The 53,884-nt window shown below is 62.9% G+C and carries 57 protein-coding genes and 1 pseudogene (1 of these 58 cut by a window edge); 37 read left to right on the top strand and 21 right to left on the bottom strand.

All coding sequences use genetic code 11. The features are described 5' to 3' along the window. Together ACTXG9_RS08065 and ACTXG9_RS08060 are read right to left on the bottom strand one after the other, a co-directional pair. A protein-coding gene (locus ACTXG9_RS08065; protein WP_456115664.1) for a DNA methyltransferase crosses the window boundary here: on the bottom strand, positions 1-308 show its 5' portion. The gene continues 142 nt to the left of window position 1, outside the view; the window shows 308 of its 450 coding nt (coding positions 1-308); it begins with the start codon at positions 306-308; its stop codon lies off the left edge, out of view. A gap of 159 nt (positions 309-467) precedes the next feature. Further along, a complete protein-coding gene (locus ACTXG9_RS08060) occupies positions 468-947 on the bottom strand; it encodes a DNA methyltransferase (RefSeq protein ID WP_456115684.1) in 480 nt (159 codons plus the stop codon). A gap of 99 nt (positions 948-1,046) precedes the next feature. On the opposite strand from ACTXG9_RS08060, the gene ACTXG9_RS08055 reads away from it, so the two are divergent. Together ACTXG9_RS08055 and ACTXG9_RS08050 are read left to right on the top strand one after the other, a co-directional pair. Continuing rightward, on the top strand, positions 1,047-1,682 hold the full coding sequence (locus ACTXG9_RS08055; RefSeq protein WP_456115665.1) for a hypothetical protein: 636 nt from the start codon (positions 1,047-1,049) through the stop codon (positions 1,680-1,682). A 272-nt stretch (positions 1,683-1,954) separates the two neighbouring features. Further along, positions 1,955-2,452, top strand: coding sequence for a hypothetical protein (locus ACTXG9_RS08050; protein ID WP_456115666.1), 498 nt, complete (start codon positions 1,955-1,957; stop codon positions 2,450-2,452). A gap of 59 nt (positions 2,453-2,511) precedes the next feature. Here the strand turns inward: ACTXG9_RS08050 and ACTXG9_RS08045 are convergent, their stop codons facing one another. Continuing rightward, positions 2,512-2,724, bottom strand: a complete 213-nt coding sequence (locus tag ACTXG9_RS08045) for a hypothetical protein (RefSeq protein ID WP_456115667.1) — start codon at positions 2,722-2,724, stop codon at positions 2,512-2,514. Between the two features lie 208 nt (positions 2,725-2,932). Between ACTXG9_RS08045 and ACTXG9_RS08040 the strand changes: the two genes are divergently transcribed. The 3 genes from ACTXG9_RS08040 (at position 2,933) to ACTXG9_RS08030 (ending at position 4,362) form a co-directional block, all read left to right on the top strand. Then, positions 2,933-3,436 carry a hypothetical protein gene (locus ACTXG9_RS08040; RefSeq protein ID WP_456115668.1) on the top strand — a complete coding sequence of 168 codons (504 nt, stop codon included), beginning with the start codon at positions 2,933-2,935 and terminating at the stop codon, positions 3,434-3,436. A 64-nt stretch (positions 3,437-3,500) separates the two neighbouring features. Beyond that, positions 3,501-3,677, top strand: a complete 177-nt coding sequence (locus ACTXG9_RS08035) for a hypothetical protein (RefSeq protein ID WP_456115669.1) — start codon at positions 3,501-3,503, stop codon at positions 3,675-3,677. Next, on the top strand, positions 3,643-4,362 hold the full coding sequence (locus tag ACTXG9_RS08030) for a hypothetical protein (RefSeq protein WP_456115670.1): 720 nt from the start codon (positions 3,643-3,645) through the stop codon (positions 4,360-4,362). Before ACTXG9_RS08035 ends, ACTXG9_RS08030 begins: the two co-directional genes overlap by 35 nt. Positions 4,363-5,214: 852 nt before the next feature. Here the strand turns inward: ACTXG9_RS08030 and ACTXG9_RS08025 are convergent. Then, on the bottom strand, positions 5,215-6,117 hold the full coding sequence (locus ACTXG9_RS08025; protein ID WP_456115671.1) for a hypothetical protein: 903 nt from the start codon (positions 6,115-6,117) through the stop codon (positions 5,215-5,217). A gap of 766 nt (positions 6,118-6,883) precedes the next feature. Between ACTXG9_RS08025 and ACTXG9_RS08020 the strand changes: the two genes are divergently transcribed. The 4 genes from ACTXG9_RS08020 (at position 6,884) to ACTXG9_RS08005 (ending at position 9,956) form a co-directional block, all read left to right on the top strand. Next, a complete protein-coding gene (locus tag ACTXG9_RS08020) occupies positions 6,884-7,387 on the top strand; it encodes a hypothetical protein (RefSeq protein ID WP_456115672.1) in 504 nt (167 codons plus the stop codon). A 69-nt stretch (positions 7,388-7,456) separates the two neighbouring features. Next, positions 7,457-7,900: a RidA family protein gene (locus ACTXG9_RS08015; protein ID WP_456115673.1), complete on the top strand. Its 444-nt coding sequence runs from the start codon at positions 7,457-7,459 to the stop codon at positions 7,898-7,900. A 446-nt stretch (positions 7,901-8,346) separates the two neighbouring features. Next, positions 8,347-8,847, top strand: a complete 501-nt coding sequence (locus ACTXG9_RS08010) for a DUF4365 domain-containing protein (RefSeq protein ID WP_456115674.1) — start codon at positions 8,347-8,349, stop codon at positions 8,845-8,847. Beyond that, positions 8,844-9,956: a hypothetical protein gene (locus ACTXG9_RS08005; protein ID WP_456115675.1), complete on the top strand. Its 1,113-nt coding sequence runs from the start codon at positions 8,844-8,846 to the stop codon at positions 9,954-9,956. The genes ACTXG9_RS08010 and ACTXG9_RS08005 overlap by 4 nt, the downstream gene beginning before the upstream one ends. A gap of 24 nt (positions 9,957-9,980) precedes the next feature. Here the strand turns inward: ACTXG9_RS08005 and ACTXG9_RS08000 are convergent, their stop codons facing one another. From ACTXG9_RS08000 to acuI, 3 genes are all read right to left on the bottom strand, one after another. Next, positions 9,981-11,168 carry a tyrosine-type recombinase/integrase gene (locus ACTXG9_RS08000; protein WP_456115676.1) on the bottom strand — a complete coding sequence of 396 codons (1,188 nt, stop codon included), beginning with the start codon at positions 11,166-11,168 and terminating at the stop codon, positions 9,981-9,983. Positions 11,169-11,380: 212 nt separating this feature from the next. Further along, positions 11,381-14,134: a UvrD-helicase domain-containing protein gene (locus ACTXG9_RS07995; protein WP_111098170.1), complete on the bottom strand. Its 2,754-nt coding sequence runs from the start codon at positions 14,132-14,134 to the stop codon at positions 11,381-11,383. Positions 14,135-14,284: 150 nt separating this feature from the next. Next, positions 14,285-15,274 (bottom strand): acrylyl-CoA reductase (NADPH), encoded by a 990-nt coding sequence (gene acuI / locus ACTXG9_RS07990; RefSeq protein ID WP_111098169.1) that lies wholly within the window; start codon positions 15,272-15,274, stop codon positions 14,285-14,287. Positions 15,275-15,375: 101 nt separating this feature from the next. On the opposite strand from acuI, the gene ACTXG9_RS07985 reads away from it, so the two are divergent. After that, on the top strand, positions 15,376-15,729 hold the full coding sequence (locus ACTXG9_RS07985) for a winged helix-turn-helix transcriptional regulator (protein WP_019660307.1): 354 nt from the start codon (positions 15,376-15,378) through the stop codon (positions 15,727-15,729). Positions 15,730-15,862: 133 nt separating this feature from the next. Here ACTXG9_RS07985 and ACTXG9_RS07980 read toward each other — a convergent pair whose 3' ends face one another. The 9 genes from ACTXG9_RS07980 to ACTXG9_RS07940 form a co-directional block, all read right to left on the bottom strand. Continuing rightward, a complete protein-coding gene (locus ACTXG9_RS07980) occupies positions 15,863-16,333 on the bottom strand; it encodes an outer membrane lipoprotein (protein ID WP_251101753.1) in 471 nt (156 codons plus the stop codon). Next, a complete protein-coding gene (locus tag ACTXG9_RS07975) occupies positions 16,330-16,896 on the bottom strand; it encodes a putative periplasmic lipoprotein (protein WP_019660305.1) in 567 nt (188 codons plus the stop codon). The genes ACTXG9_RS07980 and ACTXG9_RS07975 overlap by 4 nt, the downstream gene beginning before the upstream one ends. 198 nt (positions 16,897-17,094) lie before the next feature. Further along, positions 17,095-19,236, bottom strand: a complete 2,142-nt coding sequence (locus ACTXG9_RS07970) for a TonB-dependent siderophore receptor (protein WP_288037827.1) — start codon at positions 19,234-19,236, stop codon at positions 17,095-17,097. A gap of 236 nt (positions 19,237-19,472) precedes the next feature. Next, positions 19,473-21,176 carry a hybrid sensor histidine kinase/response regulator gene (locus ACTXG9_RS07965; protein ID WP_031269820.1) on the bottom strand — a complete coding sequence of 568 codons (1,704 nt, stop codon included), beginning with the start codon at positions 21,174-21,176 and terminating at the stop codon, positions 19,473-19,475. Positions 21,177-21,393: 217 nt separating this feature from the next. Then, positions 21,394-21,576, bottom strand: coding sequence for a hypothetical protein (locus ACTXG9_RS07960; RefSeq protein ID WP_058981376.1), 183 nt, complete (start codon positions 21,574-21,576; stop codon positions 21,394-21,396). A 10-nt stretch (positions 21,577-21,586) separates the two neighbouring features. After that, a complete protein-coding gene (locus ACTXG9_RS07955; RefSeq protein ID WP_019660301.1) occupies positions 21,587-21,835 on the bottom strand; it encodes a hypothetical protein in 249 nt (82 codons plus the stop codon). A gap of 253 nt (positions 21,836-22,088) precedes the next feature. Then, the gene (locus ACTXG9_RS07950; RefSeq protein WP_019660300.1) at positions 22,089-22,358 is read right to left on the bottom strand and encodes a hypothetical protein; all 270 of its coding nucleotides are present in this window, start codon (positions 22,356-22,358) and stop codon (positions 22,089-22,091) included. A 196-nt stretch (positions 22,359-22,554) separates the two neighbouring features. Beyond that, positions 22,555-23,766, bottom strand: a complete 1,212-nt coding sequence (locus ACTXG9_RS07945; RefSeq protein WP_019660299.1) for an MFS transporter — start codon at positions 23,764-23,766, stop codon at positions 22,555-22,557. A gap of 247 nt (positions 23,767-24,013) precedes the next feature. Continuing rightward, a complete protein-coding gene (locus tag ACTXG9_RS07940; protein ID WP_456115677.1) occupies positions 24,014-24,310 on the bottom strand; it encodes a hypothetical protein in 297 nt (98 codons plus the stop codon). A gap of 130 nt (positions 24,311-24,440) precedes the next feature. Here ACTXG9_RS07940 and ACTXG9_RS07935 point away from each other — a divergent pair, with 130 nt between their 5' ends. The 21 genes and pseudogenes from ACTXG9_RS07935 to ACTXG9_RS07835 all read left to right on the top strand — a co-directional run bounded on the left by ACTXG9_RS07935 (position 24,441) and on the right by ACTXG9_RS07835 (position 45,072). Further along, positions 24,441-24,698, top strand: a complete 258-nt coding sequence (locus ACTXG9_RS07935; RefSeq protein WP_019660298.1) for a hypothetical protein — start codon at positions 24,441-24,443, stop codon at positions 24,696-24,698. A gap of 36 nt (positions 24,699-24,734) precedes the next feature. Further along, positions 24,735-26,414, top strand: coding sequence for a type IV secretory system conjugative DNA transfer family protein (locus ACTXG9_RS07930; RefSeq protein WP_019660297.1), 1,680 nt, complete (start codon positions 24,735-24,737; stop codon positions 26,412-26,414). A 424-nt stretch (positions 26,415-26,838) separates the two neighbouring features. After that, on the top strand, positions 26,839-27,285 hold the full coding sequence (locus ACTXG9_RS07925; protein ID WP_021202791.1) for a hypothetical protein: 447 nt from the start codon (positions 26,839-26,841) through the stop codon (positions 27,283-27,285). 89 nt (positions 27,286-27,374) lie between these two features. Next, positions 27,375-28,430 (top strand): virB8 family protein, encoded by a 1,056-nt coding sequence (locus ACTXG9_RS07920; protein ID WP_019660295.1) that lies wholly within the window; start codon positions 27,375-27,377, stop codon positions 28,428-28,430. Beyond that, positions 28,427-29,206 (top strand): TrbG/VirB9 family P-type conjugative transfer protein, encoded by a 780-nt coding sequence (locus ACTXG9_RS07915; RefSeq protein ID WP_019660294.1) that lies wholly within the window; start codon positions 28,427-28,429, stop codon positions 29,204-29,206. The genes ACTXG9_RS07920 and ACTXG9_RS07915 overlap by 4 nt, the downstream gene beginning before the upstream one ends. Then, positions 29,203-30,474: a TrbI/VirB10 family protein gene (locus ACTXG9_RS07910; protein ID WP_019660293.1), complete on the top strand. Its 1,272-nt coding sequence runs from the start codon at positions 29,203-29,205 to the stop codon at positions 30,472-30,474. The genes ACTXG9_RS07915 and ACTXG9_RS07910 overlap by 4 nt, the downstream gene beginning before the upstream one ends. A 14-nt stretch (positions 30,475-30,488) precedes the next feature. After that, on the top strand, positions 30,489-31,532 hold the full coding sequence (virB11, locus tag ACTXG9_RS07905; protein WP_021202793.1) for a P-type DNA transfer ATPase VirB11: 1,044 nt from the start codon (positions 30,489-30,491) through the stop codon (positions 31,530-31,532). Positions 31,533-31,535: 3 nt separating this feature from the next. Next, a pseudogene (locus ACTXG9_RS07900) lies at positions 31,536-32,013 on the top strand (lytic transglycosylase domain-containing protein); the annotation flags it as partial. A 579-nt stretch (positions 32,014-32,592) separates the two neighbouring features. After that, positions 32,593-33,003, top strand: coding sequence for a TrbC/VirB2 family protein (locus ACTXG9_RS07895; RefSeq protein ID WP_019660290.1), 411 nt, complete (start codon positions 32,593-32,595; stop codon positions 33,001-33,003). Next, positions 32,996-33,304, top strand: a complete 309-nt coding sequence (locus ACTXG9_RS07890; protein WP_019660289.1) for a type IV secretion system protein VirB3 — start codon at positions 32,996-32,998, stop codon at positions 33,302-33,304. Before ACTXG9_RS07895 ends, ACTXG9_RS07890 begins: the two co-directional genes overlap by 8 nt. Positions 33,305-33,385: 81 nt before the next feature. Continuing rightward, complete coding sequence (locus tag ACTXG9_RS07885) at positions 33,386-35,824, top strand: VirB4 family type IV secretion/conjugal transfer ATPase (protein ID WP_111098163.1); 2,439 nt, start codon at positions 33,386-33,388, stop codon at positions 35,822-35,824. A 59-nt stretch (positions 35,825-35,883) separates the two neighbouring features. Next, on the top strand, positions 35,884-36,681 hold the full coding sequence (locus tag ACTXG9_RS07880) for a hypothetical protein (RefSeq protein ID WP_019660287.1): 798 nt from the start codon (positions 35,884-35,886) through the stop codon (positions 36,679-36,681). Positions 36,682-36,760: 79 nt separating this feature from the next. Further along, the gene (locus tag ACTXG9_RS07875; RefSeq protein ID WP_057494665.1) at positions 36,761-37,912 is read left to right on the top strand and encodes a type IV secretion system protein; all 1,152 of its coding nucleotides are present in this window, start codon (positions 36,761-36,763) and stop codon (positions 37,910-37,912) included. Continuing rightward, on the top strand, positions 37,830-38,489 hold the full coding sequence (locus ACTXG9_RS07870) for a DUF4189 domain-containing protein (RefSeq protein ID WP_080355575.1): 660 nt from the start codon (positions 37,830-37,832) through the stop codon (positions 38,487-38,489). The genes ACTXG9_RS07875 and ACTXG9_RS07870 overlap by 83 nt, the downstream gene beginning before the upstream one ends. A gap of 248 nt (positions 38,490-38,737) precedes the next feature. Beyond that, positions 38,738-39,259: a conjugal transfer protein TrbL gene (locus ACTXG9_RS07865; protein ID WP_423178402.1), complete on the top strand. Its 522-nt coding sequence runs from the start codon at positions 38,738-38,740 to the stop codon at positions 39,257-39,259. Positions 39,260-39,297: 38 nt separating this feature from the next. Further along, the gene (locus ACTXG9_RS07860) at positions 39,298-39,849 is read left to right on the top strand and encodes a DUF4189 domain-containing protein (RefSeq protein WP_457654782.1); all 552 of its coding nucleotides are present in this window, start codon (positions 39,298-39,300) and stop codon (positions 39,847-39,849) included. Between the two features lie 266 nt (positions 39,850-40,115). After that, entirely contained in the window at positions 40,116-40,685 is a 570-nt protein-coding gene (locus ACTXG9_RS07855) for a DUF4189 domain-containing protein (protein ID WP_329842100.1), read from the top strand. A gap of 347 nt (positions 40,686-41,032) precedes the next feature. After that, entirely contained in the window at positions 41,033-41,563 is a 531-nt protein-coding gene (locus tag ACTXG9_RS07850; RefSeq protein WP_080112519.1) for a DUF4189 domain-containing protein, read from the top strand. 541 nt (positions 41,564-42,104) lie between these two features. Continuing rightward, positions 42,105-42,641: a hypothetical protein gene (locus ACTXG9_RS07845; protein WP_019660284.1), complete on the top strand. Its 537-nt coding sequence runs from the start codon at positions 42,105-42,107 to the stop codon at positions 42,639-42,641. 57 nt (positions 42,642-42,698) lie between these two features. Then, positions 42,699-43,706 (top strand): XVIPCD domain-containing protein, encoded by a 1,008-nt coding sequence (locus ACTXG9_RS07840; protein WP_111098162.1) that lies wholly within the window; start codon positions 42,699-42,701, stop codon positions 43,704-43,706. Positions 43,707-43,803: 97 nt separating this feature from the next. Then, positions 43,804-45,072, top strand: a complete 1,269-nt coding sequence (locus tag ACTXG9_RS07835; protein ID WP_425605145.1) for a hypothetical protein — start codon at positions 43,804-43,806, stop codon at positions 45,070-45,072. 51 nt (positions 45,073-45,123) lie between these two features. On the opposite strand, the gene ACTXG9_RS07830 is transcribed toward ACTXG9_RS07835, so the two are convergent. Genes ACTXG9_RS07830 through ACTXG9_RS07820 form a run of 3 tightly spaced genes read right to left on the bottom strand, consistent with a single transcriptional unit; the run spans position 45,124 to position 47,799 of the window. After that, entirely contained in the window at positions 45,124-46,449 is a 1,326-nt protein-coding gene (locus ACTXG9_RS07830; protein WP_329859313.1) for an XVIPCD domain-containing protein, read from the bottom strand. Further along, positions 46,446-47,099, bottom strand: coding sequence for a hypothetical protein (locus tag ACTXG9_RS07825; RefSeq protein WP_155029772.1), 654 nt, complete (start codon positions 47,097-47,099; stop codon positions 46,446-46,448). Before ACTXG9_RS07825 ends, ACTXG9_RS07830 begins: the two co-directional genes overlap by 4 nt. Positions 47,100-47,142: 43 nt before the next feature. Further along, positions 47,143-47,799 (bottom strand): hypothetical protein, encoded by a 657-nt coding sequence (locus tag ACTXG9_RS07820; RefSeq protein WP_456115679.1) that lies wholly within the window; start codon positions 47,797-47,799, stop codon positions 47,143-47,145. A 254-nt stretch (positions 47,800-48,053) separates the two neighbouring features. On the opposite strand from ACTXG9_RS07820, the gene ACTXG9_RS07815 reads away from it, so the two are divergent. Beyond that, entirely contained in the window at positions 48,054-48,572 is a 519-nt protein-coding gene (locus ACTXG9_RS07815; protein WP_021202803.1) for a GNAT family N-acetyltransferase, read from the top strand. 21 nt (positions 48,573-48,593) lie between these two features. On the opposite strand, the gene ACTXG9_RS07810 is transcribed toward ACTXG9_RS07815, so the two are convergent. Together ACTXG9_RS07810 and ACTXG9_RS07805 are read right to left on the bottom strand one after the other, a co-directional pair. Next, positions 48,594-49,031, bottom strand: coding sequence for an acetyltransferase (locus ACTXG9_RS07810; protein WP_111098158.1), 438 nt, complete (start codon positions 49,029-49,031; stop codon positions 48,594-48,596). Positions 49,032-49,099: 68 nt separating this feature from the next. Beyond that, positions 49,100-49,867, bottom strand: a complete 768-nt coding sequence (locus ACTXG9_RS07805) for an NAD(P)H-dependent oxidoreductase (RefSeq protein WP_111098157.1) — start codon at positions 49,865-49,867, stop codon at positions 49,100-49,102. Positions 49,868-49,945: 78 nt separating this feature from the next. On the opposite strand from ACTXG9_RS07805, the gene ACTXG9_RS07800 reads away from it, so the two are divergent. The 5 genes from ACTXG9_RS07800 (at position 49,946) to ACTXG9_RS07780 (ending at position 53,854) form a co-directional block, all read left to right on the top strand. Continuing rightward, the gene (locus ACTXG9_RS07800) at positions 49,946-50,305 is read left to right on the top strand and encodes a winged helix-turn-helix transcriptional regulator (RefSeq protein WP_021202806.1); all 360 of its coding nucleotides are present in this window, start codon (positions 49,946-49,948) and stop codon (positions 50,303-50,305) included. A gap of 75 nt (positions 50,306-50,380) precedes the next feature. Beyond that, complete coding sequence (gene tadA / locus ACTXG9_RS07795) at positions 50,381-50,905, top strand: tRNA adenosine(34) deaminase TadA (protein WP_021202807.1); 525 nt, start codon at positions 50,381-50,383, stop codon at positions 50,903-50,905. Between the two features lie 75 nt (positions 50,906-50,980). Further along, positions 50,981-51,553, top strand: a complete 573-nt coding sequence (orn, locus tag ACTXG9_RS07790) for an oligoribonuclease (RefSeq protein WP_005413827.1) — start codon at positions 50,981-50,983, stop codon at positions 51,551-51,553. A 170-nt stretch (positions 51,554-51,723) separates the two neighbouring features. Beyond that, a complete protein-coding gene (locus ACTXG9_RS07785; protein ID WP_456115680.1) occupies positions 51,724-52,599 on the top strand; it encodes an EcsC family protein in 876 nt (291 codons plus the stop codon). A 139-nt stretch (positions 52,600-52,738) separates the two neighbouring features. Further along, a complete protein-coding gene (locus ACTXG9_RS07780; protein WP_456115681.1) occupies positions 52,739-53,854 on the top strand; it encodes an alkene reductase in 1,116 nt (371 codons plus the stop codon). Positions 53,855-53,884 lie beyond the last annotated feature (30 nt).

The raw sequence follows: 53,884 nt of genomic DNA, 5'->3' as shown, positions 1-53,884 counted from the left end.
ATGAACGGATCCAGTACCAAGCCGCCGGCTGGAGTGACCAGTCGACACAGGTAGCGCATGAGGTTTGTTGGCTTCACGGTGGGGTGGTGGTTGCCGTTCCGTGCTGACCAGTCGGCAGTCTCGCGATCGCGCATCGTCGCGCGGGCGGAGGCAGCCGGCACCGGGCCAGAATCCAGCCCGTCGTTACGGTCTTCGCGCGTAGCCTTGGCGCAGTAGAAGAACCGCGCAGCGGTGCCAGAGTCGCCGCGAGCTCGATGCTCTGAAACCCCGGCGAACTCGCCGTAGACCTGAGCGGTTCTAGCGAACATTGGGCCAGTGTCCCGCTGCTGCCCTGGTGCGTCGGGGAACCCAGCGAGTACTTCAGCGCTCCCGTCGTGAACCAGGTTGGCGGGCCAACGCCCCAGCGCTTCTGCCTTGGCGACGTTGGCATTGCAGCGATGGGCATGTGCCGCCTTGGCCTGCTCGTCCTACATCCATGGCCGGTGCCATCCATCGGGACCGACCTTCGGCGCGGTCGACTGATCGCCGCCGCCGAGCTTGTCATCGGTGGGAACCCTGCAGGCGTCGATGTTGAGGCCGCCGGTGCCGTGCAGATGCCAATTCGCTGCCACCGTGCCGGCAAGTGGCTTGCGGGCGACGGTGATCGGCTCGAGCGCGGGCTTCAAGGCAGTTCCACCCCAGGGTCCGTTATGCGACTTCGGGAAGCCGCTGCCATAGACCCACGCGATCATGTCGCGGATCTCGAAGCCGGCGTCCTCGATGCGCACAGCCATGCGGTGCTGCGTGCGGGTGCCGGCGAAGGCCAGTAGGTGACCGCCAGGCTTCAACAAGCGCAGGCACTCGGCCCATATCTCGGTGCTGGGTACGTCGTAATCCCAGCGCTTGCCCATGAATGACAGGCCGTATGGAGGATCGGTCACGATGGCGTCGATCGAGTTGGCGGCCATTGCCACGCATTACTTCCAGGCAGTCTCCGACGAGAATCATGCGGACACGACCGTGCGAACAGTGACAGAATTCCGAGAGACCCAGGAAGGAGTGCGAATATGGATTTCGTCGCAGCTTTGAGTGAGTGCTGGTGGCTTGGCCACGAATGCACGCCAAATTGGGACGCATGGGGAGCGACTTTCGCGCTGACAGGCGTCGGGGCGACCATTGCTCTTGGTATTTTTACCTATCGACTTGGAGTGGCCGCCAGGAACGCCAGCATGGCGGCGCTCGAGATATCCCAGGAAAGCCACAGGACCCAAGAACTTGACCGGAAGCGCGAAGCTGCCTTCGTGATGCATTTTCTCCACGGTGAGTTCGTGTGGACGGCGGCGCGGATTCGCCGGTTCTACGAATGCCTGGGCAGTGAAGTGGAAGTAACTGGAGATCTGGATAAATCTCAGCGCGAGAAATTCACTGAGATGGTGCGCATGCTCGAAATGCGACAAACTCAGTCCCTTATGTCTCGACTGCACGTGTTGGACGACCCCCACGGGGCTATGCTGGCTCGTGTGCTGGGGCAGGCGCGACTCTTTCACAAAGCATTTGAAAAGTTCGCCGATCCAGCTTACGAGCCTGACATCCAATTCAATTTGGATGGATTTAGAGCAAAGGGCCCTCGCCTCGAGGATGATCTCAAGACACTGGCGAAAGCTTCCAAGGTCCACACTCCTGAAGATCAAGACGCGAACTGACTCGCTACACGGGCGTTCAGCCACGTCCATGCGCGGGGCGGCGTGCATGCCGATGGTCAGCTCGTCGTGGTTGTAGGCCAGGGCGGGATCGATGCCGAGGGCCTGCTTGAGCCCCTCGCTGGCGCCTCCGCCGCCCGCGAGCAGGTCCACCACGATTTCGCCCGGGCGCAGGCGGGACCGTTGCGGCGCGGGGAAGTTGAAGGATCGGGAGGGCATACTCATATCCGAACACCCCGAAACAGGTTTAATCGAGGCAATGGTTGAGATGACTCTTGGCCGCCCACACCTCTGGAGGACATCCACCAGAGGAGGTACGTTTCGTGCATAGCGGAAGACAGGGGGCATGGAGTTTTCATCCCAACAACTTGGCCAGGCTTCATGAGCTGGCCACTGCTGAGGTGGAGCGCCGTCGCGCTCAGATTGCCCGGCTGGAGAAGGAGCGGGGTAGCTTTGAAGCTGAGCGCTCCGCAGTCGGTGCTGCGCTTAGTCTGGTTGAGCGAGCTGCAAATGGACCTGGCACTGCCTCGCGCTTGGTGATGAGCGACTACGACTCGTATTTCCAAGACTATTGCCGCGGTATTGATGTTGATAAATTCACAAAAGTGTTGGTGGAAATCGATCAGGCGATATCCCACAACAAGAGGCGCACCGAAGAACTGTTGGCGGCTGTAGAGACCGCAGAAGCAGATATTGTGTTCATCGAACGCATGATTGCGTGCCCCCAGGAGCGGGTGTTTAAGCTTCCTGTCAACCCCGATTACATTGAGTAACGAGCAGTTGTGTAGGCCGGTCATGGACGACTGGTCGTCTCGCCGATGCTGGTCATTGGTCATGCTCGCTGCTCCTCAGTGCCGTTGATCTGCTGACCGCCGAGAGCGGCGCGAGACTCCCACCGTTCGGCTTCGTTGGTGTAGTAGGCGAAGCGCTCCTGGCGCTCTCGCTCGGTGAATTGCGTGTCGTGCAGCGCGTGCTCGGCGGCGTTGCGGTTGGCTTTGGCCATGCGGACCGGGTCGTCCTTGAAGATGTCGAGCTGGTTACGCACGCTGGACTCCTGGAATGGGTTGCCGGCTGGTGGAACCCGGCCGGCGCGGGTTCCCTGCGCTACAGGGGGAGAGCGCAGGGCAGGGGACGGTGGTCGGGAACGAACCCGCGGCCACGTGGTACGCGCTTTGCGCTGTAGTGGTTCACCTGACTTTTCTGCGCAAACGATGCATGCGAGCATCGAGGTCCAACAATCCAAGGAAGGCCGCATGAGCGTCAGTTCCGCTGAATCTCCGTCTGCCAATGAGATACCAGGGCCTATCCGTGGATTTAAGGAGATTGCGGATGCGGTCGTTGCGCTCGCGGCCTTCGCTACCGGCCCGGCGATACTCTTTCTCGCGATGGACCCACTTGTTGCCTACGTGCCTGGAATCTCTGCGGAATGGGCGACGTTCTTTCTGGCGGTCGCTGCTATCGCCGTGCCGTCGTGCCCTGCCATCGGCTTCATTACTGGATTTAGACCGCAGAGAACGGACAGCAAAGCATCGAAACGTCGTCTCTGGGCCATTCTGTCTATCTTGGTCCTTTCGCTGGTGTTGAACGTTTCCGCAATCGTGTGGAATGACCGTGCCAAAGAGCATCGGCGCAAGCTCGATCAGGTGGCCACGCAGCAAAAACAAGCTGATATCGAACGGGATCGGGCAGCTCTTGTGCAGGCTGTTTCTGCTGCGGTTGAAAAAGGGCTTCGCGACGGAGGGAAGTGCTCGCCGTAGCGGGCAACAATCTGAGACAGATGTAGCGCGCTGAGCCTTGCAGCGGTGGGGGAGGGCGGCGCTCATGCTGCGGCGCCTGCAGCGCGGCGCGCAGCTGCTTGGCTGCTGCCTGCAGCTGGTGTGCGTGCTGCTCCGCTTCGTCGGCGGTGAGGTGCAGGCGGGCAGCGCCCATGTCTGCGATGACGCGTTCGCTGACGTGGTCAGCGGTGACTTTCATCTCCGCCGATCGGCAGTGCACTGATATGCCAGCAGGCTTTGAGGCGTACACCCCATCTGGAACAGTGCAGGTCCGCAGCGACCTGCTCAACTTCCACCTGCGCCACAAGTTCGATATCAACGAGGCGGGCGCCGTTGCCTACCAGGTGTCGGGGATCGTAGTAACCCGGTACGTCACGCGTGACTTTCAGGCCAAGAGCCCGGTGGTTGCCGTCACGGGTCCGAACAACAACTTCGGGCTCAGCGTGATTCTGACCAATCTCGGCGGCAACAACTGGCGCGTGTCAGCCTACACAGGTTCATCGTTTGTGTTCGGCACGGTGTGGGTATACGACTCGGTTGTGACTGGAACGCCGGGCAAGACCGGCATCGAGGTGTACCGAGAGCACACCGGCGAGCTGGCGTTTGCTTCTTGGGCAAAGCCCCTTCGGATCGTAGGCGTGACAACTGCCCCGTTCGGGGCGGCAGAGGGCGCCTACATGCAGGTCCCGGCTGGTCGGCGCTACGCGGTGATCTCGTCTCGTTCGTGCCAGCGGATTGAGCGTAGTGTGGGCTTCCGCTTGACCGGGCCGCAGGGGGATGGAACGGGCGCAGCGGGGTCGGGACGCTTCTACTATGCGGGCGCGGCTGCCCTGATCCCGCAGTCCGACAACGCCACGCAGTTCAGTGCATCCGGCCACTTCGTGCTGATCGACGTGACCGGCCACTAAGCTGCAGCGTCACGGTGAATGAACGACGGGCCGTGTCAGATTGCGCCCATGTGCTATTCCGCCCAGATCACCGTCGCCTATCAGAAGCTGGTCAGGATGACCGGCGCACCTGCTCTCTAGAGATCAGGCCTGGCGCTTAAGTTTGGCGACGGCAAATGACGTTATGGCAGCGGGTCGACCGAACAGCAGCGCGAAGACGTTGACGCGGCAGCGTCCGAGCCAATCCGGGCGCCCTGAATGCGATAACCCCCGATAGGAATGCCGAAATGCGGCAAAAGAGGCGGCCCGAAAATGCCGCCTCTATCTATTCTGCGGAGCTAGATCTCTTGTGAGCCCCGGGGTATTTTATACGATCCGAGTGGGCCAACCGTTACTGCGCCTGTTTTCCCACTGTTGCCCCCGTGGCTGCCACTGGGAAGGTCGGCTCCGCCGCCTCTACCTACACCCTGGCCGCGGCCATAGCCGCTGCCGGAGCCTATACCGCCAGCGCCGCCATTGCTTGGCGTGGAAGTCTGTTGCTCTGGCTTTCCGCCAAAGTAATTCCCGCTGTCAGTCTTTGTGTATGTTACGCATCCGCCTGCATTACAGATCATGATCTTATCGCCGGGCACCATATTGATCGGCGCAAATGTGTTGCGCCTCGCGGCCGCCTCCCACTGAGTCAAAAACACGCTGGTAATGGGGTCCGGGTTTGGGCTGCCTACGTGGCAGGCTTCGCAGCTAAATGGGCCATAGAGCTCGCCTGATGTCGCTGCCTTTACATACCAGATCCAGCTGCAGATGATTAGAGTTGCAGCGAGTACGGTGTTGCAGATTTGACGTCCGTGTTGCATCGTGCGGTCTCCTTAGCTCTTATTGGCAGCAGTCGTTATAGATTTTTTCTGCACGTCTGACGGCATCCTGCTGCTGAGAGGATGTCAGTTCTTCTTTGTATCTATTGATAAGTTCGTCGGGGGCGGCTGCCGGAAATGCTCGGCGTACGGCCAAGTAGTAGGCATATGCATTAGTTGGGTTTCTTTCCATGATTATTCCATTATCATTTGCGTTCGCGAGGGAAATTAAGGCGTCAATACTCCCGCTTTTTGCGGCTTCGTTGAGGAACGATGCTGCACTTTCCTTCCATTCGCTTACCAGTTCCGGGTTTCGGACTGCACCTGTTGCGCCGCCGAATGCCGATTCTGTGTCGGTTGCATAAAGAAGCATGGCTTCAATTGAGCCTTGTTGCGCCGCTTCTAGAAGCCATTTTCCAGGAGGGGAGAGTGCTGGGTCTTTTAGTAGTTCTTCGCACTCGCGGAGGCGGCTTTCAGACGACTCAAGTGCTTGCTGCTTTGCCGGTTCACTAGGCATTCGGGTGGCGGACTGAAGTTCACTCGGCGATCCCGCATTCCGACAGTCTAAAGCGGCTAGATAAATACTGTATGTGGCCGTGCTATCGCCTTGGTTTGAAGCGCCAAGAAGAGATTGTATATATGCTTTCGCGTCGCCTTTGGGGCGAAAGTCGCCGCTGCGTGAAATGACGAATCCCCTTTTCCCCAGTGGCTGCACGTGATCGGGATCAAGCTTTCTTTCTTTGACTAGATCTGAGTACGATTTCCCCTGCGCACCTTGGTGGTCGATCACTTTTTCATTATGAGAAGGGTTGGCGTTATGGTCAGTTGAGGAAGGCGATTTTCTGTCGTATACGAACACCACTAGCACGCAAAGTGCGACTATAGATGCAGCTAATGTGGTTAACGCGAAACTCTTTCGATTCATGGATGGCTCGGGTTATTTGTTGTATATGGCGGGGCTTCGATCTTCTGCGCGGCTTTATCCCGTCAGGCCCAGGCCATTGGCGCCAATGGTGCCAGTCTGTCGATAGGGCCGTTCGTTTGATTATTTCTCCTTTGCTAAGGTGAACGAGCCCGAAAGCGAGCCTGCCGTAGAATGCATCGGTAGCGGGTTGGTGCTCTGCAACTTCCAGCCTAAGTTTCCTCTATACATCTATAACGTCTCAGCGAGCCATCCCCCCCCCAGTCCGCACGGTTTCTTTTCCGACGTCGCCTTGGGCACAACTCGAGTGCACAGGTACGGATTCGATGCAACAGGTTGGTCATGCGTTGAGCGCATTCCTCTTCCCCTGCTCGGCGACTCAAAGCGTAGTCCCTGAGTAGCCTACAAGTAGTAGCGCCATTCAAAGGTGTGATCTCGTGCGCTCGCAATAGGACTGAGTGCACTTGTTATCATGCAACAAAATGTGCCAATGCTGCGTTGGCTGCTGTCGACCTAGCGCGTCGTAGCTCAAGTACCCGTTCTACGAGCACTGGCTGGCCGCGTGGGGAGAACCCCGAACGTCAGTGGGTGGTTGCCCGATACCGCGCGTCAGCCGTTGCGGGCAATCTGACTGTGCCGGATCCGGGGCCGCAGGCAGCTCAACCCGGGGGCGCGTGAGCAGCGCCGCGCCGGCACCGAGTCCGAACGATTCAGCCAGGTCGCTGCCGTGTTCGCAGGATCTGCGATCGCCGGTCGTATCCTTCCGGCCATGCACTCCTCCCACGGCTTCCGCATCGCCCCGATCCCCTCTGGCTGGGTCCAGACCGGTGAGCGCTGGGCGCTCTGGTACAACGGCCGGGAGACGGCCAGCGTCACGCCAGATGGCGGTCCTGGGGTCCGGCTATGGATGGAAGGCCAGAAGATGTGGCAGGTGAAGGAAGTGCGTGCGGCCAACGTCCGGCAGGCGAAGCGCTACGCCGAGCGCTGGTGCGCGGCCAGGCTGTACCCCGACCTGCCCCTGCGCCAGGCGGTTGCCCGGCTGACCGACAGCACCCCGATCCAGCCTGAGCCCCCGCTGCCTGGCCTGCCGCCGACCCGTGAGCAGCAGCAACAGGTCCGGCGCCTAGCCGAGGCCGGGCGGTTGGAACTGGCGCGGATCAAGGAAGCGCTGGAACCGCGCCGACCGCCGAAGGAGACCAAGCCCAGGGCGAGGGATCCGATGAAGGCGTGGGTCAAGGCAGGTAGAGAGCAGCTGTCCCGCGCTCGAATCTGATCCCCGTTCAGGGGAGGCGGTCGACTCAAACTGCTTGCCACACTTGCCCTTTCACCAGAGAGAGCAATGATGAACGCTACCAATCGAAAGACCGCCAGCTTCGGAGTGCCGTGGGAATCGGCCTACGGGTACGTACAGGCCGTCCGCGTCAACAACACGATCTTCGTGTCCGGCCAGCTCTCGCACACGCCGCAGGGGGAGCTGGTTGCGCCGGCGGAGCTGGGGTCTGACGGCAAGCCCGCCAACTTCGACACCATGGAAGCCCAGATGAGGCGCACCTATGAGAACGCCCAGGTGCTGCTGACGGAGTTGGGTGGGTCGCTTGCGGACGTGGTCGAGGAAACGCTGTTCGTCATCGACGTGCCGGCGGCCTTCGCGGCAAGTGGCAAGGTCCGGCCGGCCGTGTATGGCCAGCCGGTGCCGCAGGTGGCCAGCAACCTGATCGGGGTCTCGGCGTTGGCCTTCCCCGAACAGCTGATCGAGATTGCCTTCCGGGCGGAAGTGCAGAACTGAAGTCGTGAGCGGGTGGGGCGGGTGTGCGCCCCATCCGCCAAGTGCGCGACGGAGGCAGCGGGCGGAGCGCGGGCCGCTGGGTGCGCCGACCGCCGAAGGAGACCAAGCCCAGGGCGATGGATCCCATGAAGGCGTGGGTCAGGGCGGGGCGGGCGCAGCTTCGCCGCAGCTAGTGGCCGGTGGACGGACGTGGAGCGGGTCAAGGAAGCGCTGGAGCCGCGCAGGCCGCCGGCGGTGACCAAGCTAGGACGAGGAGGCCACTGGAGGCATAGGTTCGCATGGAAGTTGCTCTCTTGGAGTGGATGCCGTCATTGTGTTGCCTCCCGGATGTCCAAGAGAGCTACGCGGGCCGTGTACGCCAACGCCGCCCTCCGCTGCCGAAGCCATACTTTGGGACCGATCCGAGGCCGTGTAGACTCCGCTTAGGGATAGCGTGGTGAATTGGCATGGATGAGAAGAAGCAGATGGAAGAGTTCCAATACGCGTACGTTGCTGCGCTTGGCGCTCACGCCGGGTTAAACAGATCCGATTTTCGTGTTGACGACGATAGCGTCGACGTACAGTTCACCGCGCGTGGCTTGCAGCTTCCAGGTCTGCGGCGCAGTCCAATTATCCAGCTTCAATTGAAGTGCACGACACAGGCTAAGTTCGCTGGAGGATTCCTTTCGTTTGATCTGAAAATGAAGAACTACGATGACCTCCGTGCTAATACCATGGCGCCACGATACTTGGCTGTTCTTGTGGTGCCTGTGGGGGTATCAAACTGGTTGACTCACGGAAATGGCTTTGTCAGCTTGCAAAACGAATGCTATTGGCTCTCGCTGAAGGGTATGGCGCCAGTACCTAACACCAGTCAGGTGGTGTTGAAGATTCCGATTGCAAATAGGCTCACCACATCTGCCCTGATCGATATGATAAAGGCTGCGAGCAATGGTGCCAGCATATGAGCGTCGTTCACAATGAAGTGACATCCTCGGCTGCAGTGGCCTACCTGAAATCCCGCAAATGGAACGAGTCTGGGGAGTTCCCAGGTTTGGCGACTCTTTGGTCCGCGCCGACCAATCCGGATATCCAGGTGGCAGTTCCGACGGATGCGTCAATCGCAGACTACGCCGACAGAATGTCAGACGTTACGAGAGAGGTGGCCGAATATGAGGGGCGATCTCCAGCGAGCGTTGTTGATGACATGCTTGGGCGCTTCTCTGGAATTGTTTCGGTACGCGTTCTCGGGAACGATACCAGTCTCGGAAAAATTCCGATTAGGGACGGCCTTATAGCGGTCGCCAAGTTGAAAAGCTTGTTTACTGCTGCAGCACTAGCGTTGGGTGGGAAGCGCCCCGTATACGGCGGTAAGATTCCAGAAGTCGCAAAGGGATATCTTGACTCCCTGCTCTTGGGGCAGACCGAAATCGGCAGCTATGTAATTAATGCGTACGCACCATCTGAGTGGTCATCTCAAAGAAGACCTGAGCCTACTTACGCGCGTTCCGTAATTTCCAGTATGGCTGTTGCGCTCGAAGTAATTGAGGGCGTGGCTGCAAAAGACATAGATACGGCGGATCGATTTGCTGAGCTCGACCAAGCTGTATCTTACGGAGTGAGCGCAAACTTGTGTGATGCACTGTTGGGTTTCGCAGGTGCCCGAGGAGGGCGCCCGTTTGAGATTGCTGTCAAGTCTCCCTTCGGTGGTCTTGTTGAGGGCGTTGACAAAAAATTTCACTTTGGAGAGGGTTCGGCATCAAGGCTTCGGATTGCATCCGGCTACTACAAGGGCGACTACGTTATTCCCAGCGTGACGCTACTTGGAATAGTACGCGACCTGTCAAGGTCGAATCCTTCTGATCCGGGAGAAGTAGTTATACAGGCCCGTGTTGCGGATGCTGAGCGATCTGTAACCATTCAATTGAATCCGGTCGATTATCACATAGCTGTTTTGGCTCATGATCAAGGTGCGCTGGTTAGATGCTCAGGGAGCGTCCGCATCAAGGCCGGTAGGGCGACGTTACTGCAGCCTCACGGGTTCACCCTTGTCGAAGTAGGGCCTCCACTCCTATGAATGGCGACTGCACAGGCCGGAGCATTAAGTTCGCGTAGATCTACCGGTCACGCAGTACATCGCCCAAGCTTCCATCATTACTCTCCGTTTTTCCAGCATTGTGCCCCGCTTGTAGGCTGCCTTAGCTTTATCGCGAATTCTGTGGGCGAGCGCAGTTTCCGAGAGGTCGTCGGGAAACTCTGTCGTCTCGCTCACCCAGTCCTTGAAGGTCGACCTGAACCCATGGACGGTGATGTGGCCGTATCCCATGCGCTTGAGCAGCGCCAGCATTGCGTTGTCGCTGAGGGGGGCGTTGCTTAAATCGTTGGGGAACAGTAGGCGTCGTTTCATCCGCGGCCTGATTAGCGCCAGCGCCTCCTCCTGCAGTGGGACGGTGTGCTCCACCTTTGCTTTCATCCGGTCCCTGGGGACGGTCCATGTACCGGCCATAATATCCACCTCTGCCGGGCTGGCCCCTAGCGTCATGCCTGTCCGCGCAGCGGTCAGAATCGTGAACTCCAAGGCACGTGCTGCCTCCCCATGTCGAGAGCGCAGGGCGGCCATGAAGGAGGGCAGCTCGGCATAGGGGAGGGCGGCAAAGTTCTCCACCTTGGTCACCGCGGTGGGCTTCGGCAAGATCACCGCCAAGTGCCCGCGCCATCGCGCCGGATTCTCCCCGCTGCGCTTCTTCTGCACGGTCACGGCATCAAGCACAGCCTCCATTCGTTGCCGAACCCGGCTGGCAGTCTCCGTTTTGGTGGTCCAGATTGGCCGCAGTACGGCCAAGACATGCTCGGTCTCGATGCGGTCCACCCGCAGCTCCCCAAGCACCGGTTTTGCATAGGTCTCCAGCGTGCTAGTCCACTGGCCGGCATGCTTCGGATTGCTCCATCCCGCTTCGCGCTCCGCGATGTATGCGGTGGCGGCCTCCCAGAACGTCGGGATGCTGGCCGTTGCGACGGCCGCAGCTCGCCTACCCGCAAGGGGGTTCTGGCCGGCCTGCACCATCTTCCTCGCGACTCCTGCCGCCTCCCGCGCCTCGGCCAAGCCGATCACGTGCAGCGGCCCCAGGCCCATCTCCGGGCGCTTCCCCTCAAATCGATACCTGAACACCCAGCTCTTGGCGCCGGTCGCGGTCACCTGCAGGTACAGGCCTCCACCGTCCGGGTGGTAGCCTGGCTCGGCGATCGTCGCCACCCGTCTCGCCGTCAGGCGATTGATCTTCAATCCCATTTCCTACCCATCCATGTACCCGCCCAGCAAGCGCGGCTTCCCGCGAAGGCGTACGAACCAGACCGGATGGTGAAACGTAGCTGGCGCAAGGGCTGAGACTGGTTTCACGAAGGCGCACGGAAGCTAGGGAACGCCCTAAATTCAGACACTCTCTCCGCCAGGATTCCACAAGGCCTCTGGCGACAGGGGCCTTCTTGTTTTCTCAAGCTTCTCTACCCGCGACGCCCATCCTTCGGCTTGTTGTGGCACAACGGATAGCTGGAGCACGACCGGAAGGCCCCATGCGGCCCATTGCGGTCCACGAACACGCCAACCTTGCACGCTGGGCAGCGCTCTTCCGAAATGGCCGCACCTGAAATCGCGGTCACTTCCACTGCTCCGTCCTTCACCAGCTCATCCAGGAATGGCGAGTGCTTGCCCTGCAGGGTGAACATCGCAACCGACCGCCGCGCACGCGTGAGCGCGACATAGAACAACCGCCGTTCTTCGCTCAGTGGATAGGTATCCCCGTCCGGCATTGCCAGCGAAAGCACCGGGTCATCCGCACGCAGGCTCGGGAAGCTGCGGTTGATCATGCCCGGCAGGATCACGTAGTCCGCCTCGCGCCCCTTCGATCGATGGGCGGTCAGGAACTCGACGTCCATCGTGCTGCCAAAGGCCGTCTTCCAATCCGAAGGCACCGCGGCGCGATCCGCGCGATACCGCCCCAGAACAAAGACCGTCACGCGTCCATTGCGGCCCTGCGCCACCGCGCCTGACAACAGTTGCTGGTGCAGCTTCGAAAGGTACTGGCGAACGCCATCCTGCACCTCCTCACGCCGGTTCATCTGGAACGCCTGCAGCACCGGGCCGACTGCCGGCGCAGCAGAGCGGACCTTCTTGGCCATCTGCGCGGGGTTGCGGCTGATGAAGCGGCTGGAAACATCACACAGTGCCTGCGGGCAGCGGAACGTCTGCTCCAGTTTCAGCACCTGGCCATGCCCCATCCACTCGCGGAAACCGGTCATCACCGAAACGTCGGCGCCAGCGAAGCGATTGATCGACTGCCAGTCATCGCCCACCGCAAACAGATGGCGGCCCGGTTGGCTGACCAGCGCACGGCAGAGGCGCGCACGGGCGCGCGAAGCGTCCTGGAATTCGTCGGCCATCACCAGTTCGTAGGGTGATTCATAGTGGCCCTGTTCCAGCAGCCCGGCGGCCATGTTGAGCATGTCTTCGAAATCAATGCTGCGCTCGTCAGCCAGTGCATCGTCCCAGGCCTGGAAAACCGGCCCGGCGATCTCCAGGAAGCGCCGGTAGCGTTCCTTGAACTGATCCTCAGGCATCTGCCGCAGGCGCGCTGCCATATCGTCCAGCGTCAGGCAGTTGCTCTTGGCGTGCGCAATGAAGGTCCGCATCAAGCCGATCAGGTCGGCATCGGGCATCGGCCTGGCACCCTGGTCAGGCAGCTCGCGATCCGGGTTCGGGTCGAGTTCGACACCAGACGCACCCAGCCGCTCGGCCAGATCCTGCAGGGCCAGTCCACTGCGCAGGCCGAACGACGTCGTTTCGACCACTGCGGTGCCGCGTGCCGCATGCTGCGGCCGCTTCCAGTGCATCCCTTCGTTGTAGTTGGGAAAGTGCTTCGGCGGCTGGCCATCGGCATCCAGCGCAAAGTGCTCGTGACAGAGCCGGGCGTCCGGATAGTAGAAGTCCGGGCGATACTGGCGATGGGTATCCGTCGCGGTATCGAACTCGTAGCGCCGCTCGTAGTCATACGCCACGCCGTTGTAGAACAGCCAGTTGGCGATCACGCACTCTTCCAGGCTCTTTACCCGCTCGCCCTGCAGTGTGCGGATGTAGGGCGTGCCATCGCGGTCGTAGCCATCGGCCTCCATTTCCGCGCCGAATGGCGGCAGGTCGCGCCCGAACACCAGGCGGAACATGTCCCACTGGGTGCGGAAGTGGGTCGAGCGATCCTTCAGGTCGTCCACCAGGTCGGCCAGCTTGTTGAAGCCCAGCGCCGCGTCGACCGCCCATTCCGGGATATCCGGCTTGCGCCCCGTGGCCTTGGCGATGATGGACAGGCCCAGGGCGTGAAAGGTCCGGGCCTCCACTACGGTGTCGCCCATGCCGAGCCGGCTGAAGCATCGCTGTGCGCGCTCCTGCAGCTCCTGGGCGGCATCCTTGTTGAAGGCGAGCATCACGATCCGTTCGGGTTCGACAAAGCCGCGATCAATGGCATACGCGGCCTTGGCGACCATCGTGGAGGTCTTCCCGGAGCCGGCCGCGGCCACGACCTGCACGCGGTTGTCGAAGCAGATGACGGCGCGAGCCTGCTCCTCGGTCAGCGGCCTGCTCTCGACCCGGTCCAGGAAGGGCTTGGCCAGACCCAGTTCGCGGGTCGCCATTGCCTCATTGGCGTCCGCCCACACGGCGGGCCAATCCAGCTGCCAGTCGTGCAGTGCGTCCAGCGCGATGCGGTGGCCGGGCGCGTGCAGGTCGTCGTGCAGCTCCTCGTCGAGGAACAGCTGCTCCAGCTTGGCGGGCGGCAGGGGCAGGGCGGGGCGGTCGGCCAGCAACGCCTGCTGCTGTTCGTGCGTGATCCAGCGGCGTCCGGTAGTACCTCGGTCGGCAAGCGCATCTGCCTCGGCCAGCCACGCCTGGATCTGCGCCAGAACGTGCTCAAACAGTGCCTTGCGCCCCCGCCTGGAGCGCGCGAAAAGCACGTGCTGCACGGCAGCGGCAAGCCGGGAGCCCTGGCTGTTGGGCAGCCCATCCACGGACAGTGCTTCACCGCGCTCGGTCGTCAGTTCGACCCGGGACCAGAGTACGCCGCGAACGACCCGCACGCTGTGTTCGTTCGCTACATGCTGGCGGTACTGCCTGCCGTCGATCAAAAGCGCGACCTGTTCGCCATCCAGCCGCAACTGCCAGTCCGGCGAGCGGGTCACACGCTGGCCCCAGCCCGAGGGGCGCCATTCCATAGACATCCAGATACTGCCTTGCGTACGTCACCGGGCGTAAAGCGCCCTTGCCGACCCATGATAAGGCGGCTTGGCATGGCACGCTGCGTTTCCGGTCACTCGCACACGCGAGCCAGCGATGGCATTGCACCCTCGCCAGCGCGACAGGCGTCAGGCGTTCACATCCACGACGGTGCGGCCGCGCACCTTGCCGGGGATGATCTGCTCATAGACATCCAGCACCTCTGCCAGGCCGATCTGCTGCACGGTGCTTTCCAGCTTCCGCGGATCCAGGTCGGTCGCGAGCCGATCCCAGGCGCGCTGGCGAACCTCTTGTGGCGCATTCACCGAATCGATGCCGGCAAGGGTCACATTGCGCAGGATGAAGGGCAGCACCGAGCCGTGCAGCGCATCGCTCTGGGCCAGGCCACAGGCGGCCACGGCACCGCGGTACTTCGTTTCGGCGATGGCATTGACCAGCGTGGTGCCGCCGACCACATCCACCACGCCGGCCCAGCGCTCGGCACTCACCGGCCGCTCGCGCGGCTCCGAAAGCTGCGCACGATCGATGATCTCGGCCGCACCCAGGTTGTGCAGATAGTCGGCGTGCTCCGGTCGCCCGGTGGCGGCCACCACGCGGTAGCCCAGCTTCGAGAGGATCGCCACCGCGATCGAGCCGACGCCGCCGTTGGCGCCGGTGACCAGCACATCGCCCTGTGCAGGCGCCACCCCGGCATGTTCCAGGGCCAGCACGCACAGCATCGCGGTGTAGCCAGCGGTGCCGATGGCCATGGCGTCGCGGGTTGTCAGGTTGTCGGGAATCCGGTTGAGCCACTCGCCCCGCACGCGCGCGCGCTGGGCCAGGCCGCCGTGGTGGCCCATGCTCAGGTCCCAGCCATTGAGCACGACGCGATCGCCTGGCGTGAAGTCGGCCCTGCTGGATTCCAGCACCACGCCTGCCAGATCGATGCCGGGAATGAGCGGAAACGTCCGGATGATCGGACTCTTGCCGGTGAGGGCAAGCGCATCCTTGTAGTTGAGCGTGGAGTACTCGACCTGTACCAGGACGTCGCCGTCCATCAGGTCGGCCTCGTCGAAATCGACCAGCTCGGTCGAAAGCTGGTTGTTCGTCTTGCGGGTCAGCAGTGCTTTGAACGTCATGGATGGCCTCACATTCATGGGATGGGGCCATGCTAGGCTCGCGCCTCTATCGCAACAAGAACGACGATTTTCCGTAGGTACTATGGTTTTCCGGAGTATGCATGCGTAGCAAACGGTGGGACGGCAAGAGTGGTTGCGCGGTGGAAGTCACGCTGTCGGTCATCGGTGGCGTGTGGAAGCCGATCATTCTGTTTCACCTGATGACCGGCAAGCGGCGTTTCATGGAGCTGACCCGGCGGGTGCCCAATGCCACCCAGTCCATGCTCACCAGTCAGCTGCGTGAACTGGAAGCAGATGGCGTTGTGATCCGCCACGTATACCCGGAAGTGCCGCCGAAGGTGGAATACGAGCTGTCCGAGTTCGGCCGCACGCTGGTGCCGGTGCTGCTGGCCATGCGCGAGTGGGGAGAAACCTATCGCGGCCATGGAAGTACGGAAGGCGATTGCCAGGGTTGAAGACACTTCCGGTTCCACTGCGGCGGCGCATTCCGGCCGGATGCGCTCGCGCTTACACGCAATACGGATGGGTTGAATGACACCACCCGTAGCGGCTGGAGCGATGCCCCTGGCAGGAGGGGCACCACGGGTACTACGGAGCAGCTTTCGGTTGACGCGGATCGGCAATGATCCGCGAGGGGGATCCATACAGCACCAAGACCCGCGTGCCGGTGCTGAACACCGGGTCCGGGCCCTGCACAACGGTCATCAGATTGCCGTTCTCCGTCTGCACCACGTACTCCAGGCCCTTGGCCTGGGAGAGTGCGCGTTCAGAGGCCGCACCGGCAATCGCGCCTGCCACCAGGCCGCCAATGGCGCCGATGGCCGCTGCCTGGTCGCTGCCGCCGATGGTGGAGCCGGCCACCCCGCCAGCCGCAGCGCCGGCAACGGCTCCGCCTCCCTGCGAACCGTCGATACTGACCGCGCGAACGCTGATGACCGTACCGCCCACCGTGCGGTTGACCTGTCCCACCGAGCCGATGGAGTAACTGTCGGTGCGCACGTTGGGTGCGCAGGCCGTCAGCATTGCCGCCACCGAAGCGGTCAGCAACGGGCGTCTCACGGCGCTTCCTGCTTGTTGGGGAACATCGGCTTGGTGATGTCCACGGTCTCCAGCGCCTGCAGGAACTGGGCGATGTTGTTCTGCGCCGAGCGGCTGATGGATTCGCGAGCGCGAATGACACCGGCAAATGCATAGTTGAACGGCACCTCGCCGGAAGCGCTGACGTCCTGGGTGTAGACGATGCTGCCGGTGGCACGATCGATCAGCTCATAACGGGCGATCGTCTTTGTGGTCATCGATGCCCCGAAACTGGGAATGTCAATGGCCAGGATCTTCACCGACAGGCTCAGCTTCACCGGTGCATCGTCGCGGAACACCGCCATCTTGTTCAGTGCTTCGGTCAGCGCGTTCTGCCACATCTGCGGCACTTCGTGCTGGGCCTGCGCCGGGATCTTGCCTTTGGCCTCGTCCGGGCGTGCCAGTGTGACCGTCAGCGACTTCAGCTCACCGTCGATCTTCTTGCTGCTGACCCCGACGTTCGGCACCGAGAAATTGAGCGGCGGATTGGTGGTGCAGCCCACCAGCGACACAGCGAGGATCGCTGCGAACAGAAACTTCTTCATCCATTTTCCCCTGTGGTTACGCTGAAACATCCATGGTGTGTGTCGTGCTCGTCCGCAACGTCCGTGCTGCACCGCGTGCTTTGCCGCCGGCGACCTGCTGGTGTGGCTGAACGCGCGAAAGCATACCTGAATCGGGGGCGCATGCGCGGCCCGCCCGCGGCTCGCCTGAATTCCCAAAAGGGGGACCGGATCAATGGCTCAGAAGCGGTAGGCCGCCTGCACATACACCCGTCGCGGCTCGCCCGGGAAATGCCCGTTGCGCTCGATGAAGCCGCTGGCCGCGTACACCTTGTCGAACAGGTTCTTGACGTTGGCCTGGAACTGCCACTGCTTCCACGTGGTCTTCCAGCTCATGTCGAACGCCGTGTAAGCCTTGACCGTCTGCCCATCCAGGCTGACACGCTGGCCCACATGGTCGGCGCCGAAGCCAATGGCCGAATTGATCGACGGCAGGTCGTAGCGCGTCCACAGGCCGAGCTTGTTGCGTGGCGCATTCGCGAAGCGGTCTCCGGAGGCATTGGTGATGCCGTTCGGGCCGGCATCCTTCACCCGTGCGTCGTTGTAGGCGTAGGTCAGGTTCACCACCCAGCGCTCGGTCACGTCGGCCAGCAGGTCCAGTTCCATGCCCGTGCTGCGTACCAGGCCCAGCGCGGCCAGCTGGTTCACGCCGTCCCGCACTTCGCCGGTGGCCTGCACGATCTTGCTGCGGTCGATGCGGTAGGCCGCCATGTTCAGGGTCACACGGTCGGCCAGCAGGGATTTCAGGCCGATTTCCCATTGCCTGCTGCGCTCAGCGTCGAAGGGCCCACCGGCTGCCGGATTCTGGTTGGCGGCACTCTGCGGCACGAACCCGCTGGCGATGTTGGCATACAGGTTCACGCCGTCCCGGACGGTAAAGGTACTGCCCAGCCGCCAGCTGAGGTCGTTGCCATCCACGCTGCCGCCAGTGATGCGATCGTCGTCCTGGAAACCATCCCAACGCAGTCCGGCCAGCACATGCCAACGCGTGCCCAGTGCCAGCTCATCCTGCAGATAGCCACCGTAACGCTTGCTGCGGGTGGCGGTGCTGCGCCAGGGCAGGGCGACCAGGTTGTAGTCGTGCCAGGTGCTGGCGCCATAGACCGGGTTGAACAGATCGATGCCGCGCACCGGACCGGCGCCGCGTGCCAGGTCGGCACTGTTGGCGGTCTGCGCGGTGAAGTCGGCGTCGAGCTGGTAGACGTCGGCGCCGAACAGCACCTTGTGTTCGATACGGCCGGTGTTGATCCGCCATACGGCATTGCCGCTGGCGGTGAACGCCTCGTTGTCGCGGATCTGGTTGCGCAGCTGGCGCGTCATCCACTCGGCCACGCCATCGCGGTCACGGTCGATCAGCCCCATCGGTTCGTGGTACATCTGGTGCTCGTTGTTGCTGAACCAGCGCGCAGCAATATCCACGTCCAGCGTATCGAGCGGTGCGAAGCGATACTGCGCCAGCGCCACCCTGGCGCGCATGTCGAGGAAATCACTGGCCTCGTTGTGGTTCCATCGCCGGTCGGTCAGGAAGGTGCCGGCATCGTTCACTGGGACGCCCCGGAGCCGGTTGCCGCCCAGGTTCTGGGTGATGTCGGTGAACTGCAGCACCAGCTCGCCGGTCTGGCCAACGTCGAAGGCCAGCGAGGCGTCGCCGATCACGCTTTCGCTGTCGGCATTCCAGCGTACGCCCTGCTCGCTGTCGGCATAGAGGCCGGCGCGATAGCGAATGCTGCCGCTGGCATTCAAGGGGCCGGTGCCTTCGATCGACCCGGCGCGGAAGTCCTTGTCGCCTGCCTGCAGCTCGATGCGGTGTTCGGCGCGCGCCTTGGGCTTGCGCGTCACATAGTTGATGACACCGCCCGCGTCACCACCGCCGTACAGCGCACCGGCCGGACCCTTCAGCACTTCCACGCGTTCGATGTTGAACAGCTGCGGTACCGAGAAGCCTGCATAGGGATCACCGCGCAGACCGTCGTAGAGCACGTTTTCCTGGCGGAAACCGCGCAAGGTAACGCCGGCATAGCTGAAGAAGCTGATGCCGCTGATGCTGCGATACAGGTCGGTGACCTGACGCGCGGCCTGGTCGTCGATCAGCTCGCGCGGCACGACCTGGATCGACTGAGGGACCAGTTCCAGAGGCGTGTCAGTGCGAGTGCCGACAGCGGCATCGTTGGCGCGGTATAGCGTCTGCGCGCGGCCGCGGACTTCGACCTTGTCCAGATCCTTCGGGGCGTCGGCTGGGGCTTGGGAGGCCAATGCAGGCGTCGCCAGGGAAAGTGACAGCGCCGCGCAGAGCGCGTTCTTCAGAAGGGCGGGAAGGGGCATGAGGGAGTCAGGATGGGCTGCAAATGAGAAAGATTAGCATTTGCAAAGGTTCGTGGCCCATCCCCCCTGGTGCGCTGTGGACGCAGGCTCGGGTGGGTGTACGGTGTGCCCGGCAAAGCCACCCGCACACCGGTGCGGCCCCGCACGTGCCATCAGCGGTGCGAGGTCGGCGGCAAAGCGTCCGCGCTGGACTCCTCACTGGAACGCGGATTCGGTTTGCTTCAGCAACGCGCCCGCTAGGGCGATGCCACCACGGCCTGCGCGCGGCGCGCGGCCTCGGTCATTACCGAGGCCAGCTGCTTCAACGAGTAAGGCTTGCGCAGCAGGGTAAAGCCGTGGCCCGGATCCCGGGCAAGCAACTCGCTGTAGCCGCTGGTGAGGATGACGGGGAGCTCTGGCAGGCGGTCGCGGATGGTGCGGGCCAGATCCAGGCCGTTCATGCCCGGCATCACGACGTCGCTGAACACCACGTGGAAGCGCGAGGCATCCCGTTCCAGCTCGGCCAGGGCCTCGTCCGCATTACGCGCAAGGACCACGCTGTACTCGAGCTCGCGCAGGGCGCCGACCGCAAATTCGGCCACGTCGACGTTGTCTTCCACCACCAGCACGCAGACGCCATGACCATGCTGCAGGCCCGGTTGCGCCGCCGGCCGTTCCGTCGTTTTTCGTGCCTGCGCCAACGGCAGGTACAGCGTGAAGCGGGTCCCGGCGCCGGCCTGGCTCTGCACGTCCACTTCGCCTTCTGACTGCTTGACGAAACCGAACACCTGGCTGAGACCGAGCCCGGTCCCGGCACCGACGCTCTTGGTGGTGAAGAAGGGCTCGAAGATGCGGTCGACCACTGCAGGGTCGATGCCTGCGCCGGTATCGGTGACACTGATGGCAGCAAAGTCGCCCTTCATCGGGGCGGCGAAGCGCACCGAAGGCACCGCAGTGACCTGCTCCACTTCGATGGTCACCCTGCCGTGCCCGTCGATCGCATCGCGGGCATTGACCGCGATGTTGATCAATGCGGTGTCCAGCTGGGTGCGGTCCAGCAGCACCGGCAGCGGCGTACCGGGCAACGTCAACGACACCTGGATGCGCGCGCCCAGAACCGTGGTGATGATGTCCGAGAGCGCGTGCACGCTTTCGCAGAGATCGAAGACCTCCGGCGATAGGCTCTGGCGACGCGAGAAGGCCAGCAGCTGCGCGGTCAGCTTGGTGGCGCGGTCCGACGCTGTTGCAATGGCCTGGATGTACCGGCGCCGGGAGTCGTCTGCCGGCCACGTGTGCAGGAGCATGTCCACCGAACCGGTGATGACCTGCAGCAGGTTGTTGAAGTCGTGGGCCACCCCGCCGGTGAGCTGGCCGATCGCTTCCAGCTTCTGCGATTGCCGCAGCTGCTCGCGGGCGCGGACCAGTTCCAGGTGGGCCTCCCGCGCCTGCTCGGTGATCGCCGCGACCTGGCGGCTGTGCAGGTCGCGCTCGATCACCCGTTCGGTCTGCTCGCTCACCACGCACAGGATGCCCGCCACACTGCCACAGCCGACGCGCAGCGGCGAATAGGAGAACGTCCAGAACGTTTCGCGCAGCGTGCCGTCGCGGTCCATCATCAGGGGCAGGTTCTTGAAGCTGCGGCTGGTGCCGGCAAAGGCATCGTTGACCGCCTGCACCACGTCCGGCCATACGTCGGCCCAGACATCCTCCAGGCGATTGCCCATCGCGCCGTGCAGCTTTTCCCCCAGCATCGGCAGGTAGGCATCATTGAAGAAGAAGGCCTTGTCTTCCTTGCCCCAGGCGAGCCACAGGGGTTCGGGCGAATCCAGGATCATTGCCAGCAACGTGCGAAGCTCGGCGGGGGCGCTGGCAGCATTGGCCGAGCGGGCCCAGTCGCTGTCCTGCAGCAGTCGGTAGGCGAGCTGCTCAGGCGCCGAGACGGGCAGGGGAAAAGGATGCATGGCCGCCATTGGCGCAGGAAGGTGGCGCAGCATAGCCGAGTGGATGTCATGGCGCCCTGCACATCACCGGCATGAAGGGCATCACCACTTCGGTTGACGGGGCAGCGTTGCACCTCTGTCCTGCAGGTTGCCGCGATCGGGACCGCCGCGCGCTGCTCACTACGCCCGCGGACTCTGCCCCTGGCGGAAGGTCGCGAAGGCGGCTTGATCGCCGCGTCTAGTCCTCACGTGCGGTCCGCGCGGCGAGGGCGTCGCGGCCGGCGTCGGTGAGATCGATATCCCCGTCTTCCGCCTGTACCGCCAAACCCGCGTTGACTGCCCACGTCGCCGCGTCGCCGCGCACCGGTTGCGCAGCGGCGATTGCCTCCAGGATCTCCCGCTGTTGCGCCGTCATGCCCATGAGCCGGCCCTCAGATGCCCAGCAACGAGGTCGGTTGCCAATCCGACAGCCTGGCGTGGCTGACCGGTTGGTGGCAGCCGCACTCGTCGCAGCGGAACAGTGCTCCACCCGGAAGGTGAACCAGATTGTCTTCGCTGGCCGAACTGGTCGAGGAGCAATGCCGGCAGGTAACAGTGAGCGCAGTGATGCGCTGCACGCCGCCGGACAGATCGAACACGGCCTCGAATGCGCGAATGACAGGATGGGCAGTGTCCGGCATCTGGATCTCGACAGGGCAGGGAGGTTGGGAGATCGCATCGTCGCGCGTTGGCCGTGATGGCGCAGTCAGCCAGATGCATGGACACGGTCAAGACAGGCGCGGCAATGGGGAGCGGTTCCTTTTCAGGGATCCTTTCCAATCAGGTCCCACGGCTTTTCACAGCCGTCGCGCTCGCTTGATCACACTCCACGCCCTTGTTGCAGCGGGTCCCGCAGGACAATGAAGGCGACAGAAGAAGTCCCGCCCTGCCGGATCAGGCGATGCAGATCATCAGTACCGTGCACAGCACCAGCATCAGCACGAACACACGCCGGCTCAGCGCCAGGCACGCCAGATAGGCGGCCAGCGCCCATGCAGCCAGCAGCGCGCAGGCCACCAGCCACAGCCCGATGGCCATCACCGATCCGGCCGCCAATGCAGATAACGCGATGGCCTTGAACAGCGCCACGCCCAGCACACTGCCCAGCATGCCGGCCTGCAAGGCAATGGCATCGTGGTGGGCAGGAACGCGGTGGTGGCGCATTGCGGGTCCGGTGCAGGCCGAGGGGCGTCGGCTGCACTTTGCCCAAAGGCACATCCACGAAATGTGTTCATTGCACCCGAAGCGCGTGGTCGAGCATCCTTGGTGGAACACCCCTCGGCAGATTGCAGGTGCTGCCGGTACGAAGCGCCGTGCTGGTCAAGGCGCTGGCATCCACTTGCCTGTGAATGCCGGTTCTTCAGTGGCTGCCGGCGACGGCGGCCTTACGCTTCCTGTCCAGTGACACCGCCACGCACCACAGCAGCAGGCCGCCAATGGCAGTGGCCGCACCGACATAGCCGGTGCTGGCCGGGCTGAAGCCGGCGCTGATCGCCATGCCGCCCAGCCAGGGGCCGAGCGCATTGGCGGTATTGAACGCGGCGTGGTTGGAGGCGGCCGCCAGCGTCTGTGCTTCACCGGCCACGTCCATCAGGCGGGTCTGCAGCACTGCCGCCAGCGCGCCCATGGTGCCGACGGTGATGATCATCGGGCCGATCGTCCACACGGACTGCGCGGCCAGCGGATACAGCAGCAGCATCAGGATCGACCACAGCAGGACCACGGCGGCGGCCTTGAAGTGGAACCTGTCCACCAGCCAGCCACCGGCGATGTTGCCGATGATCGCGCCGATGCCGAACACGCCCACCGCCAGCGGCATCCACGATTCGGCCACGCCGGTGACCTGCACCAGGGTCGGAGCCAGGTAAGTGAACACGCAGAACATGCCAGCGAAGCCGACTGCGCCGATTGCCAACGCCAGCCACACCTGGGACGTGTTGAAGGCGCGCAGTTCGCGCATCGGCGAGGTGCGCACCTCGTCCGGATCCGGCAGCAGGAAGCGGGCGATCATCGCCACGGTGGCGATGGCCAGCACGCTGACCAGGGCAAAGGCGGTGCGCCAGCTCAGCTGCTGGCCCAGCCAGGTGGTCAGCGGGTTGCCGACCAGGATTGCGATCGACAGGCCCAGCAGCACCCGCGACATCGCCTGGCCGCGCTGGCCGGCAGGGCTGATCGCCGCGGCCACCAGCATCGCAACGCCGAAGTAGGCGCCATGCGGGAGGCCGGCGACGAAGCGTGCCGCCAGCATGGTGCCGTAATTGGGTGCCAGCGCGCTGGCGAGGTTGCCCACCGCGTAGAAGCCCATCAGCGCCAACAAGAGCTTGCGGCGCGGGAAGCTGGCACCCACGAAGGCGAGGATCGGCGCACCGACGACAACGCCGATGGCATAGGCGCTGATCAGGTGACCGACCTGCGTTTCGGAGATCGACAAGCCGCGACTGATCTCCAGCATTAGGCCCATGCTGGCGAACTCGCTGGTCCCGATGGCGAAGCCACCCAGAGACAGGGCGAGGATGATCAGGGTGCGCTGACGGGGCGTCAGCCGCGCAGCCAGGGAAGAGGTGGGGCTCATGCGGGGGGCGCGACGGGGCGGGGGAGCCCCCCATTGTACTGCTGCACCGCAACAAGGGCAGCAGCGCTCAGGTAAATCAGCGTTCGATCAGTGACACGCCGCCCCCCGCTGCCCGTGCGGCCTGGTCAGATGCCCAGCGCTGCCCGGGCGTGCGCGCACTTGCAGCGCAGGCGCCCGGCCGTCGCCGCGTCGAGCATCGCCAGGCGCTGCGGATCGGCGTTGTCATCCAGATCGGCCCGCTTCACCTTCAGTGCCAGCGGTGGCCGGCAATGCGCGCGTAGTAGCTGTCCGCGTCGGGGGCCGCGGCGCGCTTGGGCAGGTGCACCGCCTCGCGCAGCGGGGCGGGGAATGCCTCGATGCGTGCGGCAAACGCCGGGCAGTCCTCGGCCACATCATGCAGCCACGCCACTACTTCGGCGTCATCGTCGCCGCGCACCGCAGCCGCCACCCGTGCCACATGGCCGATGTAAGGCTGGCCGGCCTTGTCCATCTGGCCGGCGTGCGCCTCGGTGGCCAGGGTGCGGGCAAGTGCTACCCAGTCCATATCGGTCTCCTTGGATATCGGCGCGCAGTTTCGCGCAAAAGCAGGGAGCGGTTGTCGATGCGGCGATGACACTGCGATGGGCATGATGGCTGGGCAGGGGCGCGGCGTCGCCCCGAGGAGGAGGAGTTCGATGCAGGAATTCAGGCATGTGCTGGAAACCCGTGGCCGCTACCAGCTGGTAGCGGTGTCCCACGAGCCGGTGTACGCTCCGGGCGATGTGGTCGGCCATGCGGTCGTCGCCGACGATGGGGATCGTCTGACCGACCTGGTATCGCTGGCCGAAGCGCGCCAGTTGCTGTTGCAACGGGTGCGTGAAGAGGGCGAAGAGCCCGGGCTGGAGAACGAAAATCACCTGCGGAAAAAGGCGTCGCGCTGGCGCCGCCGTTAGGCCGTCGCGCCCTCGTGCGCATCATGGAGGATTCGGGTGTTGCCCAGTAAGAAGTATCTGCTCATCGCCATCATCACGCTGGCGACCCTGCTGCTTGGTTTCGTGTTTTCCGGCTACCTGACGCTGCTGTTCCTGGGCCTGGATACCAAGCTGTTCACCTGGAACACCTACTACCAGTACTTCAACGCGCTGGACCAGCCACAGGTCGCGCCCTTCGTTGGCAAGATCCGATGGGCCGGCTACGTGGGCTTCGGCCTGCCGCTGCTGGTACTGGTGGTGACCGGCCTGGTGCTGCTGCTGAAGAAGGACAAGCGCTCGCTGCACGGCGATGCACGCTTTGCCACCGGCGCCGACCTGGCCAGGCATGGCATGTTCAAGAAGACCGGCCAGAGCATCGTGGTCGGCAGCCATGGTGGCAAGCTGGTGCGCCTGGATGGCCAGCAGTTCGTCATCCTGGCCGCGCCCACCCGCTCGGGCAAAGGCGTGGGCGTGGTCATCCCGAACCTGCTGGAGTACGGCGAATCGCTGGTGGTGCTGGACATCAAGCAGGAAAACTTCGACCTGACCAGCGGCTGGCGCGCCAGCCAAGGTCAGGAAATCTACCTGTTCAATCCTTTCGCCGAGGACCGGCGCACGCATCGCTGGAATCCGCTCAGCTACGTCTCCGACGATCCGGCGTTCCGCGTCTCGGACCTGATGAGCATCGCTGCGATGCTGTATCCGGATGGGGCCGAGGACCAGAAGTTCTGGGTCAGCCAGGCGCGCAACGCGTTCATGGCCTTCACCCTGTACCTGTTCGAGAACTGGGACGACGAGCGCAGCAGCGGTTTCCCGGGGGGCGCCGGCACGCCCACGCTCGGCGCGGTGTACCGGTTGTCCTCGGGCGACGGGACCGACCTGAAGAAGTACCTCAAGACCCTGTCGGAGCGGCCGTTCCTCAGTGCCAACGCACGTTCGGCCTTCGCCAACATGCTGTCGCAGGCGGACGAGACCTTCGCCTCGATCCTGGGCACCTTCAAGGAGCCGCTGAACCCCTGGATCAACCCGGTGCTGGACAAGGCCACCAGCAGCAACGATTTCCTGCTGACCGACGTCCGCAAGAAGAAGATGACCATCTACATCGGCATCCAGCCGAACAAGCTGGCCGAGAGCCGGCTGATCATCAACCTGTTCTTCAGCCAGCTGATCAACCTCAATACCAAGGAACTGCCCAGGTCCAACCCGGACCTGAAGTACCAGTGCCTGCTGCTGATGGACGAATTCACCTCGATCGGCAAAGTCGAGATCATCGCCTCGGCGGTGTCCTACATGGCTGGCTACAACATCCGCCTGCTGCCGATCATCCAGAGCATGGCCCAGCTCGATGCCACATACGGCCGCGAAGTCTCGCGCACGATCATCACCAACCATGCCCTGCAGATCCTGTACGCGCCGCGTGAGCAGCAGGATGCCAACGACTATTCGGACATGCTGGGCTACACCACCGTGCGCAAGAAGAACGTCACGCATGCCAGAGAGAAGACCCACAACTTCACCGAAGAGCGGCGTGCACTGATGCTGCCGCAGGAGCTGAAGGCGATGGGGCCCGACAAGGAAGTGTTCCTCTACGAAGGCATACCGCATCCGGTGAAATGCGACAAGATCCGCTATTACAAGGATCGCTATTTCACGTCCAGACTGCTGCCGAAGGTCGATGTTCCGATGCTTAACGTCTAATTCACGACGCTAAATTTGTGACTTGGATTCATATTCACTGAAGTGAAAACGTGAGGTAAGTCAAGAATTCGGCATCTGTTCATAGATTTTCAGACTTGTCTGACATGGAATTGACGCGTGGTTGTGCGACCCTATGTCTGTCGTCCAGAAATGTGTGCTGGATGTCAAAGATGTGGCAGTAGGGTGGCCAGGAGTTTGTGCCATGGAAACAAGGATGGTTTCGACGTTGGTGAGGTATGCGGGTGGGTTGTCGGCTATGTCCGGCGGCCCCGCAACTTGGTTGGCAGCCGTTGGCTGCAGGGGAGCCGGAGTGGGTGTGCCGCACGCAGCGCATCCCTCTGATTCCGGCGTGCGCGATGCAGCGCCGGACGACCAGGGGACCAATGCTCGGGACTGCTTTTTCGTACGTCAAAGTGAAGCCCGTATGAATCAGGCGTTTATCGCGAAAATGTCCATCGCCGCAGTGGCGGCGTTGATGGTGGCCGGTTGCGCCACCAAGTCCGCTCCCGATTTCGGAGGCCGCTGGAAGCCGGTCAACCGCTTTGCTGCGACAACGACCGAAATTCCGCTGTACTCCAGCTACGTCTACCAGGCCTCGCCAATGGATGGCACGCTCAAAGCCATGCTCGAGCGCTGGGCCAAGGATTCCGGGCGCACGCTGGACTACCGCCTCAGCTCGGATTTCACCCTGTATGGCGCGGTCTCGAAGATCGATACGACCAACGCGCAGCAGGCCGTGATCGATCTGACATCGGCCTATTCGGCGCAGGGTATCTCGGTCTCCATCGTTGGCAACCAGATCGTTGTGCAGAGCGCTGGCTCGACGCCGACCGCGTCGGCGCAGGGCGCTGATTCCAACAGCGGCACCTGAGTCCACCTCGAAATCATCGAACGTGCCGCTCCCCGCGCCTGTCGCAGGGGTGCCACGCCCATTGATGTTTCAGCAGTACGGAAGAATCCATGTTCCGCAAGAAGGATCCCGGCAATAGCCCCAAGGTCGAGCAGTCGGTCGCCAAGGCGGTCAGCTACGAGATCACCGTGGCCGACATGGCACGCCGCAGCGAGCGGCGTGCATGGTGGGTCGCCACAGGCTCATTGCTGATGTCGCTCGCACTGGCGGGCGGCTACTACTACATGCTGCCGCTGAAGGAAAAGGTGCCGTTCCTGGTGATGGCCGATGCCTACACGGGTACGGCGACCGTCGCGCGGTTGAGTGGCACCTTCCAGGGCGAGACGATCACCACCAACGAAGCGATCAATCGCAGCAACGTCGCCCAGTACGTGCTCGCGCGCGAATCGTATGACTCGGCGGTGATGGGCCTGCGTGACTGGGAACTGGTGTTCGTGATGTCCACCGATCCGGTGGCGCAGTCCATGCGTGTCCGCTATGCCGGCAACAATCCGCAGAACCCATTCGTGATGTACGGTCGCGAGCGCGCCATCCGGGTCAAGATCCTCAGCATCACGCCACTGGGTGCCGAGCCGAACGGCAGCTTCCGCGGCGCTTCGGTGCGCATCCAGCGCAGCCTGCTGGACAAGCGCACCGGCGTCTCTACCTACCTGGACAACCAGCTGGTGACGATGCGCTTCGAGTACAACCAGAACCTGGCGTTGTCCGAACAGGATCGCATCCTCAATCCGCTGGCCTTCCAGGTCACCGAGTACCGCGTCGACAACGACTATTCGCGTGGCGTGCCGGTGCCGGATGACGGTGCCATGCAGGCGCAGGCGCAGCAGGCCGCACAGGCGGCGCAGCAGGCACAGGGTGTCTACGATCCCAACAATCCGGCCGCAGCCACCATGATCGACCCGGCCACCGGCCAGCCGGTCGCGGTGCCAGCCAACGGCCAGGTACCGGGCCAGGCAATGCCGGGACAGCCTGTACAGGGCCAACCGATGCCGGGTCAGCCGGTGCAGGGGCAAGCAATGCCGGGGCAGGCCATGCCCGGACAGCCGGCCATGAGGCCGGCGCAGAACAATTCCACCGGAACTGCTGATGGAGCAAGCAACCGATGAGTAGTCGAAATATCAGGGGAAGCGCGCTGGCGCTGCTGTCGATGTTGTCGTTGCTGTTCCCGGCAGCGGCGATGGCGCAGGCGGTTGACCACTACGAGTACGAGAAGGACCGCATCTATCCGGTTCGCACCGGCCTGGGCCTGACCACCCAGATCGAGTTGAGCCCGAACGAGAAGATCCTCGACTACAGCACCGGCTTCAGCAGCGGCTGGGAACTGACCCGTCGCGAGAACGTGTTCTACCTCAAGCCGAAGAACGTCGACGTCGACACCAACATGATGGTGCGCACCGAGACCCATTCCTACATCTTCGAACTGAAGGTGGTGGCCACCGACTGGCGCCAGCTGGAGCAGGCCCGTCGTGCAGGCGTGCAGTACAAGATCGCCTTCGTCTATCCCAACGACACCGTGTTCGGTGTCGCCCAGGAAGCGGTGGAGGAAGAGGCCAAACCGCTGTTGAGCTCGGAACTGGCCAAGGACCGCCAGTACAACTTCAACTACTCCTATTCGACCAGCAAGGCGAAGAAGATGGGGTGGCTGATCCCGGTCAACGCCTATGACGATGGCCGTTTCACCTATCTGAAACTGCCGAACTCGCCGGAGTACAAGACCGGCATCTTCCCGGCCGTGTTTGGTCGCGAAACGGAATACGGTGAAGACTTCGTGGTCAACACCACGGTTGAAGGCAATACGCTGATCGTGCACGGGACCTACCCGTACCTGGTCATCCGCCACGGCGACTTCGTCGTCGGCCTGCGAAGGAACGTGAAGAAATGAGCCAGCAGAACACTCCCGGAAACGACCCGAACAATGGACGCGACGAGAGCCAGAGCCCGTACGGCGCACAGGGTGCCGCGGACGCGCCGTCGAATCCCTACTTCGGCACGGCCCAGGCCGAGCCGGCGCCGGATCTGGACGCGGCCGCGCCGCAGCTGCGCTCGGCCGAAGAGCAGCGGCTGAACCGGAAGGCGCTGCTGTTCCTCGGTGGCATCGTGTTGCTGTTGGTGGCCATGGGCTTCCTGCTGTTCCGCAAGGGCCAGGATGACAAGGACGCTGCACAGAAGGTGCCGGAAGTCGCGCGTGTGTCCACGCCGACGCTGCCGGACGCTGTGCAGACGGATCCGGTTCCGTCTCAGGCGATGCAGCCCGTTGACCCGATTCCGATGCTGCCGCCGCCGCCGTCCGGGCCTACTCGCGCAGAACCGGCCTTCAGCATGAGCGAGCGCGAAGCCCCGCGGGGTCCGACGCTCGCCGAGCGCCGGATGGGAGCGTCGGGGAACGGCTTCGTTGGTGCTGGCGACAGCGCGGGCGGTGATGGGCAGGGGGGCCAGGAAGACGAGCTGACCCGTACCCTTCGCCTCCAGGCCCAGATGATGGGTGGACAGCAGAATGCAGCGCCGGCCCGGGTTCGTCGCGGCCCCGATGTTGATGACGTGTCCAATGCCAGCTACATCCGCAGTCCCGATGCGCTGCTGGTGCGGGGTACCTACCTGCGTTGCGTGCTGGAAACCCGCATCATCACCGATATCGCGGGCTACACTTCGTGCCTGCTGACCGAACCGGTGTACTCGATCAACGGCCGCAATCTTCTGCTGCCGAAGGGCTCCAAGATCTATGGCGCCTATGGCGGCGGTCCCACCGGCAAGCGGGTGGAAGTGATCTGGGATCGCATCACTACGCCGAATGGTATCGACGTGGCCATGTCCAGTCCGGGCGTGGATCAGCTGGGCGGCGCCGGGCATCCGGGCCAGTACAGCGCGCACTGGGGCAGCCGTATCGCCTCGGCGCTGATGATCAGTCTGCTGGCGGATGCGTTCAAGTACGCCGCTGCAGAGCATGGCCCGGAAACCACTACCGTGGCGAATAACGGCATGACCATCCAGTCGCCCTATGAGAGCGCCACCGCACGCACCATGGAGCGCTTGGCCAATGAATCGCTGAGCCAGCGTCGTCCGCCGACCGTCACCATCAACCAGGGCACGATCGTGAACGTCTACGTTGCAAAGGACGTTGACTTCACCAACGTGCTGAACCCCCGCCGGTAACCCAACGAACGATCATGGACGCCGAAGTGTCCCCCCTCGCCCTCGTCTCCAGCGATTTCCTGCGCTATCAGTACGAAGTGCTGGGCATCGCCGAGTACATGACTTCTCCGGAAGTGACGGAAATCTGCATCAACCGTCCCGGCGAGCTGTACCTGGAAACCCGGGCGGGGTGGCAGCGGGTGGACGTGCCGAGCCTGACGTTCGAGCGGGCCCGGCAGTTCTGCACGGCAGTGGTGAACGAGAGCAACACCGGCCAGCGCATCACTGATGCCGATCCGGTGGTGTCGCTCACGTTCCCCACCGGCCAGCGTGCGCAGTTCGTGATTCCGCCGGCCTGTGACGCGGGGAAGGTGTCGATCACCATCCGTTTGCCTTCCAAGCACACCAAGTCGCTCACGCAGTATCACGAAGACGGCTTCTTCAACCAGATTCTGGAAAGCGATGGCAGCATCAGCGAGCAGGATCGCGAGCTGCTGGAGCTGCGTCATTCGCGAGAGTACGCCGAGTTCTTCCGGCGTGCGGTGATGTACCGCAAGAACATCGTGGTATCCGGCGCGACCGGCAGCGGCAAGACCACCTTCATGAAGGCGCTGGTCAACCATATTCCGGACAACGAGCGCCTGGTCACCATCGAGGACGCACGCGAGCTGTTTCTGACCCAGCCCAACGTGGTGCACCTGTTGTATTCCAAGGGCGGGCAGAGCACCAGCAATGTGACGGCCAAGAGCTGCATGGAAGCCTGCCTGCGCATGAAGCCCGAACGCATCATCCTGGCCGAGCTGCGCGGTGACGAAGCGTTCTACTTCATCCGCAACTGCGCGTCCGGCCACCCGGGCTCGATCACCAGCTGCCATGCCGGCAGCCCGGAGCAGACCTGGGACCAGCTGGCGCTGATGGTGAAGGCTTCAGCCGAAGGTTCGGGCCTGGAGTTCAACGTGATCAAGCGGTTGTTGATGATGACCATCGACATCGTCGTGCATATCAAGGCGCATGCCGGCTCGCGCTACATCACCGGCATCGACTTCAATCCTGGGCGTGCCCAGGGGCAGGAGGGCTGACCAATGCTGCCAGGACTGGAAATGATGGCGTGCCCGGAAATGGCCGTCTCGATGGACGTGATGCAACACGTCATCAACGTGGAGTCGTCGCGCAACCCGTATGCCATCGGCGTGGTCGGCGGTGCACTGGTGCGTCAGCCCAAGGCGTTGGATGAAGCGCTGGCGACGGTGCGCATGCTGGAAGAGAAGGGCTACAACTTCTCGATCGGGTTGGCCCAGGTCAATCGCTACAACCTGGGCAAATACGGGCTGGATTCCTACGAGAAGGCCTTCCAGCAGTGCCCGAACCTGCAGGCCGGTTCGCGCATTCTCGCCGAGTGCTACAAGCGCTCCGGTGGTGACTGGGGCAAGTCGTTCAGCTGTTACTACTCGGGCAATTTCGAGACCGGCTTCCGTCACGGCTACGTGCAGAAGATCTACGACTCGATCCGCCGCGGCCAGCAGGTCGCCAGCAATGGTGTCGCACCGATCGACGTGGTCAGTCGCGGTGAGCGCCGTGCAGTGAAGGTCGAGCATCATCCGCAGCTCGCTTCGCCGGCGCAGGCGCGCATCGTTGCACAGTCCAATGGCCCGGTGTACGTGCCGTCGGAAGATCCCGCACGCGCCTATGTCGTGTACCCGTCCACCGGTGCGATGGCGCGGGGCAGTCTGCTGAATCTCGCCGACCAGGCGCTGTCCAAGGTGGTGCTGGGTTCAGTGGACAGGATGATGCAGCCCCAGGCGCAGCCCAGCCAAGGGCCCGCCTATCCCCAGCAGCAGGCCGGTGGCATGCCGCAGCAGCTGCCTCAGCAGGGTGCTGCGCAGGCGATGGCCATGCCGCAGCAGTTGCCGGGCGCTGCCGGTGCCAGCAATGAGGGGCCCGTGATGCTGCGGCCCTGGAGCGAGCGCAACCAGCCTGTGGCGGGTGCCGACAATTCGTACAACGCACCGGTGCAGGCCGCACCGGTGCAGCAGATTCCCGCAGGGGATGCGGCCTTCGTGTTCTGACGAAGTCGTGGTGCGGCCAGTCCCCCGGCTGGCCGATTCAGTTGTGTTAGTCCATCAACAAGGAAATCAATCCATGAAGCGATCCAATCTCGACCTCGTCCAGGCCCAGCGCACGCTGAAGACCCTGCTGATGGCCACGATCTTCGTCGGCGCCATGTTCGCCCCGCAGGTCTTCGCCAACGGTGCCGTCGACTTCGGCGGCACCGACAAGAAGGTGTGCGGCTTCTTCAACAACATCAACGGCCTGCTGAACATCGCCTCGATCGCCGTGGTCACCATCGCGGTGATCTTCGCCGGTTATCAGATCGCCTTCGCGCACAAGCGCATCGCCGACGTTGCACCGATCCTGATCGGCGGCGTGCTGATCGGCGCTGCGGGCCAGATCGCGCGCATGCTGCTGGGTGACGGCAGCGACGGCAAGTGCGGTGGCGGCAGCAGCACCTACTACCTGATCAACAACGCGATCCAGTACTACAGTGCATAAGAACGTCGTGTTCCGCGGCTGCACGCGCCCAGCAATGTTCCTGGGCGTGCCCTACCTGCCATTCTTCATGGTGGCAGGCGGGTTGCTGCTGCTCAGCATGTACACGAACTTCTGGTTCCTGCTCACCATTCCGGTGGCGGTCTTCATCATGCGGCAGATGGCCAAGCGTGACGAAATGATCTTCCGCCTGTTGGGCCTGCGCCTGATGTTCAAGCTGAAAGTCCGCAACGTGCAGGAACACGATGGCATGTGGGTGTTCAACCCCAACCATTACCGCGACAAGCCGGCCCGAATGGATTGAGGTCCGGATCCGGCCTGGCGGGCGTCCGCGCCCGTCGGGTCTTTTGTAACTCCTTGGCACTACCTCTTTGGAAGCAGTCGTATGTTCAGCCCTGACACCTCCATCAGTGAGTTCATTCCATTGTCGTCGCACGTCGCCCCGAACGTGGTCAAGACCACGGGCGGCGATTACCTGCTGACCTGGCATCTGGAAGGGCTGCCGTTCGTCGGCCGCGAGGAGTGGGAGCTTGAGCATCGCCACAACACGTTCAACCGCCTGCTGCAGACGCTGCGTGCACCCGACTTCGTGAACGTGGCGTTCTGGGTGCATGACATCCGTCGTCGCCGGACCCTGAAGGGCAAGAGCAACTACAAGCAGCGCTTCAACCAGGATGTGTCCGATCAGTACATGGGCATGTTGTCCTCACAGCGCATCATGCAGAACGAGCTGTACCTGACCATGATCTACCGCCCCGTGGTGGCGGGTAAGCGTTTCGTCGAGAAGTCGGCGAACGTGGACAAGCTGCGCGCCGAGCAGGAGCAGGCAGTAGAAAAGTTGATGGAGCTGGCCGGCAACGTCGAGGCCGTCATCCGCGACTATGCGCCGTACCGCCTGGGAATGTACGAGGCAAAGAACGGCGTGGTGTTCTCTGAAACGCTAGAGCTGTTCGGCTACCTGATCAATCGCATCGACGAGCCGGTGCCGGTGCTGTCGGCACCGATCAAGGACTACCTGCCAGTGAGCCGGCACATGTTTTCGGCCAAGACCGGTGACTTCGTCATCAACACCCCCAACGGTGCCAACCACTTCGGCGCCATCCTGAACATCAAGGAATATGCTGAGGGAACGTACCCGGGCATCCTCAACGGCCTGAAGTACCTGGACTACGAGTACGTCATCACCCATTCGTTCAGCCCGATGGGGCGCCAGGACGCGCTCAAGGTGCTCGACCGCACCAAGGGCATGATGATCTCCTCCGGCGACAAGGCGGTCAGCCAGATCGTCGAGCTGGACCAGGCGATGGATCAGCTCTCGTCGGGCAATTTCGTGCTGGGCGAATATCACTTCATCATGGCGGTCTACGGCGACAGCCAGGCCAAGCTGTCACAGAACGTGGCCACGACGCGCGCCGAGCTGTCCAATGCCGGTTTTGTGTCGACCAAGGAAGATCTGGCGGTTACCTCGTCTTTCTACTCGCAGCTGCCGGCCAACTGGCGCTACCGCACCCGCCTGGCCAATGTCAGCTCGCTGAACTTCCTGGGCCTGTCGCCACTGCACAACTTCGCGACCGGCAAGCAGCACAACAACCCGTGGGGCGACTGCGTCACCACGCTGCAGACCACCAACGGCCAGCCGTACTACTTCAATTTCCACGCGACCCATCCGTCAGAGAACTCGTTGGGCGAGAAGGCGATCGCCAACACCATGGTGATTGGTAAGTCCGGTACAGGTAAGACCGCACTGATCAACTTCCTGCTCAGCCAAGTGCAGAAGTATGAGCCGTCACCGACCATCTTCTTCTTCGACAAGGATCGGGGTGCGGAGATCTTCGTGCGCGCCTGCGGTGGTAACTATCTGGCCTTGGAGAACGGCGCGCCGACCGGGTTCAACCCGTTCCAGTGCGAGAACAATGAAGCCAACGTGCAGTTCCTGGCCGACTTGATCAAGGTGCTGGCCGGTAAGCGTGAGTACAGTGCGCGCGAGGAGGAGGACATCTACCGCGCAGTGGAAAGCATGCTCGATACGCCCATGCACCTGCGCAGCATGACCAACTTCCAGAAGAGCCTGCCCAACATGGGCGACGATGGGCTCTATGCGCGCATGCGCCGCTGGACCTCGGGCAACTCGCTGGGCTGGGTGTTCGACAATCCGGTCGACACCGTTGACCTGAGCAAGGCCAACATCATCGGCTTCGACTACACCGATATCATCGACAATCCCGAAGTGCGCGTGCCGGTCATCAATTACCTGCTGCACCGCCTGGAGTCGCTGATCGATGGTCGTCCGCTGATCTACGTGATGGACGAATTCTGGAAGATCCTGGACGGCGAGGGTGGCCTGAAGGAATTCGCGAAGAACAAGCAGAAGACCATCCGTAAGCAGAACGGTCTGGGCATATTCGCAACGCAGAGCCCGGAAGATGCGCTGAAGAGCGACATCTCGGCTGCACTGATCGAACAGACCGCCACGCTGATCCTGCTGCCGAACCCGAATGCCAGCAAGAGCGATTACATGGACGGCCTGAAGCTGACCGAGGCCGAGTTCAGGGTAGTTACCGCCCTGGACGAGCGCTCACGCTGCTTCCTGGTCAAGCAGGGCCATGCGTCCAGCGTCTGCCAGCTCAACCTGCGTGGCATGGACGACATCCTCTCGGTGATCTCGGCCTCGACCGACAACATCGACATCATGCATCGGGTGTTGCAGACCGCTGCAGTCCGCAATCGGATCACCGTGGACGAGCTCACGCCGGAACAGTGGTTGGAAGATTTCTACAAGAACCGGAAGGGTTCGGGGAAGGAACCCCGTTCCGACGCTGCTTGATGGCAGCGCAAGCAGGAGACAGGCAAGTGGATGTCAATCTGAACAACAGGAGTTTTGCCATGAACATCGTCAAGCGTCGGGCCAGCGCCCGCAAGGTACTCAAGCCGGTGGCCAAGGTGCTGGGTGTTGCCTTGGCGCTGTCTGCCACCAACGCTGGGGCATTTGGTCCGGTGCAGGAAACCGGTCCAGCGCTGATGCAGCACATCTGGAATCAGTTCAATACCCTGCAGTCCAAGGTGCAGGAGAAGACCCAGTTCGTCAGAGAAAATACACAGTGGCTTCAGGACTGGAACCAGACCATCAAGGAGTATGGCGAGATGCTGGTTCAGGTGCAGGGTATCGTCAACAACTTCGGTCTTCCTTCCGCTGCACAGCTGACGCCCGTTTCGCCCAAGTACCTGGTCGCTGAAACCTGTGGCACCGGCGCAGATTTGAAGGACATGCTGCCCAACATCATTTTCAATTCAAAGGGCGACTGGAAGAGCCAGCAGACGCAGATCTGCGTGAACATCCGCATGATGCAGAATCGCAAATACAACGATGCGGTTTACTTCATGCAGACGACCGGGCCTGCGTTCCTGAAGAGCATGGATGACATCGCGCAGTTGCGTTTTGGTAGCAATCGGCTCGGTGACATGAACGCAGTGGCGAACGACTCGATGCGTACTGCGAACGAAATGAACGCAACGATCAAGAACTTTGAAGCCCGGATCAAGGCATACGACGCCTACATCGATGTGATGGAGGCCAATCAGAAGGTCGTCGCCCAGTCTGCGCTCAAGGGCGATCCAACCAAGACCGTCATCAGTGACCTGGTCAAGACAGCAGCGCTGAAGACGGCGTTGTCCATCGACTGATGCGTGGAATGAAGCACCTGAGGTTCGAGTCCCTACGGGGCGCCTCAAGCGATAGCGGTATCACCAAGGGAATGTGGGTATGACGATCAGGTCGATTGCCAACTTTGATTTTTCGGGCGGATTCCAGGATTTGATGGGGCACGTGGCGCGCGTCCAGTCGGTCGGCGACTTCGTTTTCTTCAAGCTCATCCTGGACTATCTGCGGGAGCGAATCGGCAAGTTCGGCTTCGACGTCATGGACAACATGATGGCGTGGGTGGGCGGAATGGCGCTGACCCTCATGACCTTGTGGGTCCTCATTCAGGGCTATCGTATCGTCACCGGACGCAGCCGCGATTCGATGATGATCTTGGTGACCAACATGGCGCGCGCCGCACTTATCGTGGCTGTAGCGACAAGCATGGGCATGTTTGGCCGGGATCTTCATGAATTCCTGACCGAGGACGTGAAGGGTCTCATCACCCATGTCGTTACCGGGAAGGATCAGAAGCCCGAGGAGCAGATCGACAAGAGCTTGGCCTGGATGCAGGTTGCGCTGTCCAGTGTGGATGGAATCAAGATCCTGAATGACCCGGGGCTGCAGGAAGACAAGACACGAGCCATGTGGTTCATCGGCTTGGGTACGGGCGGCCCGGCGGTGACTGCTGGCTCGATGCTGTTGCTCTATGAGGTCGCGATGGCGTTGTTCATCGGTTTCGGCCCACTGTTCATCCTCTGTCTGTTGTTCGATCAGACCAAACAATTGTTCCAGCGATGGCTTTTCTACGGAATCGGGACCATGTTCTCGATGGCGGTGCTGTCGGCAATGGTGTCCATTGCATTGGATATGGTGATCCGTGTGTCTTCCTCGTTCTGGGCGACGGCGCTGGTGAACAGGTTCCTGCTTGACGGAGCTTCCAGCGACGGTATGACCAGTCAGGCGATGCAGCAGGGCGGCATGGGCCTGATTCTGACGACCTTGATTCTGACTGCGCCCCCAATGGCGGCCATGTTCTTCCAGGGTACCTTGGGTAGCTTCATGGCATATTCGCAGATAGGTGGTAGCCCTGTGGCTCAGGCACCGGGACCGAGTGGGCAGCCGCCGGGTAGCTACTATGCGCCGGCCCAGACAAAGGATCATTCCAGTGCTCCATCGGTCAGTTCCGGCCATGGCGCGACTTCTGGTTACGGTATCGGGCGCTCAGGTGAGGTCAAGCAAGATACTGGAAAGTATGGGCAGGCTGGCGCCTGAGCGTGGATTGACAGTGTCGAATGATAAAGGTGTGCGTATGAAGTGCATTGTCGTGCTTTTGCTGCTCGTTATTTCTAATGTGGCGTTGGCAGAAGGACGTTGCCCCCCAGGGCAGTACCCCGTGGGAGGTCAGGGTGTAGGAGGTTGTGCGCCAATTCCCGGTGGTCAAGCTGGTGGTGAGAGCAGTGGCCCCATGCCGACCGGTAAATGGGAAACCCGGTGGGGTGCTTTGGCGCAAGACACAGACCATCAAGTCGGCCAGAATTTGGCGATTGGTGTGGCGGAGGTTAAAAAAACAAAGAGAGAAGCTAGGTCCCTCGCGCTTTCTGAATGTCAGCGCATGGGGGGGCAGAAGTGTAAAGTTATTCTTGAGTATCACAATCAATGCGCCGCGCTAGCTGGCCCGGTGATTGGTTCAGTACCCCTCGTCGACGTGAAAACTGTGGCGTATCGATCACCTAATGAAGAAGATGCGAAGGTGGAATCAGTGCGCCGTTGTGAGTCCGAGGGTAAGGGTCGCAGTTGTACTGTTATCTACTCTGCCTGCAGCATGTCTGAGTTTAAGCCCTTCCGCTGATGTTAATCCTGGCGTTGGGTTGATGTTGTGAGTAATGACATTTTGTTTGTTGTTTTAGGGGGTGGCCTGCTGAGAAGTGGGCCGCTTCTATTTTTCGCTTGAGAGGTCTACTTTGCACTAAGGCTGGGTGTCGCTGTTCACAGGTTTAGTCTGCGTGAGAGTGTCGAGAGCTCTTGGAGAGCAAGCTTCGGTCTGAAATTCATTTGCCTGCTGGCTTATAGCTGCAATGCTGATTTCATTGGCATGGGGTGAAGTTAGTACTCTATCTATTGTTCGATCAGGACAAACAGTTGTTCCAGCGATGGTTCTTCTGCGGAATCGGGACCATGTTCTCGATGGCGGTGCTGTCGGCAATGGTGTCCATTGCATTGGATATGGTGATCCGCGTGTCTTCCTCGTTCTGGGCGACGGCGCTGGTGAACAGGTTCCTGCTTGACGGGGCTTCCAGCGACGGTATGACCAGTCAGGCGATGCAGCAGGGCGGCATGGGCCTGATTCTGACGACCTTGATTCTGACTGCGCCCCCAATGGCGGCCATGTTCTTCCAGGGCACCTTGGGCAGCTTCATGGCATATTCGCAGATAGGTGGCAGCCCGGTGGCACAGGCGCCGGGACCGAGCGGACAGCCGCCGGGTAGTTACAAGCCGGCAGCTCCAACCAATTCAGAGGAATCCGTGAGTAGCCAGAGCCTTACGATCCCGAAAATCGCGCCGGGTACTAGCAACTCGGTACATACGCCGGGGTCGCTTGGTAACGCCGCAGTTCGGTGAGCTATGTCACGGCAGTTGCTGAATGGGTAGGGTACTGGATGCAAGAGGTGAAAACGATGAAGCTGCTTGCTTTGCTCCTTTTCTTTGGGGTGCTGCTGGCTCCTGTGTCCGCACTTGCCGAAGGCGGTAGTTGTCCGCCAGGGTTCTACCCGATAGGAGGGCAAGGGGCCAGAGGCTGTGCTCCGATTCCTGGTGGCGACAGCGGTGGCTCGGATCAGCTGCCGCTACTTCCTCCAACGCCGACGGGGGAATGGTTAAGTACGTGGGGAGCAATCGCTGCGTCCGAAGCTACTTCTGAGGTAGGAATGGCCTCCGGAATGAATTCCGCAGAAGCCGCCGCTGCCGAGGCTGTGAGGCGCTGTGGTGGTGGAGGAGCCACGGACTGCAAGGTTACTGTCTCTTACTCAAATCAGTGCGTCGCGTGGTTGATTCCTTCTTCAGGTGGCTCGGGGGCTAAATCCGCAGTTGGTAAGGCTCCAAAGAAAAGGCAAGCGATCTCCTTGGCGGGTGAAGGTTGCGTAGATCCCAGTGGAAAGAAGTGCAGGGTCTTTTACGCAGACTGTTCTGAACCTGTTTTCCGTAAGTTCTAGCGATGCAAGTTCGTCGATTCTCTTAAGTCGATTGATTGGTTGCGTCGGAGTCGCCTGGAGCTTGAAGGTGCATCCAGGGCTTGCGTAAATGGGCCGGAAATTCAGAGAGTTGGCTTGATGTTGATGCGTTGATTTAGATTCTTGCGCATTGTCAATCGTGGCCACTCTTTCGTAGTTTCCTGCGTTCTGCGGATTGGCGGAGCACGGGTGACTGTACCGGCTGCGAATGGCTAGCTGATAGTGGATTCTTCGGGATTTGGCTCTGGATGACAGGTGAAAAGCTTTCCTTCGGATGTTGGGGGATTTCGAACGTCATCAGGGGTTCGAAGGTCATGTATAGGTTCGCGGCGAGTCTAGCGGTAGTTCTAGCACTTACGTCCGACCTGGCTTGGGCGGAAGGAAGGTGTCCTCCAGGCCAGTATCCGATTGGCGGGCGGGGTGCCGGCGGATGTGCGCCGATTCCTGCTGGTGGATCAGGAGCGGAAAGCCCGCGTCCAACGGGACGGTGGATCAAGACTTGGGGAGCATTTGCCGCCGCGCCTTCCGGAATCGCAGGAGCGGCAAGTGGGTGGAGGAAGAAGGCGGATGCGGGAAGCGCGGCGGTGAGATCCTGCTCTGATGCAGGCGGTCGGGATTGCCGAGTGAAGTTCACCTATAAGAATCAATGCGCGACGGCGGCTGTCTCGAATGCGGGAACCGGGGGGACTTTCTACTCTGCTGCAGCCACAAAGGAGGAGGCGGAAGGCCTATCCTTGGCGCAATGTCGTGCTGCGTCCAAAGAGACATGTGAAGTTGTCATGTCCAATTGCACCGAGCCGGAGTTTGAGAAGTTTTGAGTAATTGCCCGCATTTTTCTCGTGATGCGGCGATAGAATGGCCCGCCGTTGAGCGGGCTGTTTTTTTTGCGCCCATCAACTAAGAAGAACTCTACTCTTGATGTTGGGAGATTCTCGGTATGATCAGGCGTTCAGCAGCGACAAATTTGGCCGCAGCAATTGACGTGGCGGGTGCTGCGCTCACATCTGAGTAGGTCCGGGCAGCAGTAGCGCGACATGGGCTCGATCCTAGCGAACACTATCTGACTGTCGCCAATGGCGGCCATGTTCGTCTAGGGCGCCTTGGGCAGCTTCATGGCATATTTGCAGATGGGTAGCAGTGCAGTCGAATACAGGCAGGAGGCGCGATGTCTTGGAGGTTTACGCTTCTACGTAGTTGGCGGGTGATCCTGGGCCTTTTGTTGGCCGCAGTCTTCCAGTCGGCAGCGTTCGCGGAGGGCGGGTGCCCTCCGGGGCAGTATCCTATTGGCGGGCAAGGTGTCCAAGGATGCGCTCCGATCCCTGGGGCGGGTGACGGCTCGCTCAAGACGCCGCAACCCGAAGGGAAGTGGATCGAAACGTGGGGCGCGATCTCTGTTTCTCCTGAGGGCGCGTCCGGAGTGTCTATCGGGAAGCGTAGTAAGTCTGAGGCAGAGGCAGAGGCTGTGATGCAATGCCGGCACTCAGGTGGTCGTGCCTGTCGAACTTCTTTTTCCTACGAGAATCAGTGCGTTGCTGCGGTGGTCCCCAGTTCGGGTTCCGGCGGCACCAGCTTTGGTGGAAAGGCGACTGTCGATGAAGCAATTCAATTGGCAACTCGTCTTTGTATAAGGGATGGGGGGCAGGGATGCCACGTCGTGTACACCGCGTGCTCAGCTCCTGAGTATGTGCGGAAGTGAAGCGAGGATAGCGCCGGGCTAGCGCCCCGGTTGTTTCGTTGGACCGGCCGTAGTGTTTTCAATTTTTTGGAAATTCTCATTGCGAATGACGGATCCCGAGCGCCGCAATGGTGCTTGTATTCGGGTGGGTTCGTTCACCTGATCCGTGTTCGCTGCACCCGTTCCGCTTGCGTCTGCACGAGTGTTAAGTGCCTGATCAGCGCTGCCGTCATCTCCAAGTAGGCATCCATTCACGTTAACCGCACTCATTCTGTGATCAAGTGCGCTTTTCATCCCAAGCCCCCTTCGACGAGCGCTGCCTCCTCGAAGTAAGCTGCGTGCGCGTCAAAATCCCGACGCGCCGGTGCCATCGAACGCAGGAGCTTTTCCGTCCATGAGGACTGTGTCCCCCCGCGGTGCGGGTGACGCTTGCCACCATCGCGGTTGCCGTGGGCTCGGGGCTATCATCCGCCATGGCGGCCGCCGGGCACGTGCGGGGCATCGCCCCGTTTCCGGCCCCCGCTCGGGAACTGGCAAGACGGGATTGAAGGAGTTGCAGGGGATGGAGAAGGGGAGTGGCACGCACATGGACAATGCCCTGGCGTTCGTTCCGTCCGGCGCGAACCTGCTGGAAGCTGTACGCGGCGATCTGACCGGCAATGGTTTCCAGGACCAGCTCCTGGTGATCGACCAACCTCCTCCGGAGGGCTTGTTGCCCGGCGAGCACGGACCGAACCGGGTCCTGCTGTTGCTGCTGGGCGATGCCACGGGCCGCTGGCAGCTGGCGGCACGCAACGACAAGCTGGTGCCGTGCTCAACGCGCGGTGGCATGGCCGGTGACCCCTTCGCCTACGTGACGATTGAAGACGGCGCGTTCAGCGTGATCACCAACGGCGGCAGCCGCGAACGCTGGAGCAGCGTCTACACCTTCCGGTATGCACCTGCCGAGCAGGCGTGCTGGGTGCATGGCGTGCAGCGCAAGGTGGTGGACACCGAAACCGAAGCGACCCACACGCGCGATTTCTCCGCGGCCGAGCTTGGCCGGGTGCGATTCGAGGATTTCGACCCTTCCGTCGTCGCCGACGTGAGCTTGCCCTGAGTGCCATGCCGGTGAGGAGGCGGGAGTATCCAACGATGATCGAGCAGGAGTTTCACCGTGTCGCAGGATAGGGAGTCGTTGCTGTTGCGGCAGGCCACGGAGGCCGGCATGACTTCGTCCCGGGAACTGGCCAACTTCATGGCGCAGGCCGGGCATGAATCCCGTGGCTTGAGCCGTCTCAACGAGAGTTTCAACTTCACCCGGGGCATCTCGCAGATCCCGGTGGAAGCTGCGTGGCGCAATGGCAAGGCTGCGTTGGAGAGCGCCCGCCAGGAAGCGCTGCGTGGCCGCCCGGAAAACCTGGCTGAGCTGATGTACGGCGGACGCATGGGCAATGATGTGCCCGGCGACGCATTGAAGTACCACGGCCGCGGCTATCTGCCGTTGGTCGGCAAGGAGAATTACGAGCGTGCCGGCAAAGCGCTGGATCTGGACCTGGTGAATCACCCGGAACTGGCCGCGCAGCCCGAGCACGCAGGCCGCATTGCCGTGTGGCAGTGGCAGACGCGGGTGCCGGAAGCGGCGCGCGAGGACGTGCGCGAAGCGACGCGCGCGATCAATGGTGGCCTGAACGGCATCGAGGCCCGCCAGCAGCGATTCGAGGTGTGGCAGCAGAAGCTGACCCCCGATGTGATGGCGCGCCTGGAGCGTGGCGAAGTGGGGGCGCCTGCCCAGCAGGCAACGGGACGCGACATGTCGCAACCGGGCGAGCCGGGATACACGCTGTTCTCAGGAGCGCGCCAGCACCTGCAGCAGATGGGGCCGCAAAGCGGTCTGCGCAGCGTGCAGGAACTGGACAATGCTGCCGGCGCACTGGCGCTGAGCGCGCAGAAGGCGGGGATGTCGCGCATCGATCATCTCCTGGCTGGCAACGACGGCCGCACGTTGTTTGCCGTGCAGGGCGCGCTGGGTGACCCGGCCATGCTGCGCGCTTCGGTCGAGCGCGAACAGGCGGCGCAGCAGCCGCTGGCGCAGAGCAGCCAGCAGTTGGCCGCCAGTGTCGCCCAGCAGGACCCCGCGGCCGCGCTCGCCCGCGAGCAGGAGCAGCGCTCTCGATCCCTGTAGCACCTGATGCCGGCGGGCAGGGTGCCCGCAGGCGCTTTACGTACGACGCGTGGCGCCCTGTGGCGCCGACATGGAAACCCACCCGTAAGGACACCACATGCGAATCGTTACCTCGAATGCCCGGCACGCTGCTGCCCGCTGCAATGCATCCGTGCGCCGCCTGCCGCCGCTCTGGCTGCTGTCACTTGGACTTGCCGCAGCGTCGGCACAGGCTCAGGAGGCAGCGGCACCCGCCGTGGAAACGCCCCCCGCTGCAGATGCAATCGTTGAGGCGCCTGCAGGGGCGGCGCCCGTCGCAGCGCCCATGGCGGCCGACGCCGTTGTCGCGGCGCCGGCTCCCGAAGTACCGGCTGCCGTTACACCCCCTGCGACACCGGTGGTGGACACGCAGCCGGCGCCGGCTGCGGACCCGGCGCCGGCGCCCGTTGCGCCCGCAGCGGCGGCGCCTGTAGCTGAACCGCCTGCCGCCGTCGAGCCAACCGTTCCCGCGGTAGCACCCGCTCCGCCCGCATTGGCCATCGTGCCGTTGCCGCCCGAGCAGGCGACCGAGCGGGCGCTCGGTGCCCGCTGCCCGGTGGATCTGGCCGGGCGTCTGGCGACCCAGGGCGACCTGCTGATTGGCGCCTGCCAAGGCACCATGCCGGCGCATCTGGCCGCGTTGCTGGTCGCGCTGCCCGTGCAGGACATCCACCTGCCGCGCAGCTGGCGCGAGCGTGAGGTGCGGCAGAAGGCATGGTTCAAGGCGGTGCCGGGCTACGGCCAGCGCCCGGACTTCATCGTGCGGATGGGCGACATCTGGGTGCGCTCGCTGGAAGGGCGCGACGGCGACAGCACGTTCTATCTGGTGTCAGCACCGTTCACCTGCAGCGACCAGGTCGCCAACCGCGATGAGTACGGCGCGGAGCCGGTCCGCGTGCCAGCGGGTGATTGTCGCGAGGCCTATGTGGCCCAGCGTGTGTACCAGGTCCGCGGGGACGCGCCGCCGAGGGATGTGACCGCCGATGCCATGCCGGCCATGCCGCCGGTGACGGACGCCGACCGTGCGCGACAGCTGTCGCGTGAGGGACGTGTCATCCTGGACCATAGCAAGTTGCAGTACGGCCCGGCCATGCGCTGGTTCGTGCAGTACCCGGAGTCTGCGCAGAAGGGCGGTCCGCGCGCCTACGGTGACTGGAACCGCGAGCACATCGCGTTCGTGGTCTGGACTGGGGATCGCTTCGAGCTGCGTGAGAAGGTCGCACGCGCCCTGTGGCCCTGTGATCCGGTGGCACCCGGCGATCGTGCCTGCGGCGGATTCCCGGATTCGGGCCCGGATCCGTTCGTAACTGCCGGAGTAGGCGTGCCAGTGGCGGCCTCCAGCCCCTGAGCCGGAGTGCCGAAGGGTGCGGGAGCCGGGCTGACCGGCTCCCGCGCTGCATCAGGCCTGCAGGCTGCGGGTCTGGTTCCGCTGCTGTTCCAGCTGCTGGTCGCGCTCCAGCGCAACGCGCTGGTCGGCGGCCTGCTGGTCGATGCGCTGGCTGCTCTGTTCCAGCGGGGTGTTCATCGCCACTGCCGTATCCACCGACACACGAAGGTGGGCGGGGTCACCGCCCTGGCCCTGCACGGCGAAGCTGCGCGAGGCATCGGCATTCATGGCCACTTCGTCGATGCGCTTGCCGCCTGCTGCGTGCATTTCGGCGGCCAGACTGCCTGCCAGTTGCGTGCTCATCACGTCTGGTACCCGGCCGACGCGGACATCCTGCGCGTGCACGCCACGGATCGCGTCGTTGAACAGTGGGTTGCCCACATGGTTGGCATCGTCCATTCGCAGCATGCTGGTGTGATGGCCGTTCTTCTCCGCTTCGCGGCGTGCCGGCTCACCGGGCTGCAGCGGGCCGCGGATGTGGTCGTACAGGTCGACGGCGCCGCCTGGAATGCCCCGCGCCGCGCGGGTGACACCACGGCGCAGTGATTCAACGTCGTCGCGGTACTCCTCGATCATCCTGGCGTTGTCTTTCGCCAGCGTCTGGGTTTCCGGGTGCTTCAGCACCGAGCCTTGATCGAGGAAGTTACCCAGTTTGTGGGAGCCCAAAGAACTGGCTGCCGCGATGACCGGGTAGTCTGGAATCAGGGCGCGCAACGAGTGGTTGCTGAAACCGGCAGCAGACAGCGTCCTGATCTCCTCCGGCTTGGCATAGATGCGCACCTGGCCGAAGTGCGGCGAGGCGGCGCTGACCGGATCTGAGGCCATGACATGATTGATCATGGTGTTGCCGCCTTCCGGGATGCGGTAGCCGAGGCTGACCGCGCCATAGGCGTTGAAGGTTTCGCCCTTGACATTGAAATGGTGCGAGGTGATCTGGGCCAGAGCGCCGCCGAGGGAGTGGCCGGTGACGGTGACCTCAGGAGCACGGCCTCCAAAGGCGGCGTCCTGCTTCGCGTAGTCCAGTGCACTCTTGGTCAACGCAATGGCATCGGGCGCTTGCACATTGGTGCGGGCGACGACCATGCCGCCGTCGGTCAGGATGGCATCACGAGCTATCTGCTCGGTGCCGCGATGAGCGACCACGATCTCGTTGGTGTCGGCTCGCTGATAAACCGTGCCTTGGTAACCATTGAGCCGATTATTGACGTGATCGAGAATCTTGTATTCATGCCCGTTGATCGTGACGAGCTCTTCTTCCCCCGGACGCCTCCGGCCGACAGCGCGATCCTTGTAGGCATCGTCGGAAAGCGCCGCATAATCCTGCGTGCTGATGGTCATGGGGTAACCTCGCTGGCGCTGAGACTCATCGTGAACAACTTGCCCTGAAGTTCAGCAACGTAGTCAGCCGGGTCAGCCTTGCCGGTGGCCGGATAGTTGGCAGCAAGTGGTGCCCGCGGATAGGCTGCGTCCGGATAGTAAAGCGTGTGGGTCTTGCCTTCAGTCAGCGGTTCGGCCTTGACGAAAGTCAGGAAGCGGGTCTCTTCTTCAGCGCCCGTCGCCTTCAACATCGCCCCAGCGCCAGTGAACTCCCAATGGCACACGCCGCGGCCGTAGTAGTCTTCGTCCAGCATGCGGTCCACATACAGCGTGCCGCGGTACTCGCCATCAGCGACCTTGCGCAGTTCCACCGGCTCCTGGCTGGTGATGCGAGCAGCCGTGCCGGTGGCCGGCTCGATGTGGCCGCACTGGTCTTCGTTGGTGACGTCGTACTGGGCCACGCCTTCAACCACAGCGAAATCACCCGGGGCGTCCTTCAGGCGCAGCACCAGTTCATAGGCCTTGCGCGGGCTGGGGTTGAGCTTTGCGAGGCCGCGCCCACCCTGGGCGACATCGGCTTCAGCAGCGGCACGTTCCTGGTTCATGGCGGTCTCCGGATGGCAGGCGGTCAACAGAAGCAGAGCAAGGCACGGAATCATCTTGTGGCGCAATGTCGGCCTCCTTGGGGATAGGGGTGAATGAGGCACTGGCAGCTCATGGCGTGAGCTTCTGCACAGTGGTGGTGGTTGAGAACAGCGCGTCGCGCAGATCTTCGCTGTACCCCGACGGAGCTTCCTCGCCACTGGCACCAAAATTGGCGACAGTGTCGGCGCGCGGATAGACAAGGTTCGGGTAATAAAGCGTCAGAGGCGAGTCGTTCTCCATGCGCTTCTTGTCGACGAACGTCAGGAATCGCGTATCCGCCTTGCTGGTCGTGGCGCGCAACATCGCACCGACGCCCGTCAGCGTCCAAACGCAGGCGCCGCGCCCGTAGTAGTCCTCATCCAGCATGCGGTCCAGGTGGAACGTGCCGCGGTACTCGTTCTCGCTGACCTTGTGCAGGGTGACGGGCTCTTGGCTGGTGATGCGGCCCGCAGTGCCTGTTGCAGGCAGTATCCGCCCGCAGTCTTCGTAGTTGCTGACGTCATACTGGGCCACGCCCTCCACGATCGCGAACGGGCCCGGCGCGTCCTTCAGTGTCAGCACCAGTTCGTAGGCCTGCTTCGGCGCCGGGTTGAGCCTGGCCAGGCCGCGTCCACCCGCAGCAACGTCGCGCTCGGCATCGGCATAAGGTGAGCACGCGGCCAGCGGCAATAGCGCGATCAACGCCAACAACGGCCGTCCCCTGTGTTCGCGCTGTGCTACATCCATGGCCCGGTCCTGCATGGCGCGTCCATGTCCATATATCATTCCTGGATGACAGGTTTTCCGATTATGGAGCGTGTCGGCAAGCCATTGCCACCCGGCGCGCCATGTTTTTGACGCGCCGGCGGGTGCTACCTCGGGCGTATCGCCTGCGCCGTGGGCGATCCGGTGTTTCCGCTGGCGCTGCGCGCGACGCAGGCTCTTCTGCAGATGTGTGATTCAAATCAATAATTCACATTTCCATCACAGAGACGGGCGCCATGAATTACACAATTCGGCCTGAGTCCAGTAAAGACCGGGCAAGCATCCACGCACTCACTGAGGCGGCCTTCCGTGATGCGCCGCACAGCAGCCACACCGAGCAGTTCATTGTCGATGCGCTGCGTTCGCGTGGAGAGCTGAGTCTTTCGCTGGTCGCCGAGAAGGACGGGCAGGTCGTCGGGCACATCGCCCTGTCGCCGGTGACGATAAGCGATGGCAGCACCGGCTGGTTTGGCGTGGGACCCATCTCGGTGCTGCCCGGATGCCAGGGGCAGGGCATTGGCGCAGCGCTGATGCACGCGGCGCTCGACGCATTGCGTGGGCAGGGCGCGCAGGGCTGCGTCGTGCTGGGGGAGCCGTCCTACTACGGGCGATTCGGGTTCCATGCCGAACCGGGCCTGGTACTGCCGGGTGTTCCAGCAGCGTACTTCCAGGCCCTCTCCCTGGTGCCGCCGATCGCGCAGGGCGAAGTGCGCTACTCAGCGGCATTCGAGGCAAGCGCCCCGCCCGTGGATTGACTCCCGCCGCCGGGGCTGATCTCAGCCCTCGTACCGGAGATGGATCAGCGGATACGGGCGGCCCTGCGAATCCAGCGGTGAACGTCCGGTTTCGACGAAGCCCATGCGCAGGTAAAAGCCGACGGCCTGTGCGTTCTGTTCGTTGACGTCGGTACTCAGCTGCGGATGCTGGGTCAGAGCGTGCTGCAGCAGTTGCCGGCCGATGCCGGTGCCACGTGCGTCCGGATCGATGAACAGCGCTTCCATGTGCGTGCCATCGATCAGCATGAAGCCCAGCGGCCGATCCTGCGCATCGACAGCAACGGTCATCGGCGCTTGCGGCAGGAAACCGGCGACTTCGGCATCGATGGCCTGGCGGTCTTCGGCACTGAGGAAGTCGTGGGTGGCGTCGACGGCGCGGCGCCAGAGGTCGACAAGAGCGGCGCCGTCGTCGGCGCGGGAGGGGCGGAGGGTGGTCATGGGTTCGCCAAGGTGCTTCGGAAGAGTGCGAAGTATGAGGCTTTCCGGTAGCGCCTGCAGGCGAAGATTCATCCCGCGTCGCGGTGGCGGATGAAGGGGCTGTGCGCGATCGCGTCCGCGCGCAGCACCACCCCATCCTCGAAGTCATCGCTGTCGTTGAAGGGCACGATCGGCCACTGCCGCCAGTGCGTCAGTCGCTCGCGGTAGGAGAGGGTGGCTGCAACCAGTGCTTCGTCGTGGGCCTGCACGCGTTCCGCTGCAAGCCCGGAACGCACGCCATGCACCACGCATGGCTCCATCACCTCGAAGCCGACGTAGCGCAGGCTGTACATCAACGGCCACAGCAGCAATCGGGTGTCGCCTTCGCGGCCGTCCACCGCGCATGCCCGTGCCGATGAACCGGTGGTGACGCTCAGCAATGCACGCTTGCCCTGCATCACGCCATGTTCGTGGCGCTGACGGCTGTTGTACATCGGCCCATATACCAGCACGCGGTCCAGCCAGCCCTTGAGGATGGCTGGCGCCGCGAACCACCACAGCGGGAACTGCAGGATTACCAGGTCTGCGACCCGCAGCAGGTGCAGGTGACGTCGCACATCGGCGGGTAACTGCTCCAGTTCGGCGCTGTGGCGTTGTTCGCGCTGGGCATCGAAGCGCTCGGGCTGCAGGCGCCGTGGATGGTGCCAGGCCGCTTCCAGCGGATCGAAGCCTTCCGCATACAGGTCGACCACGTCCACCTGCAGGGCGTCATGGCGCAGCTGTTCGGCGGCCTGCGCGGCCAGGTAGGCGTTGAACGAGCGGGGTTCGGGATGGGCAAGCAGGATCAGGGCGCGCATGGGGCGAGGTGTTGGTGGAGTGTGCGACCATCCTCGCGATGCCGGAGTGCCCCGGCAATTACGCACCTTGAGGTAACCATGGCCTGTCCGGGCGATGTCTATGCCGCCGATTGTTCGGCACGTGATGCGCTGGCGCTGATCTCCGGCAAGTGGGTGATGCTGCTGTTGCCGGCACTGGCGCAGGGGCCGCTGCGCAATGGCGCGCTGCTGCGGAAGATCGAAGGCATCTCGCAGAAGGTGTTGACCCAGACCCTGCGGCAGCTGGAGCGCAATGGCCTGGTCGAGCGGTGTGAGCTGGGCAAAAAGCCACTGCATGTGGAGTACCGGCTGACCGAAGTCGCGCGTGGCCTGGTTGACACGCTGTCCGCTCTGGACCGTTGGGCCGAGCACAACTTCCAGGCACTGGACGCCGCCCGCGAGCGCTTCGACGCACGCTAGCGGCGCCTGCACGGCCGCGGGCGTACAATGCGGCCCCGGCGGCCATCCTGGCCCTGCACACACGCGAGAACCGCCATGACCGATGCCCTGGGTGTACCGGTGCACGACGCCGATGAACGCTGGATGCGCCACGCGCTGGCCCTGGCCGAGCGCGCGCAACGCGAGTTCGATGAGATTCCGGTCGGTGCGGTACTGGTGGGCGCCGATGGACAGCTGCTGGGCGAGGGCTGGAACCTCAACATCGCCTCGCACGATCCCAGCGCGCATGCCGAGATCGTGGCCATGCGGGCCGGTGGCACGCGGCTGGCCAATCATCGGCTGCTCGGCAGCACCCTGTACGTGACCCTGGAACCGTGCGCAATGTGTGCGATGGCGATCGTGCATGCACGCGTTGCCCGCCTGGTCTACGGCGCCAGCGACCCCAAGACCGGCGCCTGCGGCAGCGTGTTCGACCTGCTCGGCGATGCCCGCCACAACCACCGGGTGGAGATCCATGGTGGGGTGCTGGCCAAGGAGGCCAGCATGCGCCTGACCAATTATTTCCGCGCCAAGCGTGGCAAGCCGCCGTTGCTGCTGGAAGACCACGCCGGCGAGGGCTGAGAGGCGAAAGGGTATGATGGGCGCCTCTTTCCCTTACCGGTAGGCCGCGCGCCTGCCCAGCAACGAGGCGACACAATGGCGGACACCGGCGCGGCCAACGAGCGACTGATCTGGATCGACCTGGAAATGACCGGGTTGGATACCGATAACGATTCGATCATCGAGATCGCCACGGTGGTGACCGATGCCCAGCTCAATGTGCTGGCCGAGGGCCCGGAGTTCGCCATCCATCACCCGCTGGAAACGCTGGAAGCGATGGACGAGTGGAACCGCAACCAGCACCGTCGCTCGGGCCTGTGGCAGCGCGTGGTGGACAGCACCACCACCCTGGGCCAGGCCGAAGCGCAGACGGTGAACTTCCTGGCGCAGTGGATCCCGGCCGGCCTTTCGCCGATGTGCGGCAACTCGATCTGCCAGGATCGCCGCTTCCTGCACCGCCAGATGCCGCGGCTGGAGAAGTACTTCCACTACCGCAACCTGGACGTGTCCACCGTGAAGGAACTGGCCAAGCGCTGGGCGCCGAGCGTGGCCGCTGGCGTCGGCAAGAACAGCAACCATACCGCGCTGAGCGATGTACACGATTCAATCGCCGAGCTCCGCCACTACCGCCAGTTCATGGGCGCGCTGTCGGGCCTGCCCACGGCCTGAACAACAACGCCGGGCATGGCCCGGCGCTACCGGATGACACGCGAACTGGTAGTGCCGGCCGCTGGCCGGCAAGGCGTCGGGGTCGGATCCCTTTCCCGCGGAAAGGGCTCTGACCCCTCTGTCGTGACCCGCGACGAAGCGTTCAACTACCGGGCGCTAAGATCGGCCCCATGAACGAGCCGATCCTGCTTCCCCGCGACATTGTCCACGACGCCCGCGACTGGTCCGACCTGCAGCGGGCGGTGGCGCTGCTGGAAGCGCCGACCCTGACCGCGCGCATGGCCAACCTGGTCGGCACGCCGCTGGAGTTCGCAGTGAAGGCGCTGCCCAGTTCGGTCTCCAACCGCATCCACGGTGCGGTGCAGGCGGCGCTGTCCAAGTCGGCGCAGGCAGCCCTGTGGAGCATGGACAACTCGCCCGGCAAGGGAGCGTCGACCCGCTGGCACAAACTGGCGGCAGCCACCTCCGGTGCGGTCGGCGGCGCCTTCGGCTTTGCCGCCTTGCTCATCGAGTTGCCGGTGTCGACCACGATCATGATGCGTGCGGTGGCCGACGTCGCCCGCAGCGAGGGGTTTGACCTGTCCGACTTCAGCACCCGCCAGGCGTGCCTGGAGGTATTCGCGCTGGGCGGCAACTCGCAGCGTGATGACGCCAGCGAGACGGGCTATTACTTGGCCCGCGGCTTCACGACCGATGTGATGCGCCATCTCTCGGCCGAGCTGGCCGGGCGGGTGGTGACCGGCCGCGACCTGACCCTGGGCGTGGCGCCGAAGGAAGCCGGCAAGCTGCTGGCGAAGATGGTGGAGAAGGTGGCGGCGCGCTTTGGCGTGGTCGTTACCGAGAAGTTCGCCGCGCAGGCGGTGCCGGTCGTTGGTGCCGCCGCGGGTGCAGCGCTGAACACCATGTTCACCGACTACTACCAGGACATGGCGCGTGGTCACTTCATCGTGCGCCGGCTGGAGTTGAAGTACGGGGAAGATGTGGTGCGCACCTGCTATGACCGCGTGGCACACGGTGCGGTAAAGATCGAGCCAAGGGTGGAGTAGATCCACGCCATGCGTGGATGAGCCCTCATACCGGGTGATCCTTGCCGTGGGGGAACAACTGTTTTGCCAGTGCGTGCCTGTTGCCTGGCGGGGGCCATCCCCATTCTTGGTGGCACTCCTCCCGCAAGAGATCGCCGCCATGTTGTTCACTCCTCATCATCTGGGCGCACTGACGCTGCCCAACCGCATCGTGATGCCGCCGATGACCCGCTCGCGCTCGTCGGCCGGCAACGTGCCCACTGCCGAAATGGCCACGTATTACGCGCAGCGCGCCAGCGCCGGCCTGATCGTCAGCGAGGGCACCCAGATCAGCCCGCAGGGCCAGGGCTATGCCTGGACCCCGGGCATCCACAGCCCGGAACAGGTGCAGGGCTGGCGTCGGGTGACCGATGCGGTGCACGCCGCTGGCGGCCGCATCTACGCCCAGCTGTGGCATGTGGGCCGGGTCTCGCACGCGGCCCTGCAGCCGGGTGGTGCCGCCCCGGTGTCGTCGTCGGCGTTGCTGGCCGAAGGCGTGAAGGTGTTTGTCGACCCCACGGGCGCAGGCCCGGAAGCGGGCGTGGGCGAGATGATCCAGCACTCGATGCCGCGCGCGCTGCGCGAGGACGAGATTCCGGGCATCGTCGCCGACTACGCCGAGGCGGCACGCAACGCGCTGGACGCAGGCTTCGATGGCGTGGAGTTGCACGGTGCCAATGGCTACCTGATCAACCAGTTCATCGACTCGCAGGCCAACCAGCGCACCGACGGCTATGGCGGCGCGTTGCAGAACCGCCTGCGGTTCCTGCGCGAGGTGGTGCAGGCGGTGGTTGCGGTGGTCGGTGGTGATCGCGTCGGCGTGCGCCTGGCGCCGCTGACCACGCTGCAGGGCGCGGTGGATGATACGCCGCAGGCCACCTATCTGGCGGCCGCGCATCTGCTGGGTGAACTGGGCGTGGGTTACCTGCACATTGCCGAAGCGGATTGGGACGATGCACCGTTGATGCCGGTGGCGTTCAAACAGGCGCTGCGCATGGTCTACCCGGGTACGCTGATCTACGCCGGCAAGTACACCGCCGAGCGCGCCGAGCAGGCACTGGCGGAAGGCTGGGCTGACCTGATCGGCTTCGGCCGGCCGTTCATCGCCAACCCGGATCTGCCGGAGCGACTGCGTACCGGTGCGGCGCTGAATCCGCCGGATCGCGCGACGTTCTTTGGCGGTGGCGCGGTCGGCTTCACCGATTACCCGACGTTGGAAGAGAGCGTCGCGGCCTGATCCTGAAGGCTGCCGGCCAGCGGCCGGCAC

The organism is Stenotrophomonas maltophilia group sp. LNF247 (assembly GCF_054083135.1).
This window is presented reverse-complemented; position numbering and strand designations above follow the sequence as displayed.

What these genes read in the sequence shown, in the direction of transcription:
- ACTXG9_RS08060 (WP_456115684.1), bottom strand. Translation starts at nt 947, where the DNA reads ATGGCCGCCAACTCGATCGACGCCATCGTGACCGATCCTCCATACGGC.
- ACTXG9_RS08055 (WP_456115665.1), top strand. Translation starts at nt 1,047, where the DNA reads ATGGATTTCGTCGCAGCTTTGAGTGAGTGCTGGTGGCTTGGCCACGAA.
- ACTXG9_RS08040 (WP_456115668.1), top strand. Translation starts at nt 2,933, where the DNA reads ATGAGCGTCAGTTCCGCTGAATCTCCGTCTGCCAATGAGATACCAGGG.
- ACTXG9_RS08035 (WP_456115669.1), top strand. Translation starts at nt 3,501, where the DNA reads ATGCTGCGGCGCCTGCAGCGCGGCGCGCAGCTGCTTGGCTGCTGCCTG.
- ACTXG9_RS08025 (WP_456115671.1), bottom strand. Translation starts at nt 6,117, where the DNA reads ATGAATCGAAAGAGTTTCGCGTTAACCACATTAGCTGCATCTATAGTC.
- ACTXG9_RS08020 (WP_456115672.1), top strand. Translation starts at nt 6,884, where the DNA reads ATGCACTCCTCCCACGGCTTCCGCATCGCCCCGATCCCCTCTGGCTGG.
- ACTXG9_RS08015 (WP_456115673.1), top strand. Translation starts at nt 7,457, where the DNA reads ATGAACGCTACCAATCGAAAGACCGCCAGCTTCGGAGTGCCGTGGGAA.
- ACTXG9_RS08010 (WP_456115674.1), top strand. Translation starts at nt 8,347, where the DNA reads ATGGATGAGAAGAAGCAGATGGAAGAGTTCCAATACGCGTACGTTGCT.
- ACTXG9_RS08005 (WP_456115675.1), top strand. Translation starts at nt 8,844, where the DNA reads ATGAGCGTCGTTCACAATGAAGTGACATCCTCGGCTGCAGTGGCCTAC.
- ACTXG9_RS08000 (WP_456115676.1), bottom strand. Translation starts at nt 11,168, where the DNA reads ATGGGATTGAAGATCAATCGCCTGACGGCGAGACGGGTGGCGACGATC.
- ACTXG9_RS07995 (WP_111098170.1), bottom strand. Translation starts at nt 14,134, where the DNA reads ATGGAATGGCGCCCCTCGGGCTGGGGCCAGCGTGTGACCCGCTCGCCG.
- acuI (WP_111098169.1), bottom strand. Translation starts at nt 15,274, where the DNA reads ATGACGTTCAAAGCACTGCTGACCCGCAAGACGAACAACCAGCTTTCG.
- ACTXG9_RS07985 (WP_019660307.1), top strand. Translation starts at nt 15,376, where the DNA reads ATGCGTAGCAAACGGTGGGACGGCAAGAGTGGTTGCGCGGTGGAAGTC.
- ACTXG9_RS07975 (WP_019660305.1), bottom strand. Translation starts at nt 16,896, where the DNA reads ATGAAGAAGTTTCTGTTCGCAGCGATCCTCGCTGTGTCGCTGGTGGGC.
- ACTXG9_RS07970 (WP_288037827.1), bottom strand. Translation starts at nt 19,236, where the DNA reads ATGCCCCTTCCCGCCCTTCTGAAGAACGCGCTCTGCGCGGCGCTGTCA.
- ACTXG9_RS07965 (WP_031269820.1), bottom strand. Translation starts at nt 21,176, where the DNA reads ATGCATCCTTTTCCCCTGCCCGTCTCGGCGCCTGAGCAGCTCGCCTAC.
- ACTXG9_RS07960 (WP_058981376.1), bottom strand. Translation starts at nt 21,576, where the DNA reads ATGGGCATGACGGCGCAACAGCGGGAGATCCTGGAGGCAATCGCCGCT.
- ACTXG9_RS07955 (WP_019660301.1), bottom strand. Translation starts at nt 21,835, where the DNA reads ATGCCGGACACTGCCCATCCTGTCATTCGCGCATTCGAGGCCGTGTTC.
- ACTXG9_RS07950 (WP_019660300.1), bottom strand. Translation starts at nt 22,358, where the DNA reads ATGCGCCACCACCGCGTTCCTGCCCACCACGATGCCATTGCCTTGCAG.
- ACTXG9_RS07945 (WP_019660299.1), bottom strand. Translation starts at nt 23,766, where the DNA reads ATGAGCCCCACCTCTTCCCTGGCTGCGCGGCTGACGCCCCGTCAGCGC.
- ACTXG9_RS07940 (WP_456115677.1), bottom strand. Translation starts at nt 24,310, where the DNA reads ATGGACTGGGTAGCACTTGCCCGCACCCTGGCCACCGAGGCGCACGCC.
- ACTXG9_RS07935 (WP_019660298.1), top strand. Translation starts at nt 24,441, where the DNA reads ATGCAGGAATTCAGGCATGTGCTGGAAACCCGTGGCCGCTACCAGCTG.
- ACTXG9_RS07925 (WP_021202791.1), top strand. Translation starts at nt 26,839, where the DNA reads ATGAATCAGGCGTTTATCGCGAAAATGTCCATCGCCGCAGTGGCGGCG.
- ACTXG9_RS07920 (WP_019660295.1), top strand. Translation starts at nt 27,375, where the DNA reads ATGTTCCGCAAGAAGGATCCCGGCAATAGCCCCAAGGTCGAGCAGTCG.
- ACTXG9_RS07915 (WP_019660294.1), top strand. Translation starts at nt 28,427, where the DNA reads ATGAGTAGTCGAAATATCAGGGGAAGCGCGCTGGCGCTGCTGTCGATG.
- ACTXG9_RS07910 (WP_019660293.1), top strand. Translation starts at nt 29,203, where the DNA reads ATGAGCCAGCAGAACACTCCCGGAAACGACCCGAACAATGGACGCGAC.
- virB11 (WP_021202793.1), top strand. Translation starts at nt 30,489, where the DNA reads ATGGACGCCGAAGTGTCCCCCCTCGCCCTCGTCTCCAGCGATTTCCTG.
- ACTXG9_RS07895 (WP_019660290.1), top strand. Translation starts at nt 32,593, where the DNA reads ATGAAGCGATCCAATCTCGACCTCGTCCAGGCCCAGCGCACGCTGAAG.
- ACTXG9_RS07885 (WP_111098163.1), top strand. Translation starts at nt 33,386, where the DNA reads ATGTTCAGCCCTGACACCTCCATCAGTGAGTTCATTCCATTGTCGTCG.
- ACTXG9_RS07880 (WP_019660287.1), top strand. Translation starts at nt 35,884, where the DNA reads ATGAACATCGTCAAGCGTCGGGCCAGCGCCCGCAAGGTACTCAAGCCG.
- ACTXG9_RS07875 (WP_057494665.1), top strand. Translation starts at nt 36,761, where the DNA reads ATGACGATCAGGTCGATTGCCAACTTTGATTTTTCGGGCGGATTCCAG.
- ACTXG9_RS07870 (WP_080355575.1), top strand. Translation starts at nt 37,830, where the DNA reads ATGGCGCGACTTCTGGTTACGGTATCGGGCGCTCAGGTGAGGTCAAGC.
- ACTXG9_RS07860 (WP_457654782.1), top strand. Translation starts at nt 39,298, where the DNA reads ATGCAAGAGGTGAAAACGATGAAGCTGCTTGCTTTGCTCCTTTTCTTT.
- ACTXG9_RS07855 (WP_329842100.1), top strand. Translation starts at nt 40,116, where the DNA reads ATGACAGGTGAAAAGCTTTCCTTCGGATGTTGGGGGATTTCGAACGTC.
- ACTXG9_RS07850 (WP_080112519.1), top strand. Translation starts at nt 41,033, where the DNA reads ATGTCTTGGAGGTTTACGCTTCTACGTAGTTGGCGGGTGATCCTGGGC.
- ACTXG9_RS07845 (WP_019660284.1), top strand. Translation starts at nt 42,105, where the DNA reads ATGGAGAAGGGGAGTGGCACGCACATGGACAATGCCCTGGCGTTCGTT.
- ACTXG9_RS07835 (WP_425605145.1), top strand. Translation starts at nt 43,804, where the DNA reads ATGCGAATCGTTACCTCGAATGCCCGGCACGCTGCTGCCCGCTGCAAT.
- ACTXG9_RS07830 (WP_329859313.1), bottom strand. Translation starts at nt 46,449, where the DNA reads ATGACCATCAGCACGCAGGATTATGCGGCGCTTTCCGACGATGCCTAC.
- ACTXG9_RS07820 (WP_456115679.1), bottom strand. Translation starts at nt 47,799, where the DNA reads ATGGATGTAGCACAGCGCGAACACAGGGGACGGCCGTTGTTGGCGTTG.
- ACTXG9_RS07815 (WP_021202803.1), top strand. Translation starts at nt 48,054, where the DNA reads ATGAATTACACAATTCGGCCTGAGTCCAGTAAAGACCGGGCAAGCATC.
- ACTXG9_RS07810 (WP_111098158.1), bottom strand. Translation starts at nt 49,031, where the DNA reads ATGACCACCCTCCGCCCCTCCCGCGCCGACGACGGCGCCGCTCTTGTC.
- ACTXG9_RS07805 (WP_111098157.1), bottom strand. Translation starts at nt 49,867, where the DNA reads ATGCGCGCCCTGATCCTGCTTGCCCATCCCGAACCCCGCTCGTTCAAC.
- ACTXG9_RS07800 (WP_021202806.1), top strand. Translation starts at nt 49,946, where the DNA reads ATGGCCTGTCCGGGCGATGTCTATGCCGCCGATTGTTCGGCACGTGAT.
- tadA (WP_021202807.1), top strand. Translation starts at nt 50,381, where the DNA reads ATGACCGATGCCCTGGGTGTACCGGTGCACGACGCCGATGAACGCTGG.
- orn (WP_005413827.1), top strand. Translation starts at nt 50,981, where the DNA reads ATGGCGGACACCGGCGCGGCCAACGAGCGACTGATCTGGATCGACCTG.
- ACTXG9_RS07785 (WP_456115680.1), top strand. Translation starts at nt 51,724, where the DNA reads ATGAACGAGCCGATCCTGCTTCCCCGCGACATTGTCCACGACGCCCGC.
- ACTXG9_RS07780 (WP_456115681.1), top strand. Translation starts at nt 52,739, where the DNA reads ATGTTGTTCACTCCTCATCATCTGGGCGCACTGACGCTGCCCAACCGC.